The 57671-nt window shown below is 34.1% G+C and carries 49 protein-coding genes (1 of these 49 cut by a window edge); 34 read left to right on the top strand and 15 right to left on the bottom strand.

Annotated elements, in window-relative coordinates; genetic code table 11:
- The 3 genes from KHA98_RS04670 to KHA98_RS04660 all read left to right on the top strand — a co-directional run.
- On the top strand, positions 1-588 hold the 3' portion of the coding sequence (locus KHA98_RS04670) for a sulfurtransferase (protein WP_213255802.1). It extends 267 nt beyond the left edge of the window; the window shows 588 of its 855 coding nt (coding positions 268-855); the start codon falls outside the window, past its left edge; its stop codon occupies positions 586-588.
- A 126-nt stretch (positions 589-714) separates the two neighbouring features.
- Complete coding sequence (locus tag KHA98_RS04665; RefSeq protein ID WP_213255800.1) at positions 715-1950, top strand: ATP-binding cassette domain-containing protein; 1236 nt, start codon at positions 715-717, stop codon at positions 1948-1950.
- 4 nt (positions 1951-1954) lie between these two features.
- Complete coding sequence (locus tag KHA98_RS04660) at positions 1955-2566, top strand: hypothetical protein (RefSeq protein ID WP_213255798.1); 612 nt, start codon at positions 1955-1957, stop codon at positions 2564-2566.
- A gap of 153 nt (positions 2567-2719) precedes the next feature.
- Here the strand turns inward: KHA98_RS04660 and KHA98_RS04655 are convergent, their stop codons facing one another.
- Together KHA98_RS04655 and KHA98_RS04650 are read right to left on the bottom strand one after the other, a co-directional pair.
- Positions 2720-3766, bottom strand: a complete 1047-nt coding sequence (locus KHA98_RS04655; RefSeq protein WP_213255796.1) for an RluA family pseudouridine synthase — start codon at positions 3764-3766, stop codon at positions 2720-2722.
- A complete protein-coding gene (locus KHA98_RS04650; RefSeq protein WP_213255794.1) occupies positions 3756-4376 on the bottom strand; it encodes a PASTA domain-containing protein in 621 nt (206 codons plus the stop codon). The genes KHA98_RS04655 and KHA98_RS04650 overlap by 11 nt, the downstream gene beginning before the upstream one ends.
- Positions 4377-4721: 345 nt before the next feature.
- On the opposite strand from KHA98_RS04650, the gene KHA98_RS04645 reads away from it, so the two are divergent.
- From KHA98_RS04645 to KHA98_RS04630, 4 genes are all read left to right on the top strand, one after another.
- Complete coding sequence (locus tag KHA98_RS04645; protein ID WP_213255792.1) at positions 4722-5693, top strand: D-alanine--D-alanine ligase; 972 nt, start codon at positions 4722-4724, stop codon at positions 5691-5693.
- Positions 5694-5883: 190 nt separating this feature from the next.
- Positions 5884-6342, top strand: coding sequence for a pantetheine-phosphate adenylyltransferase (coaD, locus tag KHA98_RS04640; protein WP_213255790.1), 459 nt, complete (start codon positions 5884-5886; stop codon positions 6340-6342).
- 43 nt (positions 6343-6385) lie between these two features.
- The gene (locus KHA98_RS04635; RefSeq protein WP_213255788.1) at positions 6386-7279 is read left to right on the top strand and encodes a hypothetical protein; all 894 of its coding nucleotides are present in this window, start codon (positions 6386-6388) and stop codon (positions 7277-7279) included.
- 88 nt (positions 7280-7367) lie between these two features.
- On the top strand, positions 7368-7946 hold the full coding sequence (locus KHA98_RS04630) for a PhnA domain-containing protein (RefSeq protein WP_213255787.1): 579 nt from the start codon (positions 7368-7370) through the stop codon (positions 7944-7946).
- A gap of 305 nt (positions 7947-8251) precedes the next feature.
- Here the strand turns inward: KHA98_RS04630 and KHA98_RS04625 are convergent, their stop codons facing one another.
- Both KHA98_RS04625 and KHA98_RS04620 read right to left on the bottom strand, forming a co-directional pair.
- On the bottom strand, positions 8252-8698 hold the full coding sequence (locus tag KHA98_RS04625; protein WP_213255785.1) for a hypothetical protein: 447 nt from the start codon (positions 8696-8698) through the stop codon (positions 8252-8254).
- A 177-nt stretch (positions 8699-8875) separates the two neighbouring features.
- Complete coding sequence (locus tag KHA98_RS04620; RefSeq protein WP_213255783.1) at positions 8876-10234, bottom strand: DEAD/DEAH box helicase; 1359 nt, start codon at positions 10232-10234, stop codon at positions 8876-8878.
- A gap of 249 nt (positions 10235-10483) precedes the next feature.
- On the opposite strand from KHA98_RS04620, the gene KHA98_RS04615 reads away from it, so the two are divergent.
- Positions 10484-12211 carry a M14 family metallopeptidase gene (locus KHA98_RS04615; RefSeq protein WP_213255781.1) on the top strand — a complete coding sequence of 576 codons (1728 nt, stop codon included), beginning with the start codon at positions 10484-10486 and terminating at the stop codon, positions 12209-12211.
- Positions 12212-12403: 192 nt separating this feature from the next.
- Positions 12404-12742, top strand: a complete 339-nt coding sequence (locus tag KHA98_RS04610) for a cyclic-phosphate processing receiver domain-containing protein (RefSeq protein ID WP_213255779.1) — start codon at positions 12404-12406, stop codon at positions 12740-12742.
- A gap of 654 nt (positions 12743-13396) precedes the next feature.
- Here KHA98_RS04610 and KHA98_RS04605 read toward each other — a convergent pair.
- Positions 13397-13801: a helix-turn-helix domain-containing protein gene (locus KHA98_RS04605; protein WP_213255777.1), complete on the bottom strand. Its 405-nt coding sequence runs from the start codon at positions 13799-13801 to the stop codon at positions 13397-13399.
- 270 nt (positions 13802-14071) lie between these two features.
- Between KHA98_RS04605 and KHA98_RS04600 the strand changes: the two genes are divergently transcribed.
- Positions 14072-14812 (top strand): DUF6882 domain-containing protein, encoded by a 741-nt coding sequence (locus KHA98_RS04600; protein WP_213255775.1) that lies wholly within the window; start codon positions 14072-14074, stop codon positions 14810-14812.
- A 180-nt stretch (positions 14813-14992) separates the two neighbouring features.
- On the opposite strand, the gene KHA98_RS04595 is transcribed toward KHA98_RS04600, so the two are convergent.
- Both KHA98_RS04595 and KHA98_RS04590 read right to left on the bottom strand, forming a co-directional pair.
- Entirely contained in the window at positions 14993-15223 is a 231-nt protein-coding gene (locus KHA98_RS04595) for a DUF4287 domain-containing protein (protein WP_213255773.1), read from the bottom strand.
- A 219-nt stretch (positions 15224-15442) separates the two neighbouring features.
- Complete coding sequence (locus tag KHA98_RS04590) at positions 15443-16066, bottom strand: NUDIX hydrolase (RefSeq protein WP_213255771.1); 624 nt, start codon at positions 16064-16066, stop codon at positions 15443-15445.
- Between the two features lie 7 nt (positions 16067-16073).
- Here KHA98_RS04590 and pyrE point away from each other — a divergent pair, with 7 nt between their 5' ends.
- From pyrE to KHA98_RS04575, 3 genes are all read left to right on the top strand, one after another.
- Complete coding sequence (gene pyrE / locus KHA98_RS04585) at positions 16074-16718, top strand: orotate phosphoribosyltransferase (protein WP_213255769.1); 645 nt, start codon at positions 16074-16076, stop codon at positions 16716-16718.
- A gap of 145 nt (positions 16719-16863) precedes the next feature.
- A complete protein-coding gene (locus KHA98_RS04580) occupies positions 16864-17256 on the top strand; it encodes an SRPBCC family protein (protein ID WP_213255767.1) in 393 nt (130 codons plus the stop codon).
- A 487-nt stretch (positions 17257-17743) separates the two neighbouring features.
- On the top strand, positions 17744-18394 hold the full coding sequence (locus KHA98_RS04575) for a hypothetical protein (RefSeq protein ID WP_213255765.1): 651 nt from the start codon (positions 17744-17746) through the stop codon (positions 18392-18394).
- Positions 18395-18536: 142 nt separating this feature from the next.
- Here KHA98_RS04575 and KHA98_RS04570 read toward each other — a convergent pair whose 3' ends face one another.
- Entirely contained in the window at positions 18537-19265 is a 729-nt protein-coding gene (locus KHA98_RS04570) for a biotin--[acetyl-CoA-carboxylase] ligase (RefSeq protein WP_213255763.1), read from the bottom strand.
- A 93-nt stretch (positions 19266-19358) separates the two neighbouring features.
- Between KHA98_RS04570 and rsfS the strand changes: the two genes are divergently transcribed.
- From rsfS to KHA98_RS04530, 8 genes are all read left to right on the top strand, one after another.
- Positions 19359-19730, top strand: a complete 372-nt coding sequence (rsfS, locus tag KHA98_RS04565; RefSeq protein WP_007809313.1) for a ribosome silencing factor — start codon at positions 19359-19361, stop codon at positions 19728-19730.
- A gap of 15 nt (positions 19731-19745) precedes the next feature.
- A complete protein-coding gene (gene ftsH / locus KHA98_RS04560) occupies positions 19746-21671 on the top strand; it encodes an ATP-dependent zinc metalloprotease FtsH (protein WP_213255761.1) in 1926 nt (641 codons plus the stop codon).
- Between the two features lie 115 nt (positions 21672-21786).
- On the top strand, positions 21787-22392 hold the full coding sequence (locus tag KHA98_RS04555) for a lactate utilization protein B/C (protein WP_213255760.1): 606 nt from the start codon (positions 21787-21789) through the stop codon (positions 22390-22392).
- Position 22393: 1 nt separating this feature from the next.
- Complete coding sequence (locus KHA98_RS04550; protein WP_213255759.1) at positions 22394-23284, top strand: phosphatidate cytidylyltransferase; 891 nt, start codon at positions 22394-22396, stop codon at positions 23282-23284.
- The gene (locus KHA98_RS04545) at positions 23274-23927 is read left to right on the top strand and encodes a phosphatidylserine decarboxylase family protein (protein WP_213255758.1); all 654 of its coding nucleotides are present in this window, start codon (positions 23274-23276) and stop codon (positions 23925-23927) included. Before KHA98_RS04550 ends, KHA98_RS04545 begins: the two co-directional genes overlap by 11 nt.
- A complete protein-coding gene (locus tag KHA98_RS04540) occupies positions 23928-24197 on the top strand; it encodes an acyl-CoA-binding protein (RefSeq protein ID WP_213255757.1) in 270 nt (89 codons plus the stop codon).
- Positions 24198-24204: 7 nt separating this feature from the next.
- On the top strand, positions 24205-24987 hold the full coding sequence (locus KHA98_RS04535) for a superoxide dismutase (RefSeq protein WP_213255756.1): 783 nt from the start codon (positions 24205-24207) through the stop codon (positions 24985-24987).
- A 68-nt stretch (positions 24988-25055) separates the two neighbouring features.
- On the top strand, positions 25056-26114 hold the full coding sequence (locus KHA98_RS04530; RefSeq protein WP_213255755.1) for a glycoside hydrolase family 130 protein: 1059 nt from the start codon (positions 25056-25058) through the stop codon (positions 26112-26114).
- A 60-nt stretch (positions 26115-26174) separates the two neighbouring features.
- On the opposite strand, the gene KHA98_RS04525 is transcribed toward KHA98_RS04530, so the two are convergent.
- Complete coding sequence (locus tag KHA98_RS04525; RefSeq protein ID WP_213255753.1) at positions 26175-28046, bottom strand: alpha-amylase family protein; 1872 nt, start codon at positions 28044-28046, stop codon at positions 26175-26177.
- Between the two features lie 287 nt (positions 28047-28333).
- Between KHA98_RS04525 and KHA98_RS04520 the strand changes: the two genes are divergently transcribed.
- From KHA98_RS04520 to KHA98_RS04490, 7 genes are all read left to right on the top strand, one after another.
- Positions 28334-30019: an OstA-like protein gene (locus tag KHA98_RS04520; protein ID WP_246522155.1), complete on the top strand. Its 1686-nt coding sequence runs from the start codon at positions 28334-28336 to the stop codon at positions 30017-30019.
- Positions 30020-30190: 171 nt separating this feature from the next.
- The gene (locus tag KHA98_RS04515; protein ID WP_213255751.1) at positions 30191-31387 is read left to right on the top strand and encodes an aspartate aminotransferase family protein; all 1197 of its coding nucleotides are present in this window, start codon (positions 30191-30193) and stop codon (positions 31385-31387) included.
- 273 nt (positions 31388-31660) lie between these two features.
- The gene (locus KHA98_RS04510; protein WP_213255749.1) at positions 31661-33055 is read left to right on the top strand and encodes a tetratricopeptide repeat protein; all 1395 of its coding nucleotides are present in this window, start codon (positions 31661-31663) and stop codon (positions 33053-33055) included.
- Positions 33056-33805, top strand: a complete 750-nt coding sequence (locus KHA98_RS04505; protein ID WP_213255747.1) for a shikimate dehydrogenase family protein — start codon at positions 33056-33058, stop codon at positions 33803-33805.
- Between the two features lie 55 nt (positions 33806-33860).
- Positions 33861-34613, top strand: a complete 753-nt coding sequence (locus tag KHA98_RS04500) for a lipid A phosphoethanolamine transferase (protein WP_213255745.1) — start codon at positions 33861-33863, stop codon at positions 34611-34613.
- A 247-nt stretch (positions 34614-34860) separates the two neighbouring features.
- Positions 34861-36852: a DUF349 domain-containing protein gene (locus KHA98_RS04495; RefSeq protein WP_213255743.1), complete on the top strand. Its 1992-nt coding sequence runs from the start codon at positions 34861-34863 to the stop codon at positions 36850-36852.
- A gap of 430 nt (positions 36853-37282) precedes the next feature.
- The gene (locus tag KHA98_RS04490; RefSeq protein WP_213255741.1) at positions 37283-37702 is read left to right on the top strand and encodes an OsmC family protein; all 420 of its coding nucleotides are present in this window, start codon (positions 37283-37285) and stop codon (positions 37700-37702) included.
- A gap of 69 nt (positions 37703-37771) precedes the next feature.
- Here the strand turns inward: KHA98_RS04490 and KHA98_RS04485 are convergent, their stop codons facing one another.
- Both KHA98_RS04485 and gyrA read right to left on the bottom strand, forming a co-directional pair.
- A complete protein-coding gene (locus tag KHA98_RS04485) occupies positions 37772-39040 on the bottom strand; it encodes a tetratricopeptide repeat protein (protein WP_213255739.1) in 1269 nt (422 codons plus the stop codon).
- A 45-nt stretch (positions 39041-39085) separates the two neighbouring features.
- Positions 39086-41728, bottom strand: coding sequence for a DNA gyrase subunit A (gene gyrA, locus KHA98_RS04480; RefSeq protein ID WP_213255738.1), 2643 nt, complete (start codon positions 41726-41728; stop codon positions 39086-39088).
- 257 nt (positions 41729-41985) lie between these two features.
- On the opposite strand from gyrA, the gene KHA98_RS04475 reads away from it, so the two are divergent.
- The 4 genes from KHA98_RS04475 (at position 41986) to KHA98_RS04460 (ending at position 47299) form a co-directional block, all read left to right on the top strand.
- Positions 41986-44532, top strand: a complete 2547-nt coding sequence (locus KHA98_RS04475) for an ATP-dependent Clp protease ATP-binding subunit (RefSeq protein ID WP_213255736.1) — start codon at positions 41986-41988, stop codon at positions 44530-44532.
- Between the two features lie 140 nt (positions 44533-44672).
- Positions 44673-46043 carry a 30S ribosomal protein S6--L-glutamate ligase gene (gene rimK / locus KHA98_RS04470; RefSeq protein ID WP_213255734.1) on the top strand — a complete coding sequence of 457 codons (1371 nt, stop codon included), beginning with the start codon at positions 44673-44675 and terminating at the stop codon, positions 46041-46043.
- Between the two features lie 32 nt (positions 46044-46075).
- Complete coding sequence (locus KHA98_RS04465) at positions 46076-46696, top strand: hypothetical protein (RefSeq protein ID WP_213255732.1); 621 nt, start codon at positions 46076-46078, stop codon at positions 46694-46696.
- 84 nt (positions 46697-46780) lie between these two features.
- Positions 46781-47299: a DUF421 domain-containing protein gene (locus KHA98_RS04460; RefSeq protein ID WP_213255730.1), complete on the top strand. Its 519-nt coding sequence runs from the start codon at positions 46781-46783 to the stop codon at positions 47297-47299.
- A gap of 40 nt (positions 47300-47339) precedes the next feature.
- On the opposite strand, the gene KHA98_RS04455 is transcribed toward KHA98_RS04460, so the two are convergent.
- The 4 genes from KHA98_RS04455 to hutH form a co-directional block, all read right to left on the bottom strand.
- Positions 47340-48746 (bottom strand): SMI1/KNR4 family protein, encoded by a 1407-nt coding sequence (locus tag KHA98_RS04455; protein ID WP_213255728.1) that lies wholly within the window; start codon positions 48744-48746, stop codon positions 47340-47342.
- A 156-nt stretch (positions 48747-48902) separates the two neighbouring features.
- Positions 48903-50243 (bottom strand): inorganic phosphate transporter, encoded by a 1341-nt coding sequence (locus tag KHA98_RS04450; RefSeq protein ID WP_213255726.1) that lies wholly within the window; start codon positions 50241-50243, stop codon positions 48903-48905.
- 30 nt (positions 50244-50273) lie between these two features.
- Positions 50274-50918, bottom strand: coding sequence for a DUF47 domain-containing protein (locus KHA98_RS04445; RefSeq protein ID WP_207296872.1), 645 nt, complete (start codon positions 50916-50918; stop codon positions 50274-50276).
- Positions 50919-50966: 48 nt separating this feature from the next.
- Positions 50967-52481, bottom strand: a complete 1515-nt coding sequence (hutH, locus tag KHA98_RS04440; protein WP_213255724.1) for a histidine ammonia-lyase — start codon at positions 52479-52481, stop codon at positions 50967-50969.
- A 928-nt stretch (positions 52482-53409) separates the two neighbouring features.
- Here hutH and thrA point away from each other — a divergent pair.
- Both thrA and KHA98_RS04430 read left to right on the top strand, forming a co-directional pair.
- The gene (gene thrA / locus KHA98_RS04435; RefSeq protein ID WP_213255722.1) at positions 53410-55857 is read left to right on the top strand and encodes a bifunctional aspartate kinase/homoserine dehydrogenase I; all 2448 of its coding nucleotides are present in this window, start codon (positions 53410-53412) and stop codon (positions 55855-55857) included.
- Between the two features lie 178 nt (positions 55858-56035).
- The gene (locus KHA98_RS04430) at positions 56036-56956 is read left to right on the top strand and encodes a homoserine kinase (RefSeq protein ID WP_213255720.1); all 921 of its coding nucleotides are present in this window, start codon (positions 56036-56038) and stop codon (positions 56954-56956) included.
- Positions 56957-57671: the final 715 nt, after the last annotated feature.

Below are 57671 nucleotides of genomic sequence, written 5' to 3'. Positions count from 1 at the left end.
CATGTCATAATTTACGATGACAAAAACGGATCAAATGCCGCTGCAAGATTTTGGTGGATGTTAAAAGCAATTGGTCATCAAAAAGTTCAGGTTTTAAACGGAGGTTTACAAGAAGCGATAAAAGCCGGTTTTCCTGTAAGTGCTGAAATTGAACATTTCAATTCTGCCGAATATAAAGTTTCTCAATGGAAATTGGCTGTAGCCGATATTGAAGAAGTTGAAAAAGCAAGAAACAATACTGAAAATATCGTAATCGATGTCAGAGATAAAAACCGTTTTGACGGATTAACAGAACCATTAGATTTAATCGCAGGACATATTCCTGGAGCTATAAATGTTCCTTTTAGTGAAAATTTAAATGAAGACGGATTTTATAAATCGGCAACGATTTTAAGCGAAAAATACAAAGCCGTTTTAGGTACTATTAATCCGGAAAATGTAATTGTACATTGCGGTTCAGGCGTAACGGCTTGCCACACTTTACTCGCGATGGATTATGCCGGAATTGAAATTCCAAAATTATATGTGGGATCCTGGAGCGAATGGTCAAGAAACGATCGCGAAATGGCAACCAAAAAAACAGATTAAACTTAAACTTATTTACCACAGATTAAAAGGATCAAGAGCGTAATCATTCGAATCTTTTTAATCTGTGGCAGCAAAACATATAAACTATTAATACCAAAAATAGTTAGCCTAAATAAAACATTTAAAATGCAACACTGGGACATACTTTTATCCAATCAGGTAAATAAAAAAGCTTTTATAGAAACACTGCTTTCTGGCGAGGCAAAAGACGAATTAGCCGTTTTTAACAATCAAAAAGGAATTCTGTTTTCAGATATTGCAATTGAAAAATTTATCGAAAAAGAATATCAATATGACAGCGTAGAAGCCGCTCCGGATTCGCATCGCCAATTGAGAACCTTTTCATCCGGAGAACGCAAAAAAGAATTTCTAAAATACTGTATCAGCCAAAAACCTGATTTCATCATTTTTGATAATCCTTTTGACCATTTAGATCAGCCTTCGCGCGTAATTCTAGCCGAATCTTTAAAAGATCTGACAAACGATATCGGCATCATTCAAATTATTAATCGCGTTGTCGATGTTTTGAATTTTGTTCCCAATAAAGCCGAAATCAGAGACAATACATTTAAACTTCATCCGATTTCAAAAACCGAAAATCATTTTAAAACCCTAAATACTGCTGCAATTCCAAAAGCGATAGATCCGCATTCCTTTCACGAAAGTGTATTAATTAAAATGGAAAATGTTTCAGTGAGTTACGACGAGCGTAAAATTGTAGACAATATTTCGTGGACCATAAAACAAGGTGAATTCTGGCAGTTAATTGGTCCGAATGGTGCCGGAAAAAGTACTATTTTATCACTGATAACCGGAGATAACCCAAAAGGGTTTGGTCAGGATTTATATTTATTTGGAAGAAAAAAAGGCAGCGGTGAAAGCGTTTGGGATATTAAAAAACAAATCGGAATCTACGCCACTTCTATGACCGATTTATTTCAGAAAGGACATACACTCGAACAAATGATTTTATCCGGTTTCTTTGATTCTATCGGACTTTATACAGAACCAACCACACATCAGCAACAAATTGTATCACAATGGCTTGAAGTTATCCAAATGGTGCAATTACGTAAAAAACGTTTTATTGATCTTTCTATTGGCCAGCAAAGAGTCGCACTTATTGTTCGCGCTGTTTTAAAACATCCGCCATTATTAATTCTTGACGAACCTGTAGAAGGTCTCGATGATGAAAATGTAGATTTGGTCATTCAGCTTATCAACACTATAAAACAGGAAACCAACGTTTCTATTTTGTACGTATCGCATCGTATTGAAGCCGGCCTCGCTCCTACTTCGGTTTTTGAACTTGTTCCAACCCCAACAGGCTCAATCGGAAAAATAAATATCACTCAGAATTAAATTAATGAAAACAAAAATTACTGCAATTTTGCTTTTGCAATTGTTGCTTATCTCATGCTCCGGCACTATTTCAACATTAAAAAAAGAATATACTTTTAATACCTCTTCTTCCTTAAAATCCAACTGGAATTTTAATCCAAAAGAGTGGACTTTAGAAAAAGACACCCTTACAGGAACCGGAGGACCAATGCATTGGGGCGTTATAGAATCAAAAAAACAACTTCCCGAAAACTACGAAATCAACTTTAGAGTAAATATGACTAAAGAATCATTGTTTGAAATAATGCTAAACTTAGACAAGGAAAAATACATTAGAACCTATTTGTATCAAATCGATCAGAATATCGTGATTGGAAATGGTGTTTACCACAAAAACAGCGATGAATACGGAAAACGAGGCGGAAAAAGCTTATTTACCAAACCAATACAACTTCAAAACAACAACTGGTATTCGGTAAAAATTAAAGTACAAAACAACCATTTAGTCTTTTCTGTTGATGACGAAACTTCGCTAGAATGCTCATTAGAAAAAAGCAATTTAAGCTTAAAAGGAAAATTAGGTTTTATCACCAACGGCGAAGTCAAAATAACCGATCTAACCATTAAGACATTGTAAAAAAGTATAAACATTAAGGCATTAAGTTATTTAAGCCTTAAAACGTATTTTTACTATTAAGTCCAAAGGTCATAAATAAAAAAAGCTCCCATCAGGAGCTTTTTTAATATGCAGTAAAAATTATCTAATTATCAAATTGACACATTATCTAATTCAATTCTCCTCTTCTTCAACATTATGCGACTTCACATAAGTACGCCACTTTTCAATACAATCCTGAAAATCCTGAGGCAATTCTGTATCAAAACGCATTAATTCACCTGTATTTGGATGTACAAAACCAAGCGTTTTAGCATGCAACGCCTGACGTGGTAATGCTTTGAAACAATTCTCGATAAACTGTTTGTATTTAGTAAAGGTCGTTCCTTTCAAAATCAAATGTCCGCCGTAACGTTCATCATTAAATAGCGGATGCCCAATATGTTTCATATGCGCACGAATCTGGTGTGTTCTGCCCGTTTCCAGCTTACAGGAAATCAAAGTCACATAACCAAAACGCTCCAAAACCTTATAATGCGTAATAGCAGGTTTACCAATCTCAGGATCGGCAAAAACAGCCATTTGCATACGGTCTTTTAAATGTCTTGCCAGGTTTCCTTCAATCGTACCGCTGTCTTCTGTAAAATTTCCCCACGCAAGCGCAATATATTCACGCTCTGTAGTTTTAGCTTCAAATTGTTTTGCCAAATGCGTCATTGCCGCTTCTGTCTTTGCCACAACCAAAAGTCCCGAAGTATCCTTATCAATTCTGTGAACCAATCCCGGACGCTCACTGCTATTCATTGGCAAATTATCAAAATGATGCGCCAAAGCATTCACCAAAGTCCCGGTATAATTTCCGTGACCAGGATGCACCACCATTCCTGGCTCTTTATTGATTAACAAAAAGGCATCATCTTCATAAACAATATTAATCGGAAGATCTTCCGGCAGAATATGATTTTCGTATGGAGGATGCGATAACATAACCGTTATTACATCAAAAGGTTTTACCTTGTAATTTGATTTTACCGGAATATCATTTACAAAAATATTACCTTCAGTTGCAGCGTTCTGAATTTTGTTACGCGTAGCATTCTGAATCAAATTCATTAAGTATTTGTCAATACGCAAAAACGCCTGACCTTTAGGGACATCAAATCTGTAATGTTCGAATAATTCGTCTTCCAGATCTATGTTTTCTTCAATATTATTGTTCATCTTTTGGGGTTTCTACAGGCTCCGTTGCAGTACTGTCTGCCTGGCTATCATCTACATAACTCGCTTTTCCGTCACCTAAAACCAAATCGATTTTAGACGCCTTAAGTACGCGGTCTCCTACTTTTAAATTTCTTCCTTTATAACGCATTTCCAAAACCATATCTTTTCCAAGATTCGGAATATAAGTAATCGTTCCCGCTTCAAGACCTAAAGCCTTCAACGTTGGAACCGCTTCACGATATGTTTTCTCAATTAAATCAGGAATTTTTACAGATGAAAAACCTGATGCATTAATTTTAATATATATTTTTCGACCTACTTTTACTTTCGTTCCCGGCAACGGATCTTGCTCAACAACACTGTATTTCGGAAATTCACTTCGGTAATCAACACTATCCAAAAGTACATAATCTAAATCCAGCTCGTCCAGTTTTTCCTCTACTTGCTCCTCTGTCAGTTTAGACAAATTCGGAACCGCAATTTCATTTCCGTGATCAGTTGTAAAAGTCAACCAATGCATAAACAAATAACCCAAAACCGCAATAATAGCAACCGCACTCAATACTTGTAAAAAAAACACCCGGCTAGTTAAATACTTACGTAAACTCATAAATTTATTTTTAGTTGACGCAAAGATAAAGCTATTTCGTTTCAAAAAAAATGATAATTTTGTTTTAGACAAGAAAGCCTTTAGATTGCCTTGAAATTTGGATTTTTTAAGATTTTAAATTCTAATTTTCAGGAGCTGTTTCCTGCTGTCCGCTGTATCTTTTGCGTCTCGTTAGAAAAAAAACGAGACACAAAAGGATGCCGCTCCCATCAGGGCTGGGGCACTCGGTTTCATAAAAAGTCATTAAAAAACATATACTCAATAAAAAGTTTCAACATTTCAAAAATGAATTTACGATTCACAACAACCTGAAACTTGAAACAAATTAAAACCTGAAACAAAAACATGAAAAACATTGCCATCATCATGGGCGGATATTCAAGTGAATATAAAATTTCGCTTATTAGCGGAAACGTCGTTCATCAATATCTTGACAAAACAAAATACAACGGATTCCGTATTCATATTTTCAAAGAAAAATGGGTATATGTAGACGAAAACGATGCTGAATACGCTATCGATAAAAACGACTTCTCAGTAACTGTAAACAACCAAAAAATCACATTTGACTGTGTATTCAATGCCATTCACGGAACTCCCGGAGAAGACGGATTAATGCAGGCATATTTTGAGTTATTAGGTATTCCGCAATCATCTTGCGACTATTACCAATCGGCTTTAACATTCAATAAAAGAGATTTATTATCAGTTTTAAAACCATACGGAATCAAAACGGCAATCTCTTATTACCTAAACAAAGGTGACGTTATCAATACTGCAGAAATTGTAAAAAAAGTGGGATTGCCATGTTTCGTAAAACCAAACAAAGCAGGATCAAGCTTCGGAATCTCAAAAGTAAAAACAGAAGCAGAACTTCCAATTGCAATTGAAGTAGCCTACAAAGAAGATAACGAAATCATCATAGAAAGTTTCCTTGACGGAACCGAAGTTTCTGTTGGTGTAATCAATTGGAGAGGCGAAATTAAAGTATTGCCAATTACAGAAATTGTATCCGACAATGATTTCTTTGATTACGAAGCTAAATACGAAGGAAAATCACAAGAAATTACTCCGGCGAGAGTTTCAGATGAACTAACACATAAAGTAAGCGAAGTAGCCAAACGTGCCTACGAAGTTTTAAAAATGAAAGGATTCTCACGAAGCGAATTCATTATCGTAGACAACGAACCCTACATGCTTGAAATGAATACGATTCCGGGTTTAACAACCGAAAGTTTAATTCCGCAACAAGCAAGAGCAGCAGGAATTTCTCTGGAAGAATTATTTACAAATGCAATTGAGTTAGCGCTTGCTTAAAAAAGATACTAAGGTTCTGAGATTCTATCCCGATAGCTATCGGGATCAGAACCTTATTTTTTATACAGTTTGTCAGACTGAGCGAAGTCGAAGCCACACAAAGTAAAAAAAAAAACTTGTCGTTCTAAATTTCCCATTCTACAAAACTTAGAATCTCAGAACCTTAGAACCTCAGAACCTCAGAAAAAAAATGCGAAAAGCCATATTCCCTGGATCATTTGACCCAATTACATTAGGACACGAAGATATTATCAAAAGAGGAATTCCTTTGTTTGATGAAATCGTAATTGCCATTGGTGTCAATGCCGAAAAAAAATACATGTTTTCACTGGAAGAAAGAAAACGCTTTATTGAAGAAACCTTTAAAGACGAACCAAAAGTTTCGGTTATCACTTATGAAGGACTGACAATAGATTTAGCAAAAAAACTAGAAGCCAATTTCATTTTAAGAGGTTTGCGCAACCCAGCCGATTTCGAATTTGAAAAAGCCATTGCACATACCAACAGAAAACTTTCTAAAATAGAGACCGTATTTTTATTAACAGCAGCAAGTACCTCATTTATCAGTTCGAGCATTGTGCGCGATGTATTGCGTCATGGCGGCGAATATGAAATGTTGGTTCCGGATGCTGTTAGGGTTAAGAAATAAAACATATAAATAATACAATTCGTACATTTGTAAAAAAAAAGACATGAGAAAATTTTTTATTGTATTAACACTTATTTTTATTAATCATAATTTATCATCACAAAGAGTTGTTGCTACAGTTAACAGCGGATCGCATTTAATTTTAACAACAGATTGGTCAAAATTTAGTACTAAAAACATAGTCGTCGAAAAAACAGACAGAACAAAAAGTAAAACCTACTACGTTTCAACATTTAGACCTACAAATCCAAATGCGATGTTTGTAGAAGGCATTGATCAGGATTTTGCTCAGGGAACTACGGTTAACGTATATGTTTTAAAACCAAAAATAAATGGAATTACATCTAATCAAGTACAAGCTACAATAGGTGATGGGGACCATTTATTAAAAACAATTGATTGGTTTGCTTATAGCAATAAAAGTATACTTGTCGAGGAAACAAATGGGATGAATCAAAATATCTATCAATATTCAACAAATAGAAATTTTAATCCTAATGCAATGGTAGTCCCAAACATAGCTAATGATTACCCGCAAGGAACGACTGTAAATGCTTATATAATTGAAGATCTAAACTTTTCAAACAACAATATAGGAATTGGAACTACTACACCATCTTATAAACTTGATGTTTGCGGAACAATTAGGGCAAAAGAAATAAAAGTAGATTTATTGGGAGGATGTGATTTTGTTTTTGAAAAAGATTACAAATTAATTCCATTAGATGATCTTGAAACCTATGTCAATACAAATAAACATCTTCCTGAAATTGCATCAGAAAAAGAAATGATTGAAAATGGACTTAACATGAAAGATTTTCAACTAAAATTGCTTCAAAAAATAGAAGAGTTAACCCTTTACACAATAGAACAAAATAAAGAAATCAAAAATCTAAAAAAGAAGGTTACAAAATTAGAATCAAGATCTAAAAAATAAAAGTTTAAAATTTTAGATAACAATATCACAAACTTGCAAATCGCTTTAATTATAAGTAATTTCGCATTTTTAAAATAAACAAGAAATAATGAGCATCGAGAGAGAATTAAACAAACGTAGCGGATCAAAATGTGAACTTTGTGGCGCTGAAGAGAACTTAAAAGTATATCAAGTACTGCCAACTCAAAAAGGCGGACTTGACGAAAGTATATTAGCTTGTAATACTTGTATTGACCAAATTGAAAACCCTGATAATGTCGATTTAAATCACTGGAGATGCCTAAACGACAGCATGTGGAATGAGAACGTTGCCGTACAGGTTGTAGCATGGAGAATGTTAAGCCGTATGCGCGCTGCAGGATGGCCACAGGAATTGTTAGACATGATGTATCTTGACGAAGACACTCTGGCATGGGCTCAAGCAACCGGCGAAGGTGAAGACGACGAAAACAAATTGGTTCACCGTGACAGCAACGGTGTAATTTTACAACACGGAGATTCTGTAGTTCTTATCAAAGATCTTAAAGTAAAAGGATCAAGCATGGTTGCAAAACAAGGAACTGCCGTAAGAAACATTCGCTTAGATCACGAAAATGCCGAATACATTGAAGGAAAAGTAGACGGACAACAAATTGTGATTATTACACAATACGTGAAGAAAATATAGGTTTTTTTTTTAAAGGTGCTAAGGTGCTAAGTTACTGAGATTCTAAGTTTTTTCCTTTAACTTTTTAATAACCTTAAATGAAAAAAAAATATACAAAGTTCGCAAAGTTTAAAAACAAAGCTTTGCGAACTTTGTACTTTTAAAGCCTTCATAAAAAAACTTAGCGTGCTTTGCGGTTAAATCAACAGCATTCAAACCTGAAACATAAAAAAAGCTGTTCTAATCGAACAGCTTTTTTGTTATGATAAACAAAGGCAAAAAACTTTGTCCCTTTGTTTCTATGAGGCTTTGAACCTTAAAAAAAATTACTTTTGAAATAATTTGTTGATTTGATCTTTTACAAAAGGCTCAGATACACTACTTGTTGCAGAAGCAGCTTCTTTGCTTGAAACCATAAATTGTACTGTAGCTTTGTCCGGAACAACGCTTCCTGTGTAATGCAACCAAATGTAATTGTTAGGTAATTCCAATTTGATGTCATACAAAGGGCTCGCACCGAAACCATTCATGATAATGCTGTAAAGACTCGCATAATCATTGTTGATATTCTTAAATGAAAATTTTCTCAAAGGTGAAGAATCGTCATCATTTTGAATACTAGTATAGTATACAGTATATTCGTCTCCAATTTTTTGAATGTAATTATTGTTTACTTTTCCTAATTTCTCAACAGGAACTGTTTCTAAAACTTTGATTTGCGCAAAAGAAACAAAACTAAACAACAAAACGGCAATGGTAATAAACTTTTTCATAATGGATTTGGGGTTTACATTTTTACTGCCACAAAAAAACACAGAATTTATGAAAAAACACCTATCAAATCGTTATTTTTTTAACACAAAATTGTAAAACTAAATTCCATTTCCACAAAAACCTGATAAACAAACAAATAGACCAACAATTACTCAGTTTGTCAAATTTTCCTCAAACTAGTACTTTTTGTTTTTCTCCTCTTCTTTTTTTACCACATTTCGGGCAACTTCAATCTTAAACTTTTTGCCCTTCATTTTTTCATCCTTTACTGCCGTAAGTAAATCTTTTACCTTATTAAATTTTACTGCAGCAAACGAAACGAAATCTTTTACTTCAATCAATCCTAAATCGTCTTTCTCCAGCTTTCCCTTTTGAGAAAAGAAACCAACAATATCAAATTTATTCAGTTTTGTTTTCTTTCCACCACTGATGTAGATTGTTTGAAAATGAGGAGGTTTTGGCAAAGAAACATTTCCATCAACATTCAAAACTGACATTTCATAATCAATATAATCCAGCTTTTTCTCGCTTTCGTGAATAATCACATAAGCCGTTCCTGTTGACTGCATACGAGCTGTACGCCCGTTTCTATGTGTGAATTCGTCCTCTTTTAAAGGCAAATGATAATGAATAACGTGTTTCATTTCGGGAATATCCAAACCTCTTGCCGCCAAATCGGTAGTAACCAGATAACTGATACTTCCGTTTCTAAACTGAATCAAGGCACGCTCACGCTCATCCTGATCCATTCCGCCGTGATAGTAAACCGAATAAATTCCTTTTTCGTTTAAAGTATCGCTAATACGTTCTGCGGCATCTCTGTGATTACAAAATATAATAGCCGATTCTGATTTTAAAGAACAAATCAAATTAAACAGACTTTCTAATTTATCTTTCGCAGGCGAAACCACCATTTTCATCGAAAGATTAGCTTTCTCCTCCTCTTCCGGAATAAAATCTAAAACCGTCGGATTTACAACGCGTGTGTATTTTGGAATCTCAATATCTGAAGTTGCCGAAACCAACACTCTTTTATTCACCTTTGGCAATCTGGCAATAATAAAAGACATTTGCTCGTGAAACCCTAATTGCAAAGATTTATCAAACTCGTCCAGAATTAACGTCTGGATTTTATCTGTCCTAAAAGTTTCTCTGTCAATATGATCCGCAATTCTCCCAGGTGTTCCAATTAAAACCGCTGGCGGATTGCTTAAATTCTTGATTTCAGTATCTATTGAATGTCCACCGTAGCAGATATTTACTTTGTACTGCGTTCCCATTTTTTTCCAAACCTGCTCGATTTGCAATCCAAGTTCGCGTGACGGAACCAAAATCAAACATTGCACCGATAAGATTTCTGGTTGCAATAATTCTAAAACTGGCAGCAAAAAAGCCAGTGTTTTTCCTGATCCTGTTGGAGAAAGCAATAAAGTATTGTTTTCGTTTAAAATAGCGTCCTGCGCCATTTCCTGCATTTCGTTTAGGCTTTCTATACCTAAATTCGAAAGTATATTGTTGGAATGGTGTTTTTTCATGCTGCAAAAGTACTTAAAAGGTTTCAAGTTTCAGGTTTTCTTTGTTTCAAGTTGTTTAACAGTAAAAATTTAGTCTCTCGCAAATTTGGCAGATTGAGCAGATTGAGCAGATTAATTTCAAATCATTAAAATAAAAATCCAAAAAATCTGCTAAATCGGCGAGAGAATAAATAACCACAAAGTACATCAAGCTGAAACTTTAAACCTGAAACAAAAAACCTATATTTGATTCCTATTAAAACCCAAACCATGAAACTTTTTACCCTTTTCATTTCACTATTCACCATCACGCTTTTTGCGCAGAACAATAAAAAATACGATACGTTTTTTGAGAAAGGAAACGGAAATCAATCCGCTTCGTATGCCGAAACGATTGCTTATTTTAAAATGTTGACTGCAGATTTCCCAACGATTCAGATGAAAGAAATGGGATTAACAGATTCCGGTGAACCTTTGCACATGATTACGTTTAATCCTGATAAGGAATTTGATTTTGATAAAATCCAGAAAACCAAAGCGGTTCTTTTTGTAAATAACGGAATCCATGCCGGAGAACCGGACGGAATTGATGCAACAATGCAATTTTACAGAGATTTAGCTACTGGAAAACTGAAAGCACCAAAAAACACCGTTTTGGTTTGTATTCCGGTTTATAATATTGGCGGAGCTTTGAACCGAAATTCGACAACACGCGCCAATCAGGACGGACCGGAAGTTTACGGGTTTAGAGGAAATGCAAGAAACTACGATCTGAATCGTGATTTAATGAAATCCGATACCAGAAATACGAAAAGTTTTGTAGAAATTTTCCAGAAAATAAATGCTGATGTCTTTATTGACAATCACGTAAGTAATGGTTCTGATTATCAATACAAACTAACGTATATCATGACGCAACACAACAAACTAGGAAAGGTTTTAGGCGATTTTATGAATAACGAAATGATGCCGGCTTTGGTGAAAGATTTACAGCAAAAGAAAATAGAAATGACACCTTATGTCGATTCGTTTAAAGATACGCCGGACAAAGGTTTTGGTCAGTTTGTAGATAGTCCGCGATATACTACGGGTTATACTTCGTTGTTTAATACGATTGGTTTTGTGGTCGAAACACACATGCTGAAAAAATATGCCGAACGCGTAAAAATGACTTACGAATACATGAAAACTACTTTGGATTTTACTAATGCTAATTACCAAAAAATCAAAGAACTCCGCGTAAAGAATTTAGAGCAATATCAGCCTAAAAAATCGTATACCTTAAAATGGGAAATGGACAGCACTAAAACGACCAAATTTTCTTTTCTGGGTTACGAAGCGGGTTACAAGAAAAGCGAAGCTACAACAGGCGATCGCTTGTATTACGACCGAAGTAAACCGTACAAAAAAGATGTTCCGTATATTAAAGAATTCAAATCGCAGAAAGAAGTTGTTATTCCGTCTGCTTATATCATTCCGGGCGGATATTGGAATATTATAGATCTTTTAAAGAACAATAACATAAGTTATTCTGCGCTTAAAAACGACACGATTATAGAAGTTGAAAGCTACCGAATTGCCGATTTTAAAACGGTTACGTCTGCCTACGAAGGTCATTACCCGCACCGAAATACAACCGTAACTTCTAAAATGGTTAAAATGGCTTTCGCAAAAGGTGATTACATGGTTCAAACAAATCAAAAAGGCGTGAAATATCTACTTGAAGCTTTTGAACCCGAAGGCGTTGATTCGTTTTTTAACTGGAATTTCTTCGATCCGATTTTACAGCAAAAAGAACATTACTCAGAATATATTTTTGAAGATACTGCAGCACAGCTTTTAAAAGATAATCCTGCGCTTAAAGCTGAATTAGAATCTAAAAAACAAAACGACCGCGAATTTGCGAAAAATGCTGAAGCACAATTGGACTGGATTTACAAACATTCGGTTTATTATGAAAAGGCACATATGCAGTATCCTGTTTATCGTTTGCTATAGTTTTTTTTTTAACGCAAAGTTCGCTAAGATTTTTTTCTTGGGATTGTGTTTGGTTTGCGATAAGAACGCAAAGCTTTATGTGTAGAACTTTGTCAAAGTTTGAAACTTTGACAAAGGTTTCTTCAAAGGTTTTAGCACAAAGTGTGTCAGAAAATGACAAAATACCCATAAATTTTTTATAATCTAAAACAAATGACATACAAACTCTTTCTCGATGATATTAGAGATGTAAATATGGTTTACAAAAAACTAACAAATGATGATTTTGTAGTAGTTAGAAATTTCCATGATTTTAAGAAAGTAATTCTCGAAAATGGACTGCCGGAATTAATTAGCTTTGATAATGATTTAGGACTTGATGAAAATGATATAATTGCCGAAGATGGTTACGCATGTGCAAAATGGCTAGTTTATGATTCTGGATTAGATTTACAGAATTTAAAATTCAATGTACATTCTGCAAATCCTGTTGCAAGTCAGCAAATTCAGGGTTTGCTTGATAATTATATAAAACATTTGAAATCTCAATAAAGTATATTTGCAATCTCCAATGAAAGCAGTTATGTAAATAATGATTGCTTTACTTTGCGGGCACGGATTGTAAATCCGCGCTATCGTTTTTTTTTTAACGCAAAGTATACAAAGTTTTTTTTCTTGGGATTGTGTTTAGTTTGCTATAAAGTTCGCAAAGCTTTACGTGTAGACCTTTGTCAAAGTTTGAAACTTTGACAAAGGTTTCCTCAAAGGTTTTAGCACAAAGTCTGTCATTTCGACTGAAAGGAGAAATCGCACCCGTAACTCGACAAAGATTGGCGATATTCTGTGCGGAATTTCTAGTGTGATTTCTCCTTACGTCGAAATGACAAAATATTCAATAAATCCCCGTTACCGCAGAGAAAACCTACGCACCAGCAAAGTATTAATAACAGTATTTCATATTCCGTAGGAATATCTGCTCGGTAGAAAAAAAATAGAAAGGTTGCAGATTGTGTCCTGTAGGGACACCTGTTTTTTTTACGGAAATAAATATCTTGATTATTAATCAAACGTTCCTACAGAACGTAAAACCGCAATTCAAATTTTGGGCTACCGGGCAGATATTCCTACGGAATATTTTTCTGACATTAAAAAAAGCCTAATAAACGTTACCGTTTGTTAGGCTTTTTGATTGTGAAAAAGAATAAACTACTTATCCTTTAATATTTTTTCCAGAAACTCAACTTTCTCTTTTTCTGATTGAAGCAAACGTTCGTAAAGTTGTTTATTTTCTTCATAAGACTCAATTAGCTTATCTAATGGATTGAAAGTGCAATGATTATTAAATGTTCCTGCACTATTATCTGTGAAACTATTAAAATAATTAATTGCAGCTTCGTCTGAAAAGTTTTTCAGGGCTTCAACACTTACTCCTAAAGCTTTTGCAATAGCAGCCAGTCTTTCATCATCAATTTCTTCACTATTTTCCATAGCAGATATTGTTTGTTGGCTGGTTCCTAAAGCTTGTGCCAAGGCTTCCTGTTTCATGTCTCTAAGTTCACGAATTCGGCTGATTTTTCGCCCTATATGGTTTGGTTTTGATGTTGTGCTCATAATTCAAAGATAATATTAAGGGTAATAACAAACAATAGGTAAAAAACAAATTTACATTGGTACGAAACAATCAAAATGATTTATATCAAAAATATACTTTACTTTCTACTTATAAACAAAAGTACGATTTTTGAGACACGAAATTGTTGAATAGAAAAATCGTATTCAATCAAAACACTTGATAGCCAATTAATATTTTTCTTACTTCTCATAAAAACTATATATTTGAAATAATATTATATTCATTAACAATCATAAAGTCATCAAGAAATGGGAATATTTGATAATATCTTCAAAAAGAAAGAAGAAAAAGCTTCTTCAACAAATACTCAAAACAATCCAACTATCAGTTTTGATTCTGAAAATGATTTTTTAGAAAAATTTGGAGCATTAGCTTTAGAGAAGCAACGAAATCTTTATAATGAAACTGGCGGACTTTCCTGGAATGTTGATATGGATAAAGAAGAAATATCATTTGGAGATCATCTAACGTTTCCTATGCAGGTTTTGGGTTCATTTTCGCATTCTTCAGAAACATGGCTTTGGATCTGGGAAAATAAAGCGGGCGGATATGCTGAATCTGTTATGAAACAAGCTCTTTTATTAAAAAAGTATGGAGAAGAACACAACATCAGTTTATTGTCTGTTGGGCAATTTGATGCTGTAAATAATGATCTACATTTAATAGGAATGATTGCTACTGAAATGTTTAATGCAAGTGGTTATTATCTTGGAAATTATGGTCAGGGAACAATGGTTGTAACAATCAAATCTGATATAATAGATAAATCTGAAAGCGAGGAATTGTCAAGAATTTTAACTGTTTTTCCGGAATTGATTTCGACGTTTGAAATTGTAAACCACAAAAATGCTTTTACAAATTATCTTTCTCAAAAAGGTTATGAATTAACTGTAAATGGAAATGAAATTAAAGCAGAAAAGAATGATAATGTGATTAATGCTGTTTTTAATGAAAACAATCTTTTAATAAAATTAAATGGTGATTCTTAAATTTTTCGTCAAGAGAAAAGAATCCTGAAACAAATTAATTTCTCGCACAGCTGCGTGAGGGATAGAGGCAGGCTACCGAAGTAGCGCCAAAAGCCCGACAGCAATAAAAAAAAGACCCAATGAACGCAAAGTTGATTGGGTCTTTTTTTTATTGGTGGCACGCCCTGATTTTTACAATCGTTATTGGCTGTTTTCGTCTTTTATTCCTTTTAGGAGTGCGTAAATTGCCATTGAATGTCCCTGACCTAAGTCAAAATCTGTTTTTAGCCAGTTTACAATATCTCCGGCTTTTACATCGGGTTTTAATTCTCCGTTTAGTGTAAAGCTTTTTTGTTCTGCCAAAGTTCGAAATTCAGCCGGACCGTTGCCGGTTTTTTCTTTAATTGTCTTTAAATATCCTTGAAATGACATATAACTATGTATTTAGTGGTTAATAACATAGTTACGAAAATACGAATTAACTTATAAATTACAATGTTAAACTTTTAAATTCCAAATCTAAAATCCCAAATTCCAATTAGTTGCCTATTTGCTATCTTTTAATTTTAAATATAAAATTCCAATTCTGAAAGCTGTTGAGGTAAATTCAAAATTCCAATTGGTGGAAATAATTTAAATTTTACTTTAAAATTACTTTGTTTTTGGACTTTTTAATATCGGATTTACTTCTTCTTCAAACAATAATTTAATATTCTCGTACGAGTTTGTAAGGGCTTCTTTGATTTGTTCTGGGTTTAGCCAGGCTACTTTTTCGATTCCTTCTTCGATTTGTCCTTGCGGAGTTCCCTCAAAATCGGAATGCATTTCGAACCAATGCGTGATTTTGAGCTTGTATTTTCCGTTGCGTTTGAAGATATGGTAGGTTTTCTGTAATTTACTGACAATACGAAGCTGGTTTACACCGGTTTCTTCTTCGACTTCGCGCATGGCTGTGGCTTCAATGTCCTCGCCTTTCTCGATCCCGCCTTTTGGTAAGTCCCATTTTCCGTTTCTAAAAATAAATAAGACTTCGCCTTTCTTATTGTATACAAAACCTCCGCCGGCTTTTTGTACCGGAATTTTGGCTTTAAGGGTTTTCATTATCTCACTTTCGTCAGGATGATAAAGAATAGCTTTTTGAATTTTATTTTGAAAAATTTTCACTATAAGCTGTTCGATATCAATACTTTCTAACAAGAACAATTGAAAATCTGTTTCGCGTGAGATTTCATTTGTCAAAAAAAGTGGTTTGTCGTTCACAAAAACTTTATACATTTGTACTATGATTTTTAATAAAGATACTGCCGAAAAAACAGCCGAATTGCTTTTGCAAATAAATGCAATTAAATTGAATCCCGAAAATCCTTTTACATGGGCTTCTGGTTGGAAATCCCCTATTTACTGTGATAATAGGTTAATTCTTTCATTTCCGAGCATCAGAAATTATGTTCGCGACGAGTTTGCAAAGAATATTGAAAAACAATTTGGGAAACCTGATGTAATCGCCGGTGTCGCTACAGGTGCGATTGGTGTTGGTATTCTTGTTGCCGAAAGTCTTGGATTGCCGTTTGTATATGTGCGTCCGGAGGCTAAAAAGCACGGAAGACAAAATCAGGTGGAAGGTTTTTTGCAAAAAGGACAAAATGTTGTTGTGGTTGAAGATTTAATTAGTACCGGAAACAGCAGTTTGATGGCTGTTGAAGCTTTACGCAACGAAGGTGCCAATATTAAAGGTATGGCAGCGATTTTTACTTACGGTTTTAATGTTGCAGAAGAAAACTTTAAAAACGCTAATATCGAGTTATATACTCTAAGCAACTACGAAAATCTATTGGATTTAGCGGTTCAGAAACAATATATTACCGAAGATCAACAGTCTACCCTACTTGAATGGAACGAGAGTCCATCGACTTGGGGACAGGAATAGATTTTAGCCCCGATAGCTATCGGGATAGATTTTAGATTTTCTTAAAAAATCCCTTCGCTCTTTTTTTTTGGAATTTGGGATTTAAAAATTGGAATTTATTCTTATTTACGAATTAAGTAAAAAAAAAAAACAAAATATAACAAATATGAACTTAGAAAGTCCAAAAGTTACTGTTCAGAAATCGGCTCAGGATTTATTTACTGAATTGAGCGATGTAAAGAATTTTGAAAAATTAATGCCGGATAATATCGCTAAATTTGAAGTGATTGGCGAAGACGCTTTTATTTTTGGATTGAAAGGTATGCCGGAAATCAAATTAAAAATGAAAGATAAAGTAGCGCCAAACAAAATTGTTTTGGGTGCTGCAAGTGATAAACTTCCGTTTACTTTAGTTTCGAATATTGATAGTATTTCTGATTCAGAAAGTGCTGTTCAATTAGTATTCGATGGTGAGTTTAATGCGATGATGGGAATGATGATTAAAGGTCCAATCACAAAGTTTATTGAAACTCTTGCAAACAACATGAACAAACTTTAATAATGGTAAATTATTAATTGTGAATTATAAAGGAAAGCCTGATCTCAATGATTAGGCTTTTTTTTGCCACAGATTAAAAGGTTTAAAATGATTTTTTTAAGCAGATTTTTACTTTTAAAACCTTTGCCCCTTTGCAACTATGAACCTTTGAACCTTTAAAAAAAAACCTTTGTCCCTTTGCAACTCTGAACCTTTGAACCTAAGAAAAAAACCTTAGCACCTCAGAACCTTAGCATCTTAGAACCTTAAAATTTATGTCACGCAGATTTTTATTGATTTAAGCAGATTTTCTCGTTAGAAAAAACCTTTGTCCCTTTGTAACTATGAACCTTTGAACCTAAGAAAAAAACCTTAGCATCTTAGCGCCTCAGAACCTTAGCATCTTAAAAAAACAATTCAGACGCAAAAAAACACACTTCAGAAACAAAAATTATTCATTGCTGAAATTTTGACGGAAGTTTGAATCATCAAACTAAAACATATCAAAATGGAACCAGCTATTAAGATTTTAATTTACATTCACGCCTTTTTTGGAGGAATCGGGTTAATTACAGGAATTGGAAGTATCATCGTTAAAAAAGGCGGTAAATTGCATAAAAGAATGGGAAAACTATTCTCTATCGGGATGTTGACCAGTTCGCTAATTTCGCTTCCTATTTCCTGGATGCCAAATCATCAGAATGTATTTTTATTTCTAATTGGCTTGTTTACCATTTATCTTGTGATTTCAGGAAACAGAGCATTGAGCTTTAAACACAAACCTAAAGCTGATTTACTTGATAAAATAATTTCTGGAAGTATGTTGTTCTTTTCTGTTATAATGATTTTACTGGGGCTTTACTGTCAGTTAAACAGTATTGCAAACGGAATATTATTCCTTTTCTTTGGTGGATTTGGGTTTTATATGACTTTTAAGGATTTTGTATTCTTCAAAAACTTTTCTGAAACCAATCGAAACTGGCTTTCAAAACATATCGGCAAAATGGTGGGTGCATTAATCGCTTCTATTACAGCTTATATTGTTGCCGGATTAGGAATCGGAAGTTTAATTGCCTGGATAATGCCTTCTATTTTAGGAACATTCTACATTATTTACTGGAATAGAAAAATTGCTCCTAAAGCGGTATTGAAAGCTTAATTGGCACACGGATTTTACGGATTGAACGGGTTTTCACTGTTTTATTAAAAATAAAAGGCGTAAAAAAAACTTTGCTTTTTTTACGCCTTTTACCTCAAAGTAGAAAACCTTTGACCCTCTGAACCTCTGCCCCTCTGAGCCTTTAATAAAGCATCTGAATCTCCTTTATATCAAATTCCGCAACAGAATCATCTTCCAATAAAACCTGCAATTTTCCTACTGAAGAAACGCCCTGAATGATTCCCATAAACTTTTTGTCTTCGGGATTTTTAAACGGCATTGGAACTCCTTTTCGGAATAGAGAATTGAAATAATCATTCCAAAAATTGGTCTTACTGTTTTCCCAAAATTCGATTTTCTCTTTTATTTTTTTAACAATTAAAACCACGATAGCTTCCTTATCAAATGTCTTTCCGGCAATGACTGCCAATGAAGAAGCATTTGGCAATTCGGTAAAATTAGTCTGATTGACATTCAGTCCAATTCCGACAACTGACACGATCCTGCCATCGCTTTTGAGGGTATTTTCTATCAATATGCCACCAATCTTTTTATTGTATGACATAATGTCGTTAGGCCATTTTATACTTAAATCAGGAATATTTAATGTTTTTAAAACTTCAATTACTGATAATGAAACAATAAGACTTAAATTAAAAACCTGTTCATTGCTAATTATAAAATCCTTTACCAAGGCACTCATAATTAAGTTTTTACCAGCCTCAGTCTGCCATTTGGCTCCCATTTGCCCTTTTCCTTTTGTCTGATTTTCAGCAGTTACCACAGTAAAATTATCAAGTTCATCCTTGCTTGACAATGCCTTTAAGAAGTCATTTGTAGAATCTATGGCATCGAGTTTGATTAGTTTCATTCAGGTAATTTAAATTAACTTAATTTAATATTTTGTTAAGGTTCAAAAATAATCACAAAATTTGGTAACTTTACAAATTCATAAAAATAATTCATGGCGAAAAAGACTATTAATAATGATGTTCTATTGGCGAACATAATCAAAGGGATTGAAGAAGTAAAAGGAAATGATATCGATATTCTTGACTTAAGAGAAATAGACACGGCAGTTTGTGACTATTTTGTCATTTGCAACGGAAGCTCTAACACCCAAGTTAACGCCATTGTAAACTCAATTCAAAAAACAGTATCTAAAGACTTAAAAGATAAGCCTTGGCACGTAGAAGGAACCGATAATGCAGAATGGGTTCTAATGGACTATGTGCATATTGTGGTACATGTTTTCCAGAAACACATTCGTGAATACTATAATATCGAGAGCCTTTGGGGTGATGCCAAAATAACTACAATCGAAAACAAATACTAAAGAAAATTTTTTCTAATGGCTAAAGATAATAATCCAAATCCGAGTAAATTTAAAATAAGTCCTTGGTTAATATATACCGCAATACTTTTAGTTTTTTTATTTATAAGTTTTGCAACCGGAGGATCTAACTTAAGCGAACCTGCTCAATTAACTTCTTCTAAGTTCAATACTTTATTAGAAAAAGGACAAATTGAAAAAGTAATCGTTTATAATAAAGCTGAAGCTGAAGTTTACTTGACTGCTGCTGCTCTTAAAGATGCAGCAAACAAAAAAGTTGCAAAAGATATTTTTGAAAGACCAAACAAAGGTCCTCACTATACTTTAGAAATTGGTAACGACCAAATTTTTCAGACAAAACTGGAAAAAGCAGTTGGTGAAGGAAAATTAAAAGATTTTAATTTCCTGCAAAAAAACAATTGGAGCGACATCTTAATCAGTTTACTTCCAATTATCATCATTATTGGTGTATGGATTTTCATTATGCGTAAAATGTCAGGTGGCGCAGGTGGCGGTGGCGGACAAATTTTTAACATTGGAAAATCGAAAGCTAAACTTTTTGATGAGAAAACAGATATCAAAACAACTTTTAAAGATGTTGCAGGTTTAGAAGGTGCTAAAGAAGAAATACAAGAAATTGTAGAATTCCTTAAAAACCCTGAAAAATATACTAACCTTGGAGGTAAAATTCCGAAAGGAGCTTTACTTGTAGGACCTCCGGGAACTGGTAAAACGTTACTTGCAAAAGCCGTAGCCGGTGAAGCTCAGGTTCCTTTCTTCTCTTTATCAGGTTCTGATTTTGTTGAAATGTTTGTAGGTGTTGGTGCTTCTCGTGTACGTGACTTATTTAAACAAGCAAAAGAAAAATCTCCTGCTATCATTTTCATTGATGAGATTGATGCTGTGGGTAGAGCAAGAGGAAAAAGCAATATGTCTGGCGGAAACGACGAGAGAGAAAACACTTTGAACCAATTACTAACAGAAATGGATGGTTTTGGTACAAACTCAAACGTAATTGTTTTGGCTGCAACCAACAGAGCTGACGTTCTTGACAAAGCTTTAATGCGTGCAGGACGTTTTGACAGACAAATTTTTGTTGACTTACCAGACATTCGTGAGAGAGCAGAGATTTTTGCTGTTCACTTAGCTCCTATCAAAAAAGTTGAAGGTCTTGATCTTGACTTCTTAGCAAAACAAACTCCGGGATTCTCTGGTGCAGATATTGCCAACGTTTGTAACGAAGCTGCTTTAATTGCGGCACGTAACAATAAACCAGCTGTAGACAAACAAGATTTTCTTGATGCTGTTGACAGAATTATTGGTGGTCTTGAAAAGAAAAACAAAATCATTACTCCAGACGAGAAAAGAGCAATCGCAATTCACGAAGCTGGTCACGCAACTGTAAGCTGGATGCTAGAGCATGCTGCCCCACTTATTAAAGTAACAATTGTTCCTCGTGGACAAAGTTTAGGTGCTGCATGGTACTTACCAGAAGAAAGACAAATCGTAAGAACAGATCAAATGTTAGACGAAATGTGTGCAACAATGGGCGGAAGAGCTGCTGAAAAGGTAACTTTTGACAGAATTTCTACCGGTGCGTTAAGTGATTTAGAAAAAGTAACACGTCAGGCTCGTGCAATGGTAACGATTTATGGTTTGAATGATAAAATCGGAAATGTTACTTATTATGATTCAAGTGGACAAAGTGAATACAATTTCTCTAAACCATATTCTGACGAAACTGCCAAAATTATTGACAAAGAAATTTCAGAATTAATTGAAGGTCAATACCAAAGAGCTATTGAAATTCTTGAAGAAAACAAAGACAAATTAAATCAGCTTGCTGATATATTAATTGAAAAAGAAGTAATCTTTAAAGATGACTTAGAAGCAATTTTCGGAAAACGTACTTTTGACAAAAATTTAGAAGAAGTGGTTTCGTAAATTATTCAGTAAATATGTAATATTTTTTAAAATCTTAATTCAAAATAGCCTTTTGAATTAAGATTTTTTTATCTTTGAACGTTTTCAATTAACATGTAAAGTATTTCATATAAAAATGAATTTTTTCAAAAAAATATTTGGTTCCGGCGATTCGTCTTCTGAAGAAGAAGGTGAAAGCGAATATGGCCGTAATCCAGTTCAAAATAGTCATTTATCATTAGATGAACAATTCATTTTCAATTTCAGGAAAAATGGAGGTAAATTTTTGTATTGCGAAAACAAACAGGAAGTTGCTGAACAGTTTGAAAATATTCTGGAAGAAAATGATTGGTTCGAAAAAGAGGTTTTATGCTATGAATCTGGCCTTTTTCATTTATTAGAAGAAAATAAATTAATTTATATTTCGCCAAGAAACCCAAGATTCTTATTGGCTTCATGCGAAAATCTTATTGCTGATGAAGGTTCTATATTATTTTCATCAAAACAAATCAGACAGGACAAACCAAACGAGTTACCTGCAAATATTGTTATAATTGCAACTACAAGTCAGATTTTACCAATGAAAAGCGATGGCTTAAGTGCTATTAAACGCAAATACGAACGCGACTATCCAACTAACATTACCACAATAAAATATTTCGAAAAGGCCAAAGAAGAGGATTTTACGCAATACGGAAGTGTTGCCAAGAACCTTTATTTATTGCTTTTAGAAGACCTTTAAGATGAATGAAACACTGAAGAGAACCATTTCTGGTGCTGTTTATATCGCTTTACTCCTAACATCTATTCTGTTTTCTACCGAAAGCTTCATTATTCTTTTTGGAATTTTTCTAATTATTACAATTTACGAATATTCTAACTTAGTAAACCTTAACAAGATTTTTTCGATCTTGTTCGGAACTTTGTTGTACTCCAGTATTGTTTTGGTTAGTCATTATCAAAAACAGACAATCTTGTTTATAAATAACTTATTTAAAACAGATATTAATTCAGAAATTAATATTCAACAACTAGATGTAGTGTTACTTGCCATTACTTTGGTAGTTTCTATTAAGTGCATCTTGTTTCTGTTTTATGATTCTGTACAAAAAGTTAGCATCTCATCAAAATACTTGTATTTATTAGGATACATTACATTGCCTTTTGTTTTTATTGTAAAAATATCTTTTGGAACCAACGATTACAATCCAAAAATTATTCTTGGGTTATTTATCCTGATCTGGACAAATGATACTTTTGCTTATCTGGTTGGAAAATCTATGGGAAAACACAAATTATTTGAACGTGTTTCTCCTAAAAAAACCATAGAAGGATTTTTGGGCGGAGTTGTTTTTGCTGCTTTTGCAGGTTTTTTAATTTCTAAACTTTACATTCAGCCTAAACCTGACTTTAGCAGTAAATCTATTTTAATCTGGACCATTATCGCTTTAATTGTAAGTGTTTTTGGAACGATTGGAGATTTAATCGAATCAAAATTTAAAAGAATTTCAGGTGTCAAAGACAGCGGCTCGATTATGCCAGGCCACGGAGGTATCCTAGATCGACTAGATAGTGTTATATTTGTAGCACCAATTATTTTTTTATTTTATCAAATTTTATATTATGTTTCATAAAGAAGGAGGACCATCCATTTTACTAGGTACAATTTTTGCAGTTGCCGTATTGCTAATTGCCGACAAATTCATTGATATTTCCTGGCTAAGAATGCTTGTTCAGATTGCAGGCGTAGTAGTTTTGATTATCATTTTGCAATTTTTTAGAAATCCTAAAAGAATTGCAATCAGAAACAGCGATCATATTCTTGCTCCTGTTGACGGGAAAGTTGTGGTTATTGAAGAAGTATATGAAGGTGAATATTTTAAAGATAAACGTTTACAGGTTTCTATCTTTATGTCGCCAATTAATGTTCACGTTACTCGTTATGCAATGGACGGAATTATAAAATTTAGCAAATACCACCCTGGTAAATTTTTAGTTGCATGGCACCCAAAAGCTAGTGAAGAAAACGAAAGAACTACGGTTGTTATCGAAAATGAAACTTTCGGACAAATATTATACAGACAAATCGCTGGTGCACTGGCACGTAGAATTGTAAACTACGCTCAGGAAGGTATCCAGGTTGTTCAGGGTACTGATGCAGGTTTTATTAAATTTGGTTCAAGAGTAGATTTATTTTTACCTTTAGGTACGCCAATTAATGTAGAGTTAAACCAAAAAGCAATTGGCGGAAAAACTATTATTGCTACAAAAGCTTAAATGACCATAAAAGATTTAGATACTCGTTTTTCTGAAGCTGTTGAAACTGCATTAAAAATGACTCAGGCTTCTTTACCGCAAGATGTGCAGTTAAGACTTTATGCCTATTATAAACAAGCTACCTTTGGGACTGCAGTTTATAATAATTCACAAAATTTTGATTTGAGAGATGCTTTCAAAACAAATGCATGGATGCAGATTAGTCATATTTCGGTTGATGAAGCAAAAGAATGTTATATCGAAATCATTAATTCACTAACATTAAAATAAATTACTTATGAAGAAAAACATTACTCGTTTTGGTATTTTAGCTTCATTCTTAGCATTATTTTCTTGTAACGAAGGTAATAAGCTAACCGAAGTTGTTGAGGTTCCTTTACCAACAAAAGAAGAAAAAATAACAATAGGAACTCCCGATGATGTAAAAGCAGATCCGGGTTCTTTTGGCATTACTAAACTTCCTTTTGCGTACGATGGACTTGCTCCGGACATTCGCTCGCTTACTTTAGAAACACATTATTCTAAACATTATGTTACTTACACTAACCACCTGAATAAAGAAATTGTTTCTACTGAATACGAAAACATGCCAATTGAAGATATTCTTAAAAAGATGGATCTTAGTAATGCAAAACTTCGTCAAAATGCGGGAGGATATTACAATCACACTTTGTATTTCGACCTATTAACACCAAAAGAACAAACTCCAAAAGATACTCTTGCAGGGTCAATTAATAAGGAATTTGGTTCTTTTAATAATCTTACGAATCAGTTTAAAGGTCAGGCAGAAAAACAATTTGGATCAGGCTGGGTATGGCTAGTTGTGGACCGTTACGGAAAATTGCAAATTACGACTACCGACAATCAGGATAATCCTTTAATGAAGAATGCCATGATTCCGGGAACACCTATTATAGGAATTGATTTATGGGAACATGCTTATTATCTGGATTATCAAAACAGAAAAGGAAGTTACATAGATGCTTTTTACAAACATATAAACTGGGAGAAAGCAAACGAAAATTACATTCAGGCTTTGAAGAAAGTCAAAAAAGTATAAAATTAAAAAAAGCTGATACAAATTTGTATCAGCTTTTTTTATACCTTAATACTTCTAAGACCTTAGATATGAAAGACATTGCAAATCGTTTCACCGAAAACCCTTTATTATCTCCTGCAGATATTCCCGCTAGCAGAGAAGGATTAGAAGTAACTTGTCTCCTAAACCCCGGAGTTTTTCAATTTGAGAATAAAATCTGGCTGGCTGTAAGGGTTGCGGAAAGACCAAAACAAATAGAAAATATAATTTCGTTTCCAGTTTTAACCGAAGCAGGAACTATTCAAATCATTGAGATCCTAAAAGACGATCCCAAACTTATCGCCACAGATGCACGAGTAATAAACTACAAAGGAACCGATTACTTAACCACATTATCACACATTAGATTATTATGCAGCGATGATGGCCGTAAATTTTATGAGCCTGAAAATTATCCGCATTTGGTTGGTGAAGGAATACTGGAAACTTTTGGAATAGAAGATTGCCGTGTTTCTTTAATTGAAGGCCGCTATTACCTGACTTTTACTGCTGTTTCTGATAATGGTGTTGGTGTGGGTTTACGAACCACTACAGATTGGAAGAATTTTCAAAAACACGGAATGATTTTTCCGGCACATAATAAAGATTGCGCCATTTTTGAAGAAAAGATAAATGGCTTGTTTTATGCCTTGCACCGACCAAGCAGCGTAGATATTGGCGGAAATTACATTTGGATCGCTTCATCTCCGGATGGTATTCATTGGGGAAATCACCAATGCATCATCAAAACCAGAAAAGATTCTTGGGACAGTAAAAGAGTCGGTGCCGGAGCCGCACCAATTAAAACAGAAAAAGGATGGCTTGAAATTTATCATGGAGCCAATGAATATCATCAATATTGTTTAGGTGCTTTTTTAATGGATCTTGAAAATCCTACGAAAGTTATTTCACGAACAGAAAGTCCGATTATGTTTCCAAAAACAAACTATGAGTTAAGCGGTTTCTTTGGGAATGTAGTTTTTACCAACGGTCATATCCTGGAACCGGATGGCGATACACTCACTATTTATTATGGTGCTTCTGATGAGTTTGTTTGTGGTGCTCAATTTTCATTAGCCGCCATTATTTCCCTTTTAAAAGAGATATAAAAAAAACTTGTTTAGGTTATTTCTAACACTAAACAAGCTTCTTTTATAAATTCTATAATTTTACTTTAACTCTAAAATGAGTGATTCTGATGGCTGAATAGAAATATTAGCTTTCCCTTCTCCATTTTGAACCTTTAATGTAAACTTTTTATTTTGATCCAACTGATCTGTCAATTGATATTCTCCTTCTTTTAAATTCCATTTTGAAATAATATCTGCAGGAATCTTCAATTCAAACTCGCTTGTTTTATCAGAAGAAAAATTAGCAATTACAACAAGCTTTTGATTTTCAGACCAACGTACATAGGAATAAAGCAAAGCATCGTAACCAGCATTATCTTGACGATTTATAGATTGTATTTCCTGAAAACTTCCCATTAAAGCCGAACTCTTAATCGAAAAATTCAATAATCGTTTGTAAAAATCACGAAGGTTTTTCTCTAAATCAGATAATTTTCCGCCGTCAAATTTTCCTTCATTCATCCAACGTTGATGATTTGGAACTCCGATATAATCAAAAATTGAAGTTCTCGATTTTTTTCCAAAACCCGCATCTTCGTTACCGGCCTCTCCTACTTCCTGCCCAAAATAAATCATTGTTGGCGAGGTGCTAATAGTTGTAGAAACTACCATTAAAGGTTTTCCACGTTCTGGTGTTCCTGCAAATTCAGGACTAGCCAAACGTTGTTCATCGTGATTATCCAGAAAATGAAGCATATGATGTTCAATATCCGCCATTCCTTTCTGAATATCTGATAATCCATCCGGAGAAGATTTTCCGCGAATGACATCTTTCAGTTTATCGTATGTTTCTACTTTATCATACAAATAATCCATTTTTCCTAAACGAATATAGTTTCGGTACTCCTTTGGATTGTAAACTTCTGCTAAAAGGAAAGCATCGGGATTCTTCATTTTTATAGCCGAGTTCATATAGCTCCAAAATTCATACGGAACCATTTCTGCCATATCATATCTAAAACCATCAACACCTTTTGCGGTCCAGTACAATGCAATATCTTTGAATTTTTTCCAGGAATCAGGAACATCTTTGTCTTGCCAAAAAACAAAATGTTCTTTATATGATTTCTGATCAAATCCGGCAGGTAATTCCGGAAAATCTTTAGAACCATCAGGACGTATTCCGTAATTTACTTTTACCGTTTCATACCAGTCGTTTTGATCTGGTTTAACTTTTCGAGAACCGTTTCCTGTCCATTTTGCCGGGTTTTCGTCAAATACACCATCAATCATAGGATTTTTTTCTCCATTTAACGGAATATCTCCATCGGGAATCAAAAAATGCTCATTCGGAATATAATAGAAATTATTATTTCGATCGTATTCAACATTTACATTGTCATTGGCACCAAAATCTCTTACACCTTCAGGATTACTTTTGCCCTCATATTTTCGGGCGATATGATTGGGAACAATATCAATAATAAGCTTTAAATCGGCTTTATGTGTGCGTGCAATTAAATCTTCAAATTCTTTAAGTCTGTTTGCAGGATTTACCGCCAAATCGGGGTTTACATTGTAATAATCTTTTACTGCATACGGAGAACCCGCTCGCCCTTTTACTACTTCGGGATCATCATTTGAAATTCCGAAAGCGGTGTAATCATGAACCAAAGCATGATGCGGAACGCCGGTGTACCAAATATAAGTAACACCTAAATCTTTTATTTCATGAAGTGCCTTGTCTGTAAAATCATTAAACTTCCCAACTCCATTTTCTTCAATAGTTCCCCAGGGTTTATTGGTGGTATTTTTATTTCCAAACAAACGTGTAAAAACCTGATAAACGACAACTTTTTTGTCTGTATGATTTTCTTTTTGTGATGTATTCATTTTTAAATCTTGTGTTTTACATGCTGCAAACAGCAAGGTTACAGCCATTCCTGCAACAAAAAATCGTTTATTTGTCATGTTCTTTTATATAATCTGATCGGTTTTTGAGATTGTTGGTTTTTATTTAAATCCACACAACCGTTTCCTAAATTTAATCTAATTTTTATAACGCAAATAAAACGTGCTGAAATTTGTTTAAAAACCAATTAAAAATAACGAACTACAACGTGAGAGTTCGCTATTTTGTTGATAAAAAATACAATTACAGCGACCGCAAAGCAGTCTTTGTTTTTGAATTATAAATTAATCCTAATATCGGCCACAGGTTCTAACCTTTTTCATAAATTTGACAAAAATTTAATCAGTTGAAGAAATCACTCTTTTTCATATTTTATTGTCTGTTTCTTAGCGTACAATTTATTTCTGCGCAGGCCAAAAAAACTGCACAAACCCCAAAAACAATCGTCATTGAGAATGCCGACTTTTCTGATATCGATCAGGTGGCAGTACCCGATGGTCTTTTACTAACCGGAAATGTAAAAGTAAATCACGATGGAGTTGTGCTTACATGCAATAAAGCCTATTTTTTTCAGAAAGAAAACTACTTAAAAGCATTTGGAAATGTACAATTAGTACAGGGAGATACCTTATTTTTGAATAGTAAATATGCTGAGTATAGCGGAAACCTAAAAAAAGCATTTGCAACAGGAAATGCCGTTATGACTTCGCCTGATGCCACTTTACAGACAGATACCATCAACTTTGACAGAAATGTTCAGGAAGTTTTTTATAATACTAAAGGTACAATTGTAAACAAAGACAATACTTTGGTGAGTAAATCTGGTACGTATTATGTGACTCAGAAGAAATTTCAATTCCTGACTGAAGTTACTATTACAAATCCGAAATATGTAATTAAATCCAATCATTTGGATTATTACAGTAATTCCGGACATACTTATTTGCTTGGTCCTTCAACCATTACCAGTAAAGCCAATTACATCTATACAGAAAAAGGTTTTTATGACACCAAGAAAAATCTGGCGCACTTTTTAAGGAAATCGTATATAAAATACGACGACCGACTCATCGAGGGTGATAGTTTGTTTTATAATCGAAATATCGAATTCGCATCGGCAACGCGAAATGTAAAAATTACCGATTCGATAAATAAAGGAATTGTAAAAGGTCATTATGCTGAAATTTATAAGCTGAAAGATTCTATGTTTGTTACCAAAAGAGCGGTCGCAATCAATTTAGTCGAAAATGATTCGGTTTATATTCACGGAAAAAAATTAATGGTTACCGGAAAAGAAGGCGAAAGAATTTTAAGAGCTTACAATAATGTACGTTTCTACAAAACAGATATGAGCGGTAAATGTGATTCTATTCATTCTAATTCTAAAACGGCATTGACCAAACTGATTGGAAATCCTATTTTATGGAATGGTGACAACCAGATTACGGGTGATGTTATGCATTTAATTGGTGATAATAACACTAAAAAACTAGATTCTTTAAAAGTCCTCAATAATACTTTTCTCGTCTCGCGGGATACTCTCGGAACCGGTTTTAATCAGGTAAAAGGGCTCAATTTGTTTGGGAAATTTAAAGAAGGAAAATTGCATGATGTAGATGTCATTAAAAATACCGAAGTAGTTTATTATATGCGTAATGATGAAAAGGAGCTTATTGGTATTAATAAAAACGTGAGCAGTAAAATCAATTTGATTTTAGAAAACAATGCGGTAGAAACGATTACCTTTTTTAATAAAGTAGACGGAGATATTTATCCTGAAGCCGATTTACCCGAAAACGCACGAAAACTAAGAGGATTAGTCTGGCGCGGTGATGAACGAATTAAATCTAAAGATGATATTTTCTCAAAAGAAGAAAATGATGAAAACGAAAAATTAATTCAGCAAGGAAAAGATCAGGAAGCCAAAGATAAAGAAGTCCCTATGAAAGTCAGGAAAGAGACTTTAAATTACGACAAGAAGAAACCTGTTGCTAAACCTGTAATAAAAACAAGTACGAAAGATAAAAAATAGTTTTTTGTTCTTGGATGCAATTGTCAGTTTATAAAACTTTTGCAAGTAACTGATTCAATTTTTTTGCTTTTAGCATCCAGAGAAAATTAGGCTTTAGCTAATAAACTTAACCTAAGCCTAAAATTAAAACCTTAGAACCTTAGTACCTTTGCTACTTAGAACCTTAAAAAAATGAATCCAGATTTTATAAAATATCAGGCACAAACTTCTCCATATCCGCTAGGAATGGAAGTTTCACATGCCGTTGGCTCTTATATCTACGACACAAACGATAAAAAATATTTAGATTTTGTTGCCGGAGTTTCGGCTTGCACGCTTGGGCATCAACACCCTAGAGTAAATCAGGCGATAAAAGACCAGTTGGATAAATATTCGCATGTAATGGTTTACGGTGAATACTCACAAAGTCCAGCCGTAGAATATTGCAAATTAATGGCTTCACTCCTGCCGGAATCTTTAAGCAAAACTTATTTAGTAAATTCAGGAACAGAAGCTATTGAAGGCTCTTTAAAATTAGCCAAAAGAGTTACAGGCCGCAGTCAGCTTATTTCTTGCCATAATGCTTATCACGGAAACACAATGGGCTCTATGAGTGTTATGGGATTTGAAGAGCGCAAACAAGCTTTTAGACCTTTACTTCCGGATGTTGATTTTATTACCTTCAACAACGAAGAAGATTTACAAAAAATAACGACAAGAACTGCTGCTATTCTGTTAGAAACTATTCAGGGCGGTGCAGGATTTATTCAGCCGGAAAATAACTTTTTACAAAAAGTTCGTAAACGTTGTGATGAAGTTGGAGCTTTGATGATTGTTGACGAAATTCAGCCCGGTTTTGGAAGAACCGGAAAACTTTTCGGGTTTCAAAACTACGATGTCGTTCCGGATATTGTGGTTATGGGAAAAGGTATGGGAGGCGGAATGCCTGTTGGGGCTTTTACAGCTTCGGCAGAAAAAATGGATCTTTTAACCGAAAATCCTAAATTGGGTCATATCACAACCTTTGGAGGGCATCCTGTCATTGCGTCAGCTTGTTTGGCTACTTTGCAGGAATTAACTGAAACAAATTTAATGGCAAAAGCATTGGAGAAAGAAAAACTCTTCAGATCGCTTTTGGTACATCCTTTGATAAAAGAAGTTAGAGGAAAGGGATTAATGCTTGCTGCAATGACTGAAACTGCAGAAATTACCAATCAGGTTATTTTAAACTGTCAGGATAAAGGTCTTATTCTATTTTGGTTATTATTCGAAGGATGCGCTATCAGAATAACACCGCCGTTAACCATTTCTGAAGAAGAAATCAAAGAAGGTTGTGCCATCATTTTGAATGTTATGGACGAAATAATGAAGGCAGAGGCAGCAAAATAAAGATTCAAAAGATTTTAAGTCAATCAATAAAATGAAATTCACTTAAGTCAAAAAAACAAATCATAATATCCTTTAAGAAGTGAATATTAATGATTTACAAATTCAAATAATAATTAAATAATCTTTTATATATCAGAAGATTATGACTAAAAACAGAACGTAAATTCTGTCCATATTGTTAATTAAATTGTTCACAACAATTAGTTTTCCCGCCCCACATCAATAATATGGTTGCCTAATTTTATAACAGGCTAATTTCAAATAAAACAAAGTATGCAATTAAGCAACGAAGAAGAAGATTATAACCTATCCCTATCCAAATTTGAGTCGATGTTAAAAACTAACAAAGTACTCTTTTTTGATTCTGAAGAATTTGAAGAAATTATTCTTCATTATTTAGATATAGGCAAGGCTAATTTAGCAAAAAAGGCCTTAAAACTTGCATTAGACCAACATCCAAAATCTACAGGCTTAAAATTAGTACAAGTAGAAATGCTGGTTTACGATGACAAACTGGAAATCGCTGAAAAGCTTTTGAATGAGTTGTATGCAATTGAACCTAACAACGAGGAAATTTATATCCAGAAAGCCAATATCTGTTCTAAAAGAGATCAACACGAAAAAGCGGTAGAATTACTTAAAATCGCCCTGCAATATACAGACGATTATGCCGACGTGTACAACTTGATTGGAATGGAGTATCTTTTTATGGATAACCTTGAGATGGCAAAAGACAGTTTTATAAAATGTCTTGAAGAAGATTTAGAAGATCAGTCTGCTTTATATAATGTGGTTTATTGTTTTGAATTTTTAGATCAAAACCAGGAAGCCATTGCTTATCTTAACGACTACATCAATAAAAACCCATACAGCGAAATTGCCTGGCATCAGCTTGGGCGTCTTCACTATGGCGTAAAAGAATATGAAAATGCTATTCGTGCTTTTGACTACGCAACCCTGATTGACGACGAGTTTTTAGGTGCATTTATGGAAAAAGCAAAATCGTATGAGCGTCTAAAAAAATACGCAGAAGCTATTGAAAGCTATAATCGTACAATAGAATTAGACGATGCAACTTCCTATGCTTTATTGCGAATTGGAAAATGTTATGAAAAACTGGGAAATGCTGTAAAAGCACTTCAGTATTATAACCAAACTGTTCATGAAGATCCGCTTTTAGACAAAGGCTGGATTGCGATAACCGATTTTTACGTACGTCAGAAGAATTATCAGAAAGCATTATTCTTTGTTAATAAAGCATTAGCAATCGACAATCAGAATCGTTTGTACTGGAAGCGTTATGCAACGATTAACAAACAAATGAACTTTTTTGAAGAAGCTGAATTTGGCTATAGAAAAGCAGTAGAATTTGGAGATTACGCTTTAGATACCTGGTTGTTTTGGGTTGATATTCTTCAGTTCTTAGGTGAATTTGAAAGCGCTATTCAGACTTTATTACAAGCAACTGAATATTTTCCGGAAGAAAACGAAATCGAATATCGTTTGGCCGGTTTGTATTTTATGATTCAAGACAACACAAAGGCAAAGTTTCATTTAAGCAATGCGTTACGTTTAAACTTTGATAACTACATTTTAATCGAAGATTTATTTCCGGTTGTATGGTCAAAAAAAATGGTGAAAAATTACATAGAAAAACACAGAAAATAAATGATAGGTATTCTAAAAAGACGATTTGGCTTGTTAGGCCGTAATATTAGCTACTCATTTTCAAAAGGGTATTTTACAGAAAAATTTAGCGACGAAGTTTTTGCCGGCAACAGCTACGAAAATTTTGACATTTCTGAAATTGATCACCTTACCGGATTAATCAAAAACAATCCGGATTTAAAAGGGCTTAATGTTACGATTCCGTACAAAGAACAAGTCATTCCTTATTTAGATAAATTATCCAAAAAAGCACAACTAATTGGCGCTGTAAACACAATCAAATTTACCAAAAGTGGAAAATTGAAAGGATACAACACCGATTATTACGGCTTTAAAAAATCATTAAAACCATTATTAGAGCCACATCATAAAAAAGCACTGATTTTAGGTACCGGAGGTGCATCAAAAGGTGTTGCTTTTGCATTGGATGAACTTAATATTCCTTATACTTTTGTTTCAAGAGAAGCGAAAGAAAACATCATTGATTATAATTTAATTAATGCCACTACTTTTGATAATTTCCAAATTATTATCAATTGCACGCCCGTGGGAACAAGCCCAAATATTGAGGCTTGTCCTGATCTTCCTTATGAGTTTTTTACTGATAAACATATTGCTTACGATTTAATTTATAATCCTGCAGAAACTCAGTTTTTAAAAAATGCAAAAGAACGAGGCGCGGTAATTAAGAATGGTTATGATATGCTAATTTTTCAGGCAGAAAAAGCATGGAAAATCTGGAACAAATAAAAAATAAAATGTTAAAGTAATTTTTGTAAATTAGTCTACTCATTTGTAGATAGTTATGAAAAAACAATTACTTTACTTTAGCATTTTTTTTCTTATTACATCTATTGCATCAGCACAAGATGAAGATGTCGACAGAAGCAATAGTCCGTTCTCGGAACCCCGATATCACTATTTTCTGCAAACTATTCTAATATACAACGAGTATTTAGATACCAAGAATGGTTCTTTCAATACTACCGATTTACGTGTTTTACAACCAATTGGCAATAAAGCCTGGAATCTGAGATTTGATCTTCCTTTAATTTCAACAAACTCAAGTTCTGTAAACCAAACCGGACTTGGTGATATTGGTGCAGGAATAAGCTACATTCCATACTTTAAAAAAAATAATGGTATTGGTCTTAGAACCCGTGTCATTTCAAATTCTGCCGCAGATCCAAGTTTTGGTACCGGAAAATGGGTAGTTATTCCCGCTGGTATATTTGCGAAATACTTCAAACAAAAGAAATTTTTATGGATTGCGACTGTCGAACATTCCCAAAGTTTTGCAGGATCAAGTAACAGAAGCGATGTTAGCGTCAGCCTTTTAGAAAACAATTTTTTATGGTTTTTTGGTAAAAACTGGATTGCTACAGATGTCGCTTTTAGATATAATTATGTTCTCGATGGTTTTCAGAACAATGCTTTTATGGAATTTGGCCGAAAAATCACTCCCACAAACTTGGTTTATGTACATCCCAGCGTAGCTTTTGGTGGTGAAAAAGCATATAATTTTGGTGTAGAAGTTGGTCTGCTTATTTTGTTTTAATTCGAAACAAATCATTAATTCAGCCGAAATTTCTTTTAATTCCTTTCTTTTTCATCAAAAAATCATAAAAGTATTATTTCTATCTTATCAATTAAATCAGCAAAAACCAGCATATCATACTGCTAAATCAAGCCAAACAATAAGAATTTCATCGCTAAATAGCGTATAAACAAACGATTTATTTTGTATTTAGAAACACCTTTACTATCTTTCGCTCTGTTAAAGTAAAAACCTTATACATTTAAAAATGTTAGAAGAAAAGAATGATAACCTGCAAGAAGCAGACGGAAAATTAGGAATCGAAATTACTGATTCTATTCAAGATGATACAACTCAAACACTGAGTTCTGAAACTGCTGCTGAAAATGTGAATTTAGATTCAGAAATTGAAAGCGAAAACACAGCCGTTACAGAAGAAGATAATCATCAAAGTGCATTAGATGCTATTACAAATTCTAATGCCGAAGAAAGCGAAGATGAAACGCTAAAAGAGCGTCATGATATCCCTATGCAGGATTATCACACGTTTTCTATGGATTCTCTTGTTGATGAACTAAAAAAACTGATTCAGACAGACAAAGTGATGTCTGTAAAAGATCATATAGAAGAAATTAAAAAGTCCTTTTTATTACAATACAACCATCTTATAGAAGAGAAAAAAGAAGAATTCAATGCTTCTAAAGAAGATCCGAATGAAGAATTCGAATATCACTCTCCTTTAAAATCTAAATTTGACGAATACTACAATGTTTTTAGAGAAAAAAGAAATGTTCATTTCAAACATTTACAAACCAATCTAAAAACAAATTTAGACGCGAGACTTGCTATTGTTGAAGAGTTAAAAGAACTTATCAATCCTCAGGAAAACATCAAAGACACTCTTAAACATTTTAATGATTTACGAGAAAGATGGAAAAATGCAGGAGCAATTCCGAAAGATAAATACAATCACGTTTGGAATAATTACCATTTTCATGTTGAAAATTTCTACGACTATTTACACTTAGATCGTGAAGCAAGAGATTTAGATTTTAAATACAATTTAGATCAAAAGCAAAAAATAATTGCGCGAGTTGAAGAGTTATTAAATGAAACTGATATTAGCAAAGCTTTCCGTGAATTACAGGATTTACACCGAATCTGGAAAGAAGATATTGGTCCCGTTTCTAAGGAACACCGTGATGTTATCTGGAATAAATTTAGCGAACTGACTAAAAAAATTCATGATAAAAGAGAAGTTTTATTCGAAAGCCAAAGAGCAAACGAACAACAAAATCTTGAAATCAAAAAAGAAATTATTGGTAAAATTGAAGTTTTAGGAACCGAAAAAGTAAACTCGCACTCTCAATGGCTGGTACAAATTCAGAAAGTTGAAGGACTTAGAAATGAGTTTTTCGCTGCCGGAAAAGTACCTTCAGAAGTCAATGAAGAAACCTGGGCTGCGTTTAAAACTTCTGTTAGAAATTTTAATGCTTTTAAAAACTCGTTTTACAAAGACATCAAAAAAGACCAGAACGATAATTTAAATAAAAAGATGGCTTTGGTTGCAAAAGCCAAAGAACTTCAGGAAAGTACTGATTTTGGCGCCACAACTCCGGTTATGAAGCAAATTCAGGAAGAATGGAAACAAATTGGTCATGTGCCTAAAAAATATTCAGACAAAATCTGGAAAGAATTTAAGGATGCCTGCAACCATTATTTTGATAAATTAAAAGAGCACAAATCTGAAGAAAACGTAGATGAGGTAGCTGCTTTTGATAACAAAAAAGCATATCTGGATATTTTAAGAGCTTATCAGTTAACCGGAGATCATAAAACAGATCTTGATGCTATTAAAAAACACATCGAAAACTGGAAAGCCTACGGAAAAGTACCTTTTTCAAGACGCCATATTGAAGGTAAATTCAATAAAATTTTAGATGCTCTTTTTGAAAAACTAAGTTTAAGCAAAAAAGAAACTGAAATGATGCGTTTTGCAAACAGAATCGATTCATTGTCTGATAGTAACGACACTCGTAAACTGGACAACGAAAAGATTTTCTTAATGCGTAAAATTGAAGAAGTACAAAATGAAATTTTCCAATTAGAGAACAATATTCAGTTTTTTGCTAATACAAAAAATGCTAAAAAAGAAAATTCAATTGTTCTTGAGGTTCGTAAAAACATTGCCATTCACAAGGAAAGCCTTGAAGTTTGGAAAGACAAACTAAAACAATTAAGAAACTTGGGACAAGAATAAGTCTCTAAGTTTCTGCAAATAATTAAAAAAGGTGTAATGATATTTTCGTTGCACCTTTTTTTGTTGGAGTCATTTTATCGCCATTTTTTGTCATCCCGAGGAACGAGGGATCTTCACATGCAGCTCCGCAAACAATATTACCAATCTTTGTAGAGTTACTTGCGGAGATCCCTCGTTCCTCGGGATGACAATATTGCGCACAATTCCATAAGACAAAGCTTTGCGAACTTTGTATTTCTAAAAAACAGCACATACAAAAAGTCTTTGTGCACTTTGCGGTTAAATACCACCACAATACAAACCTAAAACTTAACATTCTCATTAAATTTCATAAAATTATTTTGCAAAATATTGATTATATTTGAGTTACCACTATTAACTAATAATCAAACAAATAACATTTAACAATAATTTTTAAATAAATAAGAATATGAAATTTACAAGAAAAGCACACGCCAACTGGAAAGGAACCGGAATGGAAGGAACAGGATCAATAAGCACACAAAGTACAACTCTGGATAATGCTCAGCTATCATTTAAAACACGATTTGCAGACGGCGTAGGAACAAATCCGGAAGAATTAGTTGCAGCAGCTCATTCAGGCTGTTTTACAATGCAATTAAGTTTTTTATTAAACGAGGGAGGTTTTACTGCTGATGATTTAACGACAGAGGCTACAGTAACTTTTGAAGATGGTACCATAACTTTAATCCATTTGGATTTAAAAGGAAAAGTTCCTTCTATTTCTGCTGAAGAATTTGCGGCAACAGCGGCTAAAGCCAAAGAGATTTGCCCAATTTCTAAATTATTAAATACTACCATTACATTGTCTGCGGAATTAATTAGTTAGAAAAACTAAAGACATAAAAAAAACCATCCGCCAGGCGGATGGTTTTTTTTTCACTCTCAAAAAGAGTTATTACATTTTAGCTTTCAAAGCTTTAGCTTCTGCAGTCATTTCTAGAGCGCTGTAAACTCCTATTAAAGTTTTAGAAACATCTTCGTTTTTAGGATCTAACTCATTAGCTTTTTTAAGGTAAGGAATTACACCTTTAAAAACACTTTCTCTTTGTGCTTTTAAAACATCGTAACGTTTCATATCTTTTGCTGAAGTACCTAATTTGTTCATCTCATCAATGATTGGTTTTTCAGCTTCTAATTTTAATGCCGCAAGATTAAGGTAAGCATTTGTATAGTTTGGATTGATTTCAATCGCTTTTAAGTAATATTTCTCAGCGTCAGCATTGTTCTTTGCACCAGCACTAATTACACCTAAATTAAATACTAAATCAGCATTGTTTGGATCTTTTTCCAAAGCTTCACCAACTAATTTTTTGTACATATCATAATCTTTAGTCTCAAGGTATAAATTAGCCTCAGTTAAGATTAATGAAGTATCATCCGGGTTTGCTTTTCTAGCGTCTGCGATTGCTTTTTTAGCATCTTCAGTACGTCCTTTTTGAACTAAAATTAATGCTAAGTTTTTGTAGATTTCACCTCTTTTAGAAGGAATAGCTTCAGTTTTAGGTTTTTCGTGTGTACCTAATTTTACAGCCATATCTCTTTCTTTTGCATTTGCAAAACTATCATCGTTTCCAGAAGCTTTGTTTACTGCTGTATACATAGTTCCTTTACCAGAATAGTTTAATTTTTTCAATTCTTCATACATTGGCAAAGCAAGATCAAAATCTTGTGAGTTTACAGCTGTAGAAGCTGCATAGTATAAATTAATTGTATCTTTTTTATCTAATGCATATGCATCATATAATTTTTTAGCCCCTTCAGCACTTTTGTTAGCCTGTGTATCTGCAATAGCCGAATTGATTAATTTACCTTTAATATCAGTAATTGAAGCAGCAGCCTGAACTGAATACTTTTGTTTTCCTGATGTTTTTTCAACTTCAATAAGTTTTTTGTAGTTGTCAGCAGCAAGAGATAAGTTTTTACTTTCTTCAACTTTTTTATCTGCTAATGCTAAATAGCTGTTCCCTTTTACAAAATAAAATTGAGCCTGCTCAACATCTTTAGCATTTGCTACCATGTTTTCAGCATCGTTCAAGATTGAGATTGCTCCCTGAGCATCTCCGCTTTTTAACGCTTTTTCAGCACTTTTAATCTGATCTTTCTGAGCAAAAGTAGCTAGTGAAATCAATAATGCTGATGCCAGTATTACATATTTACTTTTCATAATATTCAATTTGTTGTATTTAATTTTAATTTTCGTGGTTATTATTTATTCTTCAGACTCTTCTTCTTCAGAATCATCTTCGTCTTCTACTTCTTCGTCAGTGTCATCATCGTCATCGTCGTCAGCAGTACCATCATCTTCAAGAACTTCTAAGTCCGGTTTCACTTTTTCGATTGCAGATGCAACAACATTTCCGTCCTCATCAACAACAACTTCTTCTTCTTCATCTTTCATTACCTTGGTCACTGCCGCGATAGAATCTTTTCCTTTTAAATTAATCAATCTTACACCTTGAGTTGCACGTCCCATAACACGTAAATCCTCAATAGCCATTCTGATTGTTAATCCAGATTTATTGATAATCATTAAATCATCAGAATCTGTTACTGCGTTGATCGAGATTAATTTTCCTGTTTTTTCCGTGATATTAAGTGTTTTCACCCCTTTACCTCCACGGTTTGTAATTCTGTAAACATCTTCACCGTCGTCATCAACTAATTTAGTACGTTTACCATATCCATTTTCAGTTACAACCAAAATTTGCGAATCAGCAACGTCATTTTTAGCAACAGTAACCATACCAATTACTTCATCCGTTTCGTCTTTTAAAGAAATTCCACGAACTCCGGAAGCTGTTCTTCCCATCGGACGTGTTTTAGTTTCTTCAAAACGAACTAATTTACCAGATTTAACTGCTAATATAATTTGACTTTCACCATCCGTTAATTTTGCTTCAAGTAATTCGTCACCTTCTTTAATTGTAATAGCAGCAACACCATTTACACGAGGTTTAGAATATTTCTCTAAAGATGTTTTCTTAACCTGACCTTGTTTAGTTACCATTACAAGATTATGTGTATTGATATAATCTTTGTCTTTTAAGTCTTGTGTACAAATGAAAGCTTTTACTTTATCATCGCTTTCAATGTTTACAAGGTTCTGAATTGCTCTACCTTTTGCTGTTTTACTTCCTTCCGGAATTTCGTAAACACGCATCCAGAAACATTTTCCTTTCTGGGTAAAGAACATCATATATTGGTGGTTGGTTGCAACGAACATGTGCTCAAGGAAATCCTGATCTCTTGTTCCGGCGCTTTTTTGCCCAACTCCTCCTCTATTTTGAGTTTTATATTCTGTAAGGTTTGTACGTTTGATATAACCTGCATGCGAAATTGTAATAACTACATTTTCATCTGCAATTAAGTCTTCAATACTTACATCTCCTCCAGAATATTCGATTTTAGAACGACGTTCGTCACCATATTTATCACGAATCTCGATAAGTTCTTCTTTAATTAAGTCTGTTCTTAAATTAATATCCGCTAATAATGCTTTCAAATGCTCAATTAACTTCATTAATTCGTCAAATTCTGCTCTTAACTTGTCTTGTTCCAGACCTGTTAACTGACGCAAACGCATTTCAACAATTGCACGAGCCTGAATATCTGATAATTTAAATCTTTCGATTAATTTTTCACGAGCTTCTTCTGTGTTTTTAGAACCTCTTATTAACGCAATTACTTCATCAATATTATCAGAAGCAATGATAAGACCTTCTAAGATATGAGCTCTTTCTTCTGCTTTACGTAATTCAAATTGCGTTCTTCTAACTACAACTTCATGACGGTGCTCAATAAAATAGTGAATCATATCTTTTAGATTCAACATTTGTGGACGCCCTTTTACTAATGCAATATTATTTACACTAAAAGAAGATTGTAAAGAAGTATACTTATATAAGGTATTTAAAACTACGTTTGGTGTAGCATCACGTTTTAAGATATAAACGATACGCATACCCGTTCTATCCGATTCATCACGAATATTGGCAATACCTTCAATTTTTTTATCGTTAACTAAATCAGCCGTACGTTTGATCATTTCGGCTTTGTTAACCTGATAAGGAATTTCGGTAACAATAATACATTCTCTACCGTCAACCTCTTCAAAACCAACTTTAGCACGCATTACAATACGTCCTCTACCAGTTTTAAAAGCTTCGCGAACTCCTTCATAACCATATATTACACCACCGGTTGGAAAATCGGGAGCCTTAATATGCGTCATTAATTCGTCTACTTCAATATCGTTATTATCAAGATACGCCAATGTACCATTGATAACCTCTGTTAAATTGTGTGGCGGCATATTCGTTGCCATACCAACTGCAATACCTGTTGCTCCGTTCACTAATAATGTAGGAACTCTGGTAGGCATTACTTTTGGTTCATATAAAGTATCGTCAAAGTTCAATTGAAAATCAACTGTTTCTTTTTCGATGTCTGCCATAATATCCTCAGATATCTTACGCATTCTGGCCTCAGTATAACGCATTGCTGCAGGACTATCGCCATCAACAGAACCAAAGTTACCCTGACCATCAACTAATAAATATCGCATACTCCATTCCTGAGCCATACGTACCATTGCATCATAAACAGAAGTATCTCCGTGCGGGTGGTACTTACCCAGAACCTCCCCTACGATTCTTGCAGATTTTTTGTGGGCAGATCTTGAAGTTACACCTAAATCATACATTCCATAAAGAACTCTTCGATGCACTGGTTTCAAGCCATCTCTAACATCTGGAAGTGCTCTTGATACAATTACTGACATCGAATAATCGATGTAAGCTGATTTCATTTCATCTTCTATGTTAATGGGAATTAACTTTTCTCCTTCAGACATAAGTTGTTATATTAAATAATTATATTAGTTTCAAAGCGTGCCAAGATACGTTTTTTTAAAATTTTTTCAGCTATTTCCTTACACTTATTTAAATGATTTATTAACAACTTTAATTTCGCTTTTGGTTAATAAATTAAGCGTTTTTTAACGCTTTTATTGTTATTTTTTTTGTCAATTAGCTGACAGTAGTTCTCGATGGGTACGGTTTTTGTTTTTCAAACTGTAATTCACTAAATTTACAATACCAATTATATATTATGGATGATAATTTTTCACCAAGAGTAAAAGATGTTATTACATACAGTAAAGAAGAAGCCCTTCGTTTAGGACACGACTTTATTGGTACTGAACATCTAATGCTGGGCATTTTAAGAGATGGTAACGGAAAAGCTATTCATATACTTAATAACCTGGCAGTCGATCTGGATCATTTACGCAGGAAAGTAGAAATACTGAGTCCAGCCAACCAGAGCGTTGAAGTAAATGCCGAAAAGAAAAACCTTCATCTTACCCGACAGGCAGAAAGAGCCCTGAAGACCACTTTTCTTGAAGCAAAAGTATTTCAAAGTTCATCAATTAGCACGGCACACCTGCTTTTATGCATCTTACGAAACGAAAACGATCCAACAACCAAGCTATTGAATAAACTTAAAATAGATTATGACATAGCTAAAGAACAGTATTTAAATATGACTCCAAACGAAGAAGAATTCTTAGAAAACTTGCCAAGAAACGAATCGTATAATGACGATTCAGGACAAGATGACAGTCTTAAAGAAAGTAGTTTTAATAATCCAGCCAATAAGTCAAACAAAAAATCCAAAACTCCGGTATTAGATAATTTTGGGAGAGATTTAACAGAAATGGCCGAAGAAGGGAAACTGGATCCTGTTGTAGGACGCGAGAAAGAAATTGAACGCGTTTCGCAAATTCTTAGCCGTAGAAAAAAGAACAACCCACTTCTTATTGGAGAACCGGGAGTTGGTAAATCTGCTATTGCAGAAGGACTTGCTTTACGTATTATCCAGAAAAAAGTATCGCGTATTCTTTTCAACAAACGTGTTGTAACGCTGGATTTGGCAAGTTTAGTTGCCGGAACAAAATACAGAGGACAATTTGAAGAAAGAATGAAAGCGGTAATGAATGAACTTGAAAAGAATGATGATATTATTCTTTTTATTGATGAAATTCATACTATTGTAGGTGCAGGTGGAGCAACAGGTTCTCTTGATGCTTCAAACATGTTTAAACCTGCTTTGGCAAGAGGCGAAATCCAATGTATTGGTGCTACTACTCTTGACGAGTACAGACAATATATTGAAAAAGATGGTGCTCTTGAAAGACGTTTTCAAAAAGTAATTGTAGAGCCAACTTCTGTTGAGGAAACTATTGCAATTTTAAATAACGTAAAAGACAAATACGAAGATCACCACAATGTAACCTATACACCGGAAGCAATTGAGGCTTGTGTTAAATTAACAAACAGATATATGTCTGAGCGTTTCTTACCAGACAAAGCTATCGATGCTTTGGACGAAGCCGGATCTCGTGTACATATCACTAATATCGATGTACCAAAACAAATTTTGGATTTGGAACGTCAGTTAGAAGAAGTGCGCGAAATGAAGAACATGGTAGTTAAAAAACAAAAATATGAAGAGGCTGCCAAACTTCGCGACGATGAAAAACGCATCGAAAAAGATCTTGCTGTAGCTCAGGAACAATGGGAAGAAGATTCTAAAAACAACAGAATTGAAGTTACAGAAGATAATGTAGCCGATGTTGTTTCTATGATGACCGGAATTCCTGTAAACAGAATTGCACAAACAGAAAGCAATAAACTGGCTCAATTGCCTGAATTAATTCAGAATAAAGTAATTGGTCAAAACGAAGCAGTTTTAAAAATTGCACGTTCTATTCAACGTAACAGAGCCGGACTTAAAGATCCGAACAAACCAATTGGTTCGTTCATTTTCTTAGGTCAGACTGGAGTTGGTAAAACGCAATTAGCTAAAGTATTAGCTAAAGAATTATTCGATTCTGAAGATGCGTTAATTCGTATTGACATGAGTGAATACATGGAGAAATTTGCCATTTCTCGTTTAGTTGGAGCACCTCCGGGATACGTAGGATACGAAGAAGGTGGTCAATTGACAGAGAAAGTACGCAGAAAACCATATTGTGTTGTTCTTTTAGACGAGATCGAAAAAGCACACCCGGATGTATTTAATATGATGCTTCAGGTGTTGGATGATGGATATTTAACAGATAGTTTAGGTCGCAAAATCGACTTTAAAAACACTATTATTATCATGACTTCTAACGTTGGTGCTCGTCAGTTAAAAGACTTCGGACAAGGTGTTGGATTCGGAACTGCTGCGAAAGTAGCACAAGCCGATGAAAATTCGAAAAGCATTATCGAAAATGCATTGAAGAAAACTTTTGCTCCTGAATTCTTAAACAGAATTGATGACGTAATTGTATTCAACGCATTAGAGAAAGCAGATATCGATTTGATTATCGAAATCGAATTGAAAAAATTGTATTCTCGTATTGCTGAATTAGGATACAAATTAAGTCTTACTGATAAAGCAAAAGCTTTTATCGCTGAGAAAGGTTTTGACAGACAATTTGGTGCAAGACCACTAAAAAGAGCCATTCAGAAATATGTTGAAGATTTGCTGGCGGAAGAAATCATTACTTCAAAAATACATTCTGGTGATGAAATCATGATGGATTTAAAAGACGATTCTCAAGAACTTTCAGTAGAAATTCACAAAGCAGAAGAACCAACAAATCAGTAAATTAATTTAAATTTATAACAGAAATAACATGCCCGTTACGTTTTCATAACATAACGGGCATTTTTTTTTAAAGAAATCACTATCTTTAGTAAAAGCAAATAGCTATTTTTGAATTCGAATTCTATAATAAAAAACAAAATATGCTTCAAAATAAAGTCATTTTAGGTAGCGAAGAATGGTGCGCATTTCCAGAACTAGGAATCCCGACAATCAAGGCTCGTGTTGATTCCGGCGCCAAAACTTCGGCAATGCATGCTTTAAACATAGCGCCTTTTATAAAAAATGATGCCAATTGGGTCAAATTCGACATTAATCCAATTCAGAATAACATAAAAACCATCATACATTGCGAAGCTCCTCTTGTTGATAAAAGAATTGTAAAAAGTTCCAGCGGATTTAGAGAGCACCGTTATGTAATTCAGACAAGCATTAAAATTGGTGATTCAAAATGGCCAATCGAAATGACACTGACCAATCGTGATTCAATGGGATTCAGAATGCTTTTAGGACGTGAAGCCATGAGCGGACGTGTTCTTGTTGATCCTGAAGAAAAATACTTATTAGGTCAGCCAACTCCGGAATCACTTAAAGAATTATACAAAAACTCCGAAAAAGCTACTACAGGTTTACGAATTGGTCTTTTGGCCAGTAATCCTGAATTGTACAGCAATAAAAGAATCATGGAGGCCGGCGAAATGCGCGGTCACGAAATGCATTTCCTGAACATTAAGGAATGTTATATGAAGCTGGACGCAAAAACCCCTGAAATTCATTACAGAGGCGGGAAAATATTGAATCAGTTTGATGCTATTATTCCAAGAATCCGTCCAAGCATTACGTTTTATGGTTGCGCCCTAACACGCCAATTTGAAGCGTTGAAAGTTTTCGTTTTAAATTCGGCTACAGCCATAACACAATCACGCGATAAATTATACTCTTTACAGTTATTATTAAATAGCGGAATTGACATTCCAACCACTGGTTTTGCCAATTCTCCGCTTGATACAGACAACTTAATTAAAATGGTAGGCGGTTCACCTTTAATTGTAAAATTATTAGAAGGAACACAAGGAAAAGGGGTTGTTTTGGCTGAAACCAAAAAAGCAGCAGAAAGTGTTATTAATGCTTTCAAAAGTCTAAATGCCAATATCTTAGTTCAGGAATTTATTAAAGAAGCAAACGGAAAAGATATTCGTTGTTTTGTAATCGACGGAAAAGTCGTTGCAGCAATACAACGTGAAGCTATGCCGGGCGAATTCAGAGCTAATATCCACCTTGGTGGAACGGCATCGGTAATCAAAGTTACTGCAGAAGAGAAAAAGATCGCGATAAAAGCCGCAAAAGCAATGGACTTAAAAGTGGCAGGAGTTGATATTATTCGTTCTTCTAAAGGACCTTTGTTGCTTGAAGTAAACTCTTCTCCAGGTCTTGAAGGAATTGAAGGTGCAACGAATAAAGATATAGCCGGAGAAATGATCAGAGCAATTGAAAAGAATTTTAAACTGATATAATTAATCGTTTCAATTATTTCAAAATCCAATAAATGAGAAAAATAACAATCTTTCTAATTTTAATCATAACTGGTTGCAGCAAAAATGATTGCTCTAATAATGAAAAAATTAGAAAGATTGAAACTGATAAAATAGTAGAAACTTTACTACAACAGAAATACTTTGAGAATTCTAAAGATTCTTACACTGTTTGCTGCAGTTTAAAAAAACTCCAGATTAATACCGAGAGTATATATGCAGAGCCAACAAAGAAAATAGAAATTGTAAAACTCCCCCCTCGTTTACCAAGAATTCTTGAAAATACCGAAATTTATATCGAAAAACTTTTGAATGCAAATTCAAAAGGAAAAAAACTCTTTCAAATCAAAGATTCAATAAATTTTGTCGAACAAAATAATTGTTTTTTAAAACACAAATTATCCCAAAATATCTCAAAAAAATTAAAAACAATTTCGGTATCTAAAATAGAAAAAGCTTCAAACTACATAATATTATCTATCCCTATATTTTCAGAAGATAATCAAAAAGCTTACATTGAGATTGATTGTTATCCCAAGAAAGATCAATATGGAGTGTCGGTTTACTTGGAAAAGAAAGACAACATTTGGAAAATTAAAGACATTAAAAGTAATTGGAGCCAATGTTCAGGTTAAAATAAAAATACTTTATATTTTAGCAGCTTTGTCAAAGTTTAAAACTTTGACAAAGCTTTTTTATTTAACTTTAATAAAAAAAATATGCTTTTCCCCTATTTCGATATTATTCTCAGAAGTACCGCTGTCTATTTCTTTATGACCATTGCGCTTCGCATTTTCGGTAAAAAAGAACTTTCACAATTAAACACTGCCGACATCATCCTGATTTTACTGATAAGCAATGCAGTACAAAACGCCATGGTTGGACCAGACACTAGTTTAGTTGGTGGATTAATCGCTGCTTTAGTATTATTTGTCATCAACTATATTATTAAAAAACTAACTCGCAGATATAAAGTTATAGGCGATTTAATACTTGATAAACCCGAAGTATTAGTTCATGATGGAAAACTAGATTTTAAAGCTTTAAGCAGACTTGATATTTCGGATGAAGAACTAAAAGAAGCCATGAGAGAACATGGAATAGAATTCTTTAAAAACATAAAACTAGCCATGCTCGAGATCGACGGAACCATCAGTATTATTTCTCAGGATGAAAAAAACTTAAAACAAACGCATTACAAACGCAGACATAATCGCAAGAATCTTCAAAAGTTTTAAAGTAAAAAATCCCGATTTTAAATTGAAATCGGGATTTTTATTATTTCCAAAACTGAAACCATTTCTTTTCTACTTCATCTTCAGATTGATCAAAATTCATTCTTTTGATAGTTTCCGTTGATAAATCAAATTCTTTAAGTCTATGATCCAGATTAATTAAAATATAATCTTGTTCTAAAGGAAATCGCTCTGCAATATTTTTATAATGCCTCAAAAGCCTTCTATCTTTTACACCATCTAAAGCCTGCAAAGTAATATGTACCACTCTATTTTCTTTATCATTTAATCCTAAAATAAAAGTCTCGAGATACTCTGTTTTATTCTTTAGCTGTCCCAGAGTATAATAAGCATCTACTCGTATTGCTTTATCTGAATGCGATGCAAACGGAATTAAAGTTGAACCATAATCAATACCCGTTTCTTTTAATAAATAAGTACAGAATCTAAACGTTTCCTCATCATTTACTTTAGAAACATTTTCTTTAATCACCTCCAGCCAATCGCTACTTTTTTCTTTTGCGTACCAGAATACAAATTGAAAAACAGTCAGCAAATCTTTTTCAACAAAATCAATTAAATGAGAATACGCACGATTATAATCAAATTTAGTCAATATTTGAAGCAGTTTTTTTTGTATATCACCATTCTCTGATTGATATTCTTTTTCCAAAAAATCTAAATTTTGCAGATTTACCTCTTTCTTTCGCAGAATTGCAGACAAACATTCCAGCTTGATTTCTTTATCATCTGTAGAACCAAACACTTCTAAAATATGTTTTGATGCGCCACCTAATGTATAATCAAACAAATCATCGTATCCAACTGAGGTTTCTGCTGTAATTTCGTCTAGCCATCTTTCATACCAATCTAAAAAATTAGAGTCGAAAGTAAAAAATGGCTTTTGTCTGTCAATATCAACATTTATTATTCGCCCTTTAAATTCTCCATTCAAAACAAGTCCGTTATAATATGTACACCCTTGAGAACTGATCGGTAATATACCAGAAAAAATTTCACCTAATTCTTCATAATAATCTTCATCAGAAATAGCATCATCTTCATCAATTTTCTTTGTTAGTCCTTCCCAAAATTCATCACTCATATCCGGATGAAGAACGCAATCTTGATTTAGATACTTTTCCGGATTATTAGAAATGAATTCTTCTATATTTTTCCCTAAAGGGAATATTCCGTAAGAAGGCCCGGCTGCAGCATTCTGATAGGAATTTCCACCATTTCCAATATGCTGTAAAAAGGCTTTATAAGAGTCAGGCAGAACAACCTTATAATCATTTTCAAATTTTAAAATATCTTGTTCTGTTACAGTCTTCCCTAAATTGTACTCATGACTGTCTGCGCCAAATACTTCAAAATCTTTATCCGTTTCTTTCGCTAAAAACAGTTTTATCTTTATTCTTTCAATTTGATTTAAGGTTTCCTGATTCATTACAATGCTAAAATTTGTACCAAATATATTACTTAATAACCGTTGAAAAAAGCGGATTTAAAAACAAAGAAGCCGATTTCAAATTTGAAATCGGCTTCTTCTATATCCTAATAAAACATGATTTACATCTCACATTTTACAAAATTTATTGTACTATTAGATAAATACGCTTAAGATAAAGTAAACAAATCCTGCTAAAATAGCTGAAATAGGAATTGTTAAAACCCAAGCCCAAATTAAACTTACCGTTACTCCCCATCTTACAGCAGATACACGTTTTGTTAATCCAACTCCAATGATAGATCCTGTAATGGTATGCGTTGTACTTACCGGAATTTTTAAGTGCTCTGTAAAGTACAGTGTCAATGCTCCCGCAGTTTCGGCTGCAACACCTTCAAACGAACTTACTTTTGTGATTTTAGAACCCATTGTTTTCACAATTTTCCATCCACCACTCAATGTTCCCGCTGCAATTGCAGAATAACACGCTAACGGAATCCAACCCGGCATAACACCTTTAACTCCTAAATCATCATTTGGCAATACAACATCTAACCATGAATCCATATGAACACCAGGATTTGTATTGATATAAACTGCTACAGCTGCAGCAATAATACCCATTACTTTTTGAGAATCATTTCCTCCGTGACCTAAACTAAAAGCCGCAGAAGATAATAATTGCATCTTTTTTAATGCCGCATCAGCCTGATGAAGATTTAAGCTGCTAAAAATCAAACAAAAAGCACTTACTGTTAGAATGATAAAAGCTACTAAAAACCATTTAATATTATGAGGATCAAAAGCTACACTCCAGAAATGAGAGTCAAAACGCGGTTTTCCGTGCTCAATAATCTCTTCATAAGTCACCATTTGACTATAAACAAACCAAATTGTAGCAATCATCAATCCCACTGTAAACACTTTTGGCCAGATACTTTTTCTTGAAGCATTTAATAACCAAATCGAAATTAAATACGATGCTAAAGCTCCTAACAACGGTGCTAGAACAATAAAAGCAATAATAATAAGAACTCCCGAAGGCATTCCTCCATCTTTTCCGGCTTTGTACCAACTTACAATCTGATACCAGTAATGCGTTGCTCCATCTTCACCAACATATCCAGAGAAACCGTGAACTGCAATAGCATGTGCAACCGCCGCTCCGGCAAAACCACCAATAAGTGTATGTGAAGAACTTGAAGGAATCCCTAACCACCAGGTCAATAAGTTCCAGCAAATAGCCGCGATAACACCGGCAAGAATCACCACAAGGTTTATTTCCATAGTGTGCGCCGTTTTTGCAACGGTATCTGCAACACCAAATCCGAAAACCCAATAAGCAAGAAAGTTAAAAAATGCTGCCCAAAGAACGGCCTGAAAAGGCGTCAGAACCTTTGTCGCAACAACAGTCGCTATAGCATTTGCCGCATCATGAAAACCATTGATGTAATCAAAAATTAAGGCTAATACTATAATTAATATAAGTAGCGTCATAAAATTATAACTTCAGAATGAAAAATTGAATTAAGAATGTTTTACAGAAATAGATTCTAGTATGTTAGCAACACTTTTACATTTGTCTGTTGCTGATTCTAAAACAGATAACACCTCTTTATATTTAATAATATTTTTAGCGTCTGTTTCGTTTTCAAATATTTCAAAAACTGCTTTATTATATACATTATCAGATTTGTTTTCCAGTTTATTAATTCTGGCACAAGCATCTTTAATGATTTTAAAATTCTTTAAATTTCTCAATTCTTTTACAGCGCTGTCAATGTTTTGGCAAGCTTCAAGATTGATTTCTGTCATCTTTCTGATAGATTTTGTAATCTTATCAACCTGATACAATCTCATACGGCTTGCTGCACCATGAAGGTAATCGGCAACGTTATCAATAGAAGTAATTAAGGTATGAATATCCTCTCTGTCAAATGGAGTAATAAAGTTTCTGCTTAATTCCAAATTGGTCTGACGTGTAATGTCTTCCCCTTTTTGCTCTAATTCGTCAATCTTTTGAAAAAGAATTTCTCTTTCTTTTAATGGAAGGTTTACAGCTTCGTGTAAGTTAGAAGCTAATTCAATTAAATTGCTTGAAGCCTCTTCAAAAAGTGGAAAGAATTTCTTGTCTTTCGGCACTAAAAATTGGAAAATACTGTTTATTGACATTTTTATATTTTTGATAGTGCAAAATTACTTCATTAATATTCTATAATGTTAAGCCATTGTTAACAAATCGTTTTCAATTTGAAAACTATCAAGGAACGCAACGGTCTTCTCAATATCATAATGTAAGATTCTATCCTCTTTAACCAAAGGCACAACTTCTCTGTAACTACTTAAGAACATTTCGATGAAATCACTTGATTTTAAAGGCTCTCTGTAAGCAATTGCCTGAGAAGCATTCATCAATTCAATCGCCAGAATACGCTCTAAATTATCCATAACACGCAATGCTTTTGTAGCTCCGTTTGCTCCCATACTTACGTGATCTTCCTGTCCGTTACTGGAAACTATACTATCAATACTTGACGGAGTTGCCAATTGTTTGTTCTGACTTGCAATACTTGCTGCAGTATATTGCGGAATCATAAATCCTGAATTTAATCCCGGATTATCAACCAAAAACGCCGGAAGATTACGTAATCCTGAAATTAACTGATACGTTCTTCTTTCAGAAATACTTCCTAATTCAGCCAAAGCAATTGCCATAAAATCTAAAGCCAAAGCCAATGGTTGTCCGTGGAAATTTCCTCCCGAAATAATCTGGTCGGATTCAATAAAGATATTTGGATTATCGGTAACCGAGTTAATTTCGGTTTTGAATACTTTGCGAACATAATCAATCGCATCTTTTGATGCTCCATGAACCTGAGGCATGCAACGGAAAGAATACGGATCCTGAACGTGTTTTTTCTCTTGTTCTATAATTTGGCTTCCTTCCAAAAATTCATTAATTCGTTGCGCTGTCACAATTTGACCTTTGTGAGGACGAATAAAATGAATCAATTCATTAAAAGGCTCAATTCTTCCATCAAAACCTTCTAAAGAAATCGTTCCGATTAAATCTGCCAGATAAGAATATTTATACGCTTTAAGTAAAATATGTGCTCCGTAAGCACTCATAAACTGTGTTCCGTTTAACAAAGCCAAACCTTCTTTTGACTGTAAAACGATTGGTTGCCAGTTAAAATGTTTTAAAACTTCGGCAGAAGCCATTTTCTTTCCTTCAAAAAGTACTTCTCCCTCGCCCAATAATGGCAAAGATAAATGTGCTAAAGGTGCTAAATCTCCAGAAGCTCCCAATGAACCCTGAGTATATATAACAGGAAGAATATCATTATTATAAAAGTCGACCAAACGCTCTAACGTTACCAATTGTACACCAGAATGCCCGTAGCTTAAAGATTGAATTTTAAGCAACAACATCAATTTTACAATTTCAGCAGGAACTTCTTCTCCTGTTCCGCAAGCGTGTGATTTTACAAGGTTTTCCTGAAGCTGTGATAAGTTTTCGTTTGAAATCTTAACATTACAAAGTGATCCGAAACCTGTATTGATACCATAAATAGGCTCAGAATGCGATGCCATTTTCTTATCCAGATAATCACGACATTTCTGAACGTTAACTTTCGCTTCTTCAGATAATTCAAGTGTTTTTTGATTAACTATTATTTCTTGTAAAGCTTCTAAACTTAGGGTTTCAGTACTTATATAATGGACTTCTTTCATATTATTTTTATTTTAAGACATCAAAATTCAGCAAATCAATATTAAAAAGCAACATTTATTCACAATAATTAAAAATCAAACAAAAGCAATTCGTCACTTTTACTAATTTCACAATACTAATCATACAAAAAAAGTACTTTATAACAAATCGCGTTAATTTAATTTTATTCAATTTCATTCAAAAAATTAGATTTAATCTGCGCATATCTGCTTTAATCTTTTTAAATCTGCGTGCAATACTTTTGCGCATAGATTTTCTCACGCAGCTTTAAAAAGATTAAAGCAGATTAAATAAATATTTTACATACAGAATGAAAGCCTTTTATATCATCCAATATGTACTTTAAATTATTACTTAAAAAACTAAAGGTGAAAATCATCACTTTAAAAACATAATCCTACTAAAATTGTAGACTGTTACCCTTTTTCCGCATAATTTTTATTAAAAATCAGCCGTTTACTTCAAATAAAACCACTAAAATCAGATCTGAAATATATCAAAACCTCAATTTAACATATTGAATTTTACCAAATACTCAATATTGAATTATTGAGATTTGAATTATTAAAATATTCGTAAAAAGTCCATAAGAATTTTTAATACTGCTTAAAATCTGTACTTTTGAAAAATCAAAATGAAAAGTAACAGCACAAAATATCAATCTACAATGACAACTCAAACAAGAGTTGCAATTGCTGCTACCATTATTTCTACTACAACAACTACTACCCCTTAGGGGTATACATTTTACATATAAACACAGGTTATCTATACTTTTTTCTAAAAAGAAGAAAGGCATTGGATACATAAAAACTATTGCATTAAAAGAAAAGAAAAAAACAGCAGTCACAGTTTTAAGTTACAGTTCACAGTTGACAACCTTTGAACCTTTGTTACTCAGAACCTCTGCACCTAAGAAAAAACAAAATGAAAGTATTAAAATTTGGCGGAACTTCGGTAGCCAATGCTCAAAATATAAAACTCGTTCTCGAAATTGTTAAACAAAAAGCCGATAAAGATAAACTAGTTGTTGTAGTTTCTGCATTAAGTAAAGTAACCGATTTATTGCAATTGGCAGCGGCAAAAGCGGCAGCAAATGACGAAAGCTTTAGAGATATTGTTGCCGAAATCGAGAAAAAACACCTTGACACTTTAAAAGAATTAATTCCTGTAAGTGAGCAAAGTAGTTTGTTGAGTCATGTAAAAAGAATCATCAATCACTTAGAAACTTTATTAGACGGTTGTTTCTTATTGGGCGAATTATCTCCAAGAACTGCCGACACTATTTTAAGTTTTGGAGAATTACTTTCTTCATTTATTATTGCTAAAGCGTATCTGCAAATTAATAATGACGCTGTTTACAAAGACAGTCGTGAATTAATAAAAACCAATGCCGATTTTGGAAAAGCGGTTGTAAACTTCGAGGTTTCCAATCAATTAATTAAAGATTATTTTGCTCAAAATGAAGCAAAAATCAATATTCTGCCTGGATTTATTGCGCAGACTGTAGACGGAATCACTTCGACTTTAGGACGTGGCGGATCTGATTATACGGCTGCCATTATCGCCGGAGCAATCGATGCGGAACAACTGGAAATATGGACAGATGTAAACGGAATGTTTACTGCAAACCCGAAAATTGTAAAACAAGCGCAGCCAATTGCCAATATCTCGTATCAGGAAGCGATGGAATTGTCGCACTTTGGAGCAAAAGTTTTGTATCCGCCAACAATTCAGCCTGTTTTAAGAAAAAACATTCCTATTTTAATCAAAAATACTTTTGAACCTGAGGCTGTTGGAACTTTAATTTCTGATACCGTTTTATCAAAAGATACCGTTGTAAAGGGAATTAGCCATATTGATCATATTTCGCTTTTAACGCTTGAAGGCCCAGGAATGATTGGTGTTGCAGGTTCTTCAAGACGTTTGTTTGAAGTATTGTCTCAGGAAAAAATCAACGTGATTTTTATTACTCAGGCTTCTTCTGAGCATTCAATTTGTATCGGAATCCTGAATTCGGATGCTGATAATGCCGAAGCAGCAATTAACCGTGCTTTTGAAATCGAAATTTCGCAAAACAAAATCGATCCTTGTTATGTAGAAAAAGACCTTTGCATTATTGCTCTGGTTGGCGAAAACATGAAAAATCACCAAGGTTTAAGCGGAAGAATGTTCAGCACTCTTGGAAAAAACAACGTAAACATTCGTGCCATTGCGCAAGGTGCTTCTGAAAGAAATATTTCGACTGTAATTAACGAAAGAGACGTTAAAAAAGCGCTGAATACTTTACATGAAAATTTCTTCGAAGAAAACACAAAACAGCTGAATTTGTTTGTGATGGGAGTTGGAAATGTGGGTGAGAAATTCATCGAGCAGATTCACAGCCAAAGAAAATTCTTAAAAGAGGTTTTAAAAATTAATGTTCGCGTTATCGCTTTGTCGAATTCAAGAAAAATGCTTTTTGATGAAGACGGAATCTCATTAAAAGACTGGCAATCGACTTTGGATAAAGGTGAAGAAGCAATTCCGACTGAATTTATCGCACGTGCAAGAGAACTGAATTTACGTAACAGCATTTTCGTAGACATTACAGCAAACGCAAACGTTTCTGAAATGTATGAGAAATTCTTAAAAGAAAGTATTGCCGTTGTAACTTGTAACAAAATTGCTTGTTCTTCTGCTTACGATAATTATAAAAAATTAAAAAACTTATCTCGTCAATATAACGCTCCGTTTTTGTTTGAAACAAATGTTGGTGCAGGATTGCCAATTATCGATACTGTAAAAAACTTAATTGCATCCGGAGATAAAGTGCATAAAATTCAGGCGGTTTTATCCGGAAGTTTAAACTTTATTTTCAACAATTTTGATGAGAATAATTCTTTCCACGATGTGGTAAAAGAAGCCGGAGTTCAGGGATTCACAGAACCAGATCCGAAAATCGACTTAAGCGGAATTGACGTTGCTCGTAAAATCCTGATCCTTATTCGCGAAAGCGGTTACGAAATGGACATCGACGCCATTGCAAACGAATCGTTTTTACCAGCAGAATGTTTGGCAACAACAAACAACGATGACTTTTTTGCTTCGTTAATCAAACATTCACAGCATTTTGAAAACATTTACAAAGAAGCTTTAGCAAAAGATTCAAGATTGAAATACGTAGCACAATTCGAAAACGGAAAAGCAAGCGTAGGTCTTCAGTTTATTCCAAAAGATCATCCTTTCTATAATTTAGAAGGAAAAGATAATATCGTGCTTTTCTACACCGATCGTTACGTAGATCAGCCTTTATTGATCAAAGGAGCCGGCGCCGGTGCAGCCGTAACCGCTTCAGGAATTTTTGCTGACGTTATTAGAGTAGGAAACGTGTAAAAAGGTGCTAAGATACTAAGGTGCTGAGGTTCTAAGTTTTTTTTATCTAGACAACCTTAGAACCTTAGCAACTCAGAACCTCAGAACCTTATAAAAAAAAACCATGTGGTAAAAGTTTGCAAAGAAACCTTAGAACCTTAGAACCTTAGCAACTCAGAACCTCAGAACCTTATAAAAAATGGAAATAAAACTTTTTTGCCCGGCAACTATTGCCAACCTCTCTTGCGGATTTGATGTATTGGGACTTTGCTTAGACAATGCGGGTGATGAAATGATTGTTCGAAAATCAGATCAAAAAGGAGTTCGAATTACTAAAATCGTGGGTGCCGATTTGCCTCTTGAAACCGAGAAAAACGTTTCGGGTGTGGCGGCTTTGGCGATGTTGGCGACTTTGGACGAATTGGACTTTGGATTTGAAATTGAAATCTATAAAAATATAAAAGCCGGAAGCGGAATCGGAAGCAGTGCTGCAAGTTCTGCCGGAGCGGTTTTCGGAATCAACGAATTATTAGGCCGACCTTATTCTCGTAAAGATTTGGTTCAGTTTGCGATGCAGGGCGAAAAATTAGCCAGCGGAAACGCACATGCCGATAACGTAGCTCCTGCCCTTTTAGGCGGCTTTACTTTGGTAAGAAGTTATGCTCCGCTTGATATTATCAGAATTGATAGTCCGGAAGAATTGTACGCAACGGTGGTTCATCCACAGATTGAGTTAAAAACGTCTGACGCTCGTTCAGTTTTAAAACAAAATGTTTCTCTAAAAAGCGCCATCATGCAATGGGGAAATGTAGGTGGGTTAATTGCCGGATTATACACAAAAGATTATGATTTGATTGGAAGATCACTTCACGACGAAATCGTGGAACCTTTAAGAAGCGTTTTAATTCCAGGTTTTGATCAAATTAAACAAACGGCTCTTGAAAACGGCGCTTTAGGTTCTGGAATTTCAGGTTCTGGCCCGTCGATTTTTGCTTTAAGCCGAGGAAAAGAAACCGCAGACCAAATCGCAAAAGCCATGAGCGAAGTTTACGAAAAAATGAATTTACCGTATGAGATTCATGTTTCGAAGATTAATCCGGATGGCGTTCGCATTTTGTAAAATGTGAATTGTGAAATGTATTAAGTACGAAGAATTAAGTATTAAGACAACGTTTGTCAGGCTGAGCGTAGTCGAAGCCCCGCAAAGTAAAGACACAAAGCATAGCACGCCCAGTTTATCATTTCGACGTAAGGAGAAATCACACAAGTGAGGACACACTGTTGTAGAGTTTCGAGTGTGATTTCTCCTTCGTCGAAATGACAAAAATAGAGTTTAAAAACATAACGTTTGTCAGGCTGAGCGTCCAGTCCCGACGTTTCGGGATCGGGAGAAGCCCGCGCAAAGTTAAGACACAAAGCATGGCACGCCCAGTTTGTCATTTCGACGTAAGGAGAAATCACACAAGTGAGGACACACTGTTGTAGAGTTTCGAGTGTGATTTCTCGTTCGTCGAAATGACAAAAATAGAGTTTAAAAACATAACGTTTGTCAGGCTGAGCGTCCCGTCCCGACGTTTCGGGATCGGGAGAAGCCCGCGCAAAGTTAAGACACAAAGCATGGCACGCCCAGTTTGTCATTTCGACGTAAGGAGAAATCACACAAGTGAGGACGCACTGTTGTCGAGTTTCGAGTGTGATTTCTCGTTCCTCGAAATGACAAAAATAGAGTTTAAAAACATAACGTTTGTCAGGCTGAGCGTCCCGTCCCGACGTTTCGGGATCGGGAGAAGCCCGCGCAAAGTTAAGACACAAAGCATGGCACGCCCAGTTTGTCA

It is taken from the genome of Flavobacterium branchiicola, from assembly GCF_018383905.1.
Taxonomy (GTDB): Bacteria; Bacteroidota; Bacteroidia; order Flavobacteriales; family Flavobacteriaceae; genus Flavobacterium; species Flavobacterium branchiicola.
The sequence above is the reverse complement of the archived record's forward strand: the minus strand, read 5'-3'. Positions and strand labels throughout refer to the sequence as shown.

Coding starts and splice junctions, on each gene's coding strand:
- KHA98_RS04665 (WP_213255800.1), top strand. CDS start 715: ATGCAACACTGGGACATACTTTTATCCAATCAGGTAAATAAAAAAGCT.
- KHA98_RS04660 (WP_213255798.1), top strand. CDS start 1,955: ATGAAAACAAAAATTACTGCAATTTTGCTTTTGCAATTGTTGCTTATC.
- KHA98_RS04655 (WP_213255796.1), bottom strand. CDS start 3,766: ATGAACAATAATATTGAAGAAAACATAGATCTGGAAGACGAATTATTC.
- KHA98_RS04650 (WP_213255794.1), bottom strand. CDS start 4,376: ATGAGTTTACGTAAGTATTTAACTAGCCGGGTGTTTTTTTTACAAGTA.
- KHA98_RS04645 (WP_213255792.1), top strand. CDS start 4,722: ATGAAAAACATTGCCATCATCATGGGCGGATATTCAAGTGAATATAAA.
- coaD (WP_213255790.1), top strand. CDS start 5,884: ATGCGAAAAGCCATATTCCCTGGATCATTTGACCCAATTACATTAGGA.
- KHA98_RS04635 (WP_213255788.1), top strand. CDS start 6,386: ATGAGAAAATTTTTTATTGTATTAACACTTATTTTTATTAATCATAAT.
- KHA98_RS04630 (WP_213255787.1), top strand. CDS start 7,368: ATGAGCATCGAGAGAGAATTAAACAAACGTAGCGGATCAAAATGTGAA.
- KHA98_RS04625 (WP_213255785.1), bottom strand. CDS start 8,698: ATGAAAAAGTTTATTACCATTGCCGTTTTGTTGTTTAGTTTTGTTTCT.
- KHA98_RS04620 (WP_213255783.1), bottom strand. CDS start 10,234: ATGAAAAAACACCATTCCAACAATATACTTTCGAATTTAGGTATAGAA.
- KHA98_RS04615 (WP_213255781.1), top strand. CDS start 10,484: ATGAAACTTTTTACCCTTTTCATTTCACTATTCACCATCACGCTTTTT.
- KHA98_RS04610 (WP_213255779.1), top strand. CDS start 12,404: ATGACATACAAACTCTTTCTCGATGATATTAGAGATGTAAATATGGTT.
- KHA98_RS04605 (WP_213255777.1), bottom strand. CDS start 13,801: ATGAGCACAACATCAAAACCAAACCATATAGGGCGAAAAATCAGCCGA.
- KHA98_RS04600 (WP_213255775.1), top strand. CDS start 14,072: ATGGGAATATTTGATAATATCTTCAAAAAGAAAGAAGAAAAAGCTTCT.
- KHA98_RS04595 (WP_213255773.1), bottom strand. CDS start 15,223: ATGTCATTTCAAGGATATTTAAAGACAATTAAAGAAAAAACCGGCAAC.
- KHA98_RS04590 (WP_213255771.1), bottom strand. CDS start 16,066: ATGTATAAAGTTTTTGTGAACGACAAACCACTTTTTTTGACAAATGAA.
- pyrE (WP_213255769.1), top strand. CDS start 16,074: ATGATTTTTAATAAAGATACTGCCGAAAAAACAGCCGAATTGCTTTTG.
- KHA98_RS04580 (WP_213255767.1), top strand. CDS start 16,864: ATGAACTTAGAAAGTCCAAAAGTTACTGTTCAGAAATCGGCTCAGGAT.
- KHA98_RS04575 (WP_213255765.1), top strand. CDS start 17,744: ATGGAACCAGCTATTAAGATTTTAATTTACATTCACGCCTTTTTTGGA.
- KHA98_RS04570 (WP_213255763.1), bottom strand. CDS start 19,265: ATGAAACTAATCAAACTCGATGCCATAGATTCTACAAATGACTTCTTA.
- rsfS (WP_007809313.1), top strand. CDS start 19,359: ATGGCGAAAAAGACTATTAATAATGATGTTCTATTGGCGAACATAATC.
- ftsH (WP_213255761.1), top strand. CDS start 19,746: ATGGCTAAAGATAATAATCCAAATCCGAGTAAATTTAAAATAAGTCCT.
- KHA98_RS04555 (WP_213255760.1), top strand. CDS start 21,787: ATGAATTTTTTCAAAAAAATATTTGGTTCCGGCGATTCGTCTTCTGAA.
- KHA98_RS04550 (WP_213255759.1), top strand. CDS start 22,394: ATGAATGAAACACTGAAGAGAACCATTTCTGGTGCTGTTTATATCGCT.
- KHA98_RS04545 (WP_213255758.1), top strand. CDS start 23,274: ATGTTTCATAAAGAAGGAGGACCATCCATTTTACTAGGTACAATTTTT.
- KHA98_RS04540 (WP_213255757.1), top strand. CDS start 23,928: ATGACCATAAAAGATTTAGATACTCGTTTTTCTGAAGCTGTTGAAACT.
- KHA98_RS04535 (WP_213255756.1), top strand. CDS start 24,205: ATGAAGAAAAACATTACTCGTTTTGGTATTTTAGCTTCATTCTTAGCA.
- KHA98_RS04530 (WP_213255755.1), top strand. CDS start 25,056: ATGAAAGACATTGCAAATCGTTTCACCGAAAACCCTTTATTATCTCCT.
- KHA98_RS04525 (WP_213255753.1), bottom strand. CDS start 28,046: ATGACAAATAAACGATTTTTTGTTGCAGGAATGGCTGTAACCTTGCTG.
- KHA98_RS04515 (WP_213255751.1), top strand. CDS start 30,191: ATGAATCCAGATTTTATAAAATATCAGGCACAAACTTCTCCATATCCG.
- KHA98_RS04510 (WP_213255749.1), top strand. CDS start 31,661: ATGCAATTAAGCAACGAAGAAGAAGATTATAACCTATCCCTATCCAAA.
- KHA98_RS04505 (WP_213255747.1), top strand. CDS start 33,056: ATGATAGGTATTCTAAAAAGACGATTTGGCTTGTTAGGCCGTAATATT.
- KHA98_RS04500 (WP_213255745.1), top strand. CDS start 33,861: ATGAAAAAACAATTACTTTACTTTAGCATTTTTTTTCTTATTACATCT.
- KHA98_RS04495 (WP_213255743.1), top strand. CDS start 34,861: ATGTTAGAAGAAAAGAATGATAACCTGCAAGAAGCAGACGGAAAATTA.
- KHA98_RS04490 (WP_213255741.1), top strand. CDS start 37,283: ATGAAATTTACAAGAAAAGCACACGCCAACTGGAAAGGAACCGGAATG.
- KHA98_RS04485 (WP_213255739.1), bottom strand. CDS start 39,040: ATGAAAAGTAAATATGTAATACTGGCATCAGCATTATTGATTTCACTA.
- gyrA (WP_213255738.1), bottom strand. CDS start 41,728: ATGTCTGAAGGAGAAAAGTTAATTCCCATTAACATAGAAGATGAAATG.
- KHA98_RS04475 (WP_213255736.1), top strand. CDS start 41,986: ATGGATGATAATTTTTCACCAAGAGTAAAAGATGTTATTACATACAGT.
- rimK (WP_213255734.1), top strand. CDS start 44,673: ATGCTTCAAAATAAAGTCATTTTAGGTAGCGAAGAATGGTGCGCATTT.
- KHA98_RS04465 (WP_213255732.1), top strand. CDS start 46,076: ATGAGAAAAATAACAATCTTTCTAATTTTAATCATAACTGGTTGCAGC.
- KHA98_RS04460 (WP_213255730.1), top strand. CDS start 46,781: ATGCTTTTCCCCTATTTCGATATTATTCTCAGAAGTACCGCTGTCTAT.
- KHA98_RS04455 (WP_213255728.1), bottom strand. CDS start 48,746: ATGAATCAGGAAACCTTAAATCAAATTGAAAGAATAAAGATAAAACTG.
- KHA98_RS04450 (WP_213255726.1), bottom strand. CDS start 50,243: ATGACGCTACTTATATTAATTATAGTATTAGCCTTAATTTTTGATTAC.
- KHA98_RS04445 (WP_207296872.1), bottom strand. CDS start 50,918: ATGTCAATAAACAGTATTTTCCAATTTTTAGTGCCGAAAGACAAGAAA.
- hutH (WP_213255724.1), bottom strand. CDS start 52,481: ATGAAAGAAGTCCATTATATAAGTACTGAAACCCTAAGTTTAGAAGCT.
- thrA (WP_213255722.1), top strand. CDS start 53,410: ATGAAAGTATTAAAATTTGGCGGAACTTCGGTAGCCAATGCTCAAAAT.
- KHA98_RS04430 (WP_213255720.1), top strand. CDS start 56,036: ATGGAAATAAAACTTTTTTGCCCGGCAACTATTGCCAACCTCTCTTGC.